The sequence below is a fragment of the Bifidobacterium callitrichos genome (assembly GCF_008698085.1).
GTDB classification, from domain to species: Bacteria; Actinomycetota; Actinomycetes; order Actinomycetales; family Bifidobacteriaceae; genus Bifidobacterium; species Bifidobacterium callitrichos.
The window spans coordinates 343,246-400,916 of sequence record NZ_RZJP01000001.1 but is presented as its reverse complement, the minus strand read 5'-3'; the positions used below and the strand labels follow the sequence as shown (position 1 = coordinate 400,916).

Here is a 57,671-nt window from a genome sequence, read left to right as displayed (position 1 = left end):
GTCGACCGCTTGTGCGGGTTGATCGAATCGCGCGCCGTGAATCGTGCGTCCAGCGAGATCGGTTCGGGTCGGGACACGCTGGCCTCATGCGTCGTCGCTTTCGTCAGCGCATCGGCCGCGGCCTTGGCCATGTCCTCTCCCCGCATGTCGATGGTGGAGAGCGTTGGCGTGATGAGCGATCCCATCTCGATGTTGTCGAAGCCGACGACCGACACGTCCTCCGGGATACGCAGCCCCGCACGTCGGGCTGCCGCGATGAATCCGGCCGCCAGCGAGTCGTTGAACGCGAACACCGCGTCCGTGGGGCGGACCAGATACTGGTCGACCGCTTTAGTGCCGCCGGAAAGGTTCGGGTCGCATTCGCGCACCACACGGTAGGTCATGTCGTAGCGGAACGCGGCCGCGCGGACGGAGCGTCGGCGGTATTCGTTCGACCATGAACCCGCCGGGCCGGCGAGATAGGTGATGGATGAGTGTCCCGACTCCTTGAGTCTGCGCGCCGCGTCGTCGATGGCCCCGGCCACGTCCACGGTGACGCTCGCCAGACCCGGGATCGTCCGGTTGAGCAGGATGACCGGCTTGACCAGCATGATGCGACGGATGTCGGGCTCACTCAGACGCGAGGAAACCAGCGCCACGCCGTCCACGTTGCGCATCACATACGACATGGCCTTGCGCTCGACCGCCGGCTTCTCGTCCGTGTCCAGCGTGATCAGCCCGTACCCCCTTCGTCTCCAGACGTCGTTGCAGGGTATTGGCGATGGTGGCGTACAGGGAATTGCGCAGCGTGGGCACGATGACGGCCATCATGCCGGTGGAGGGCAGCCTGTCGCCGTCCGCGTCCCCGTCCGGTGCGAGATACCCGAGTTGTTCGGCAATGCGGCGGATGCGGAACTCGGTCTTCGCGGAGATGCGTCCCGGCTGGGACAGGGCACGCGAGACCGTCGACGGGCTCACGCCGGCCTCTTTGGCGATGTCGTAGATCGTGGTCTTCTGACGCATGGGCAACATTATGGCAACCTTTGGCAACAAGCGCAATCAAGGTTCCGTCCCGCGCGAATATGGTTCCTGTCAGCGGAAACGGCGCGTGGAAGCGCGAGGATCCGTGAAACAAGCAGGAGACAAGTTCACTTGGAGGAACCATGTCCATTTTCATCACGTCCACGACGACGGTGACCGGCGCGACGCCGTCGAAGGCCGTCTCGTTCGCCGTCGAGGACATCGAACGCGACTTGGGCAAGACGATCGTCCCGTCCGAGACGGCCGGCGCGAACATCGTGCTCGTCGAGGAGCCGCACAACCCGGAGACGTACGAGGTGCGCGTCTCGGACGGCAACCTCGAGATCCATGCCGGAGACGACTTCGGCTTCATCTACGGCCTGTATGCCGTCAGCCGCGAGGTTCTCGGCGTCAAGGACTTCTGGTTCTGGAACGACCAGGAGTTCACGCCCGTGCCGTCCATCGAGATCGCGGACGACTTCACGCTCGTCTCGAAGCCGACGGCCGTCAAGTACAAGGGCTTCTTCGTCAACGACGAGGTGCTGCTCGAGGACTGGCAGGTCGACAACGACAAGGAGAAGCCGTGGAGGCTCGCCTTCGAGACCGTGTACCGTCTCGGCGGCAACATGGTGATCCCCGGCTCCGGCCAGCGCGGCGAACCGCACCTGAAGCTCGCGCAGGACATGGGCTTCTACATCAACCAGCACCACGCCTGCCCGCTCGGCGCCCGCATGTTCGCCGCCGCCTACCCGGGCGTGCAACCGAAGTGGCCGGAGGAGGCCCCCCGCTTCGAGGTGCTGTGGCGTGAGGCCATCGAGGCGCAGAAGGGCAAGCGCACCGTCTGGACGCTCGGCTTCCGCGGCCAGGGCGACCAGCCGTTCTGGAACTTCGACCCGCGCTACGCCACCGACGAGGCGCGCGGCAAGCTGCTCTCCGAGATCATCCAGAAGCAGTACGACATGGTTCAGGAGGCCGATCCGGGCGCGCAGTGCTGCATCTACCTGTACGGCGAGGCCATGGAGCTCTACCGCGCCGGTGTGCTGACCTACCCCAAGCAGGTCGCCAAGATCTGGGCCGACAACGGCTTCGGCCGCATGGTCTCCCGCCGACAGGAGAACAACAACCCGCGCGTGCCCGCCATGCCGACGAACGACGGCGACAACGGCATCTACTACCACGCGAGCTTCTACGACCTGCAGGCCGCCAACCACACCACCGATATCTGCAACGACCCGCGCCTCGTGGCCGGCGAGCTCGAGCAGGTGATCGAGCACGGCGGCGCCGACGTGTGGATCGTCAACGCCTCCAACATCAAGCCCCACGTCTACTTCCTGAACTTCATCGCCGCGATCTGGCGCGACGGCAAGATCGACTTCGAGAAGGTCGCCAAGGATTACATCGCCGACTATTACGGCAAGGACAACGTCGACGCCGTGTTCGACCTGTACGAGGAATACTGGAAGTCGGCCGTGCAGTACGGTCCGAACTGGGACGACCACGCCGGCGAGCAGTACTTCAACCACGTGCCGCGCATGCTCATCACCCAGTGGCTCAAGGATCGCAACGCCCCGGCTCAGGATCTGCGCTGGATGCATGAGGCCGACACGCTCAAGGAGCAGATCGAGTTCTACCGCGGACTCATCGCCCCGGCCGTCGAGCGTTACGCCGATCTGGCCGATAAGGTCGAACTCGCCGCCATCTCCGCCGAACTGCGCGGCGAGGACAACGCCGCCGAGCTGATCCGCGACTCCATCGGCGTCGAGTCCGGCATCTACGAGTACTCCGTGGCCGCGTCCGTGCATGTGTGCGACGCCCTGCTCGCCGGCTACGACGAGGACTGGCAGCACGCCTTCTACGACGCAGGTCTCGCCGCGGAGGAGTTCACCGCCGGCGACCGTGCGATGCGCGACCGCGAGCACGGCGTGTGGGCCAACTTCTGGCGCAACGACTGCCTGACCGACGTCAAGCAGTCCGCGTGGGTCGCCCGCTAGCTCATGGGCTACCTCAGGTGCGTCGGTGACGGACCGCACTACTTCCAGTGGCTGCGTGACTTCTGCTACCCGGAGTGGGAGAAGGACGTGTTCGTCATCATGAACATGGAGAACCACCCCACCGATCAGGAGATCTTCGAGGCCATGAAGGCCAAGTGGGCCAACTGACGTGAACCCGGGGTGCCTCCCGGGCGCGTACGAAAAGGAAGAACAAAGAAAGAACGACGTCCGGCGGGGGCCTCCCACCGGACGGGATATGAAAAACCTGTATGCGGGGTGCCTCCCGCATGCAGGAATGGAAAGGATGCTGCAATGACACAGCAGGCAACCACCCCTCAGGCTAGCGCGCCTAAGGGACGCAAGATCACGATGGCGAACGCCTTCGGCTTCGGCATCGGAGACTTCTACGGCGGCGGCTTCGGACAGATCGCCACCTACCTTCCGGTGTTCTGGGTGACGTTCGCCGGTCTGGCCGTCGATCAGGCGACCTCCATCATGGGCATCGCCACGATCGTGTCCGCCTTCGCGGCGCTGATCGTCGGATCCCTGTCCGACAACTTCTACAAGTACCGGATCGGCCGCAGGTTCGGCCGCCGTCGCTTCTTCCTCATCGCCGGCATCCCGGTGCTGCTGGTCACGGCGATCGTGTGGGTCCCCGGCCTGCCGGTCTGGCTGTACTTCATCGGATACGCACTGTGGATCATCGCCAACCAGCTGATCATGACCCCGTACTCCACGCTGCCCACCGAGATGACTACGGACTTCAACGGCCGTACCAAGCTGTCCACCGTCCGCATGTTCATCTCCGGCGTAACCACCGCGGTCATCCCGCTGATCATGACCGCCGCCCTGACCGGTCTCGGCGAACAGCACTCCTACGCCTATCAGATCTCCATGGTCGGCCTGATCCTCGCCTTCTGCATCGCCCTGTTCGTGTGCTACAAGTCCACGTGGGAGCTCACGCCCGAGGAAGCCGGCTTCGACGTCAGGAAGATCGAGGAGGAGGCCAAGCAGCCGTTCGATTTCGGCAAGTGGCTCAAGGGCATCGGCGACGTGTTCGTCGACTACTTCTCCACCCTGCGCATCAAGTCCTTCCGCAAGCACGTCCTCATCTACCTGCTCGGCCAGACCTTCATGGATGTGTTCGGCCAGACCTGGCTGTTCTTCGTGATCTACGACTGGAACAAGACCGCCGCCTTCGGCTCCCTGCTGCTGAGCTTCGCGCTCGTCGGCGAACCGCTCAAGCCGGCCTTCGGCTGGCTGTTCACCAAGCTCGGCCCGCGCAAGATGTACTCCCTGAACTTCGCCGGCGGCATCATCGGTCTGCTCGGTCTGCTCGGTCTGTGGCAGGCGCAGGGCAGTCTCGCCGAAGGTGCCTGGACCGCGCTCGCCTTTGTGGTGACCGTCTGGTGGCTCATCTTCCGTGCCATGGTCTGGTTCATCCCGTGGAACGTGTTCCCGTTCATCCCGGACGTCGACGAGATCGTCACCGGCAAGAACCGCACTGGTGTCTTCTCCGGTTTCAAGGCGTTCACCCGCAAGCTGACCTCCGGTCTTGCGACCACCTTCATTGGCATCTACCTGGCCTCCACCGGCTTCATCAAGCCGGCCAAGGACGCCGCCGGCGTGATGCAGTACCCGGACCAGCCGGTCGCCGCGCAGAATGGCATCGCCTTCGTATGCATCGGCTGGGTCATCATTGGTCTGCTTATCGCGTGGGGTATCGCCCTTACCTTCAAGCTTGACAAGAAGACCGACGGCATCCTGCTCGCCGAGATCGAGCGTCTCAAGAACGGCGGTAAGAAGGCCGACGTCGACCCGAACACGAAGAAGGTCGTCGAGCAGCTTACCGGTGTCAAGTACGAGAAGTGCTGGCCGCAGGCCGCCGAGTGAACTCGGTAGCAGGTTTCGGGATGAGCGCATCGTGAGGTCCCGATCACGATGAAGATGTTATCCCGATGAGCTTGGGTGGGAGATGGTGCAGGGTACGGTTGCAGACGTGCTCCACACCATCTCTTGCCTTATCGTGTTTTTTACCGCGTTCCTGCCATGTCTTCGGTTCTGCAATATGGAAGCCGGGGGAGCGGGAAACCTGAGACGGCTAGAATAAGGCCCGTCACTTGGGTTATGAAGGCGCGTGAAGCGCCAAGGAGGAACAATGGCAGAGATCACATGGAAGTCGATTCTCACCAAGCTGGTCGGGGGAGACCATCTGAGCGCCGAGGAGTCCGAGTGGTTCGTCGATGATCTGATGAAGGGCAACGCGAACCCGGCGGCCGTGGGCGCGGCCCTCGCCATGCAGCAGCAGCTGGGCCTGACGCCCGAGGAGGTGTCCGGCGCGGCCAAGGCCATGGTCTCGCACGCGGTGCCGCTCAACGTCTCCGGCGAGACCACCGACATCGTCGGCACCGGCGGCGACGGCTTCTCCACCGTGAACCTGTCCACGATGGGTGCGGTCGCCGCCGCGGCCGCCGGCGTCAAGATCGTCAAGCACGGCAACCGCGCCGCCTCCTCGAAGTGCGGCGCCGCCGATGTGCTTGAGGCGCTCGGCCTGCCGCTGGACTTGAAGCCCGAGGCGGTTGGCGAGGTCGGCGACGAGGTCGGTATCACCTTCGCGTTCGCCCGCACCTTCCACCCGGCCATGCGCTTCGTCGGCCCGATCCGCGCCGCGCTCGGCATCCCGTGCGTGTTCAACGTCCTCGGACCGCTGACCAACCCGGCCAAGCCCGCTCATGTGGCCATCGGCTGCGCCAAGCGCGAGGTCAGCCCGATCATGGCCGCCGTGTACGCGGCCAACGGTCAGTCCGGCATGGTCTACACCTCGCACGAGGGGCTCGACGAGCTCGCGCCCACCGGCCCGGTTTCCGTGTGGGAGATCCGCGACGGCAAGGTCACCGAGTCCGAATTCGACCCGACCGTCGAGCTCGGACTCGAGAAGATCGACGTCACGCAGCTCAAAGGCGGCGAGCCCGAGGTCAACGCCGCCGCGTTCCGCGACTTCCTCGCCGGCAAGGACATCCCGGCCCGCACCACCGCGCTGCTCAACACGGCGTCCGCCATCGTGGCCGAAGGCCATCTGATCTCCGATGCCGCCGACGGCACGCTGGCCGATCGGTTCCGCGAGGCGTACAGGCTCGCCGAGGAGACCGTCGACTCCGGCAAGGCCCAGGCCCTGCTCGACAAGTGGATCGAGACCGCCAAGTCCAAGGCCTGATCCGAAGCGGGAGGCGCCGTCCCGTCCGGGCGCACTTACCGTAGTCCCGGTCGTAGTGCCGATATGTGATTCCATGAAGGCCACCCCATCAAAAAAGGGGTGGCCTTCATTCGTTACTGCACAATGCGGCAACAATGGCAACAAGTGGCAACGAAGCATCTTGCGCCAATAATCTAAAAACTGGCAATCGGCCGATGACGGCATGGGTTGGCAGAGATTACGGCATATCGGGAGGAACAACGTGAGTTCGTTTACTGAGTTCGGGACGCTGGTGAAGAACCGGCATCGGCCCAAGGACAAGCCGAAGGACACCAAGGTGGCGTTGGGATTCCTTGCCCCGTGGCTGATCGGCGCGATCTTCCTGAGCCTGATCCCGATGCTGTACTCGCTGGTGATCTCGTTCACGAAGTACAACATGATCAAGCCGCCGCAGTTCGTCGGCCTCATGAACTATCGGCACATGCTCATCGACCCGAGGTTTTTGAGCTCGCTCAAGGTGACGCTGACCTACGTGGTCATCTCGGTGCCGTTGCAGCTCGTCGCGGCGCTCGCGCTCGCGGTGCTGCTCGACCGCGGCATGAGAGGACTCGCCTTCTACCGTTCCGCGTTCTACCTGCCGTCCATGCTCGGCGGCTCGGTGGCCGTGGCGGTCCTGTGGAAGATGGTGTTCGGTTCCGATGGCCTGTTCAACGCGCTCATCAACCTGTTCGGCGCGAGCTCGTCGATGTCGTGGATCGCCAACCCGGACACCGCCAACTGGACGCTCATCGCCCTGCATGTCTGGCAGTTCGGTTCCCCGATGGTCATCTTCCTGGCCGGTCTGCGCCAGATCCCGCGCGAGCTGTACGAGGCGGCCAGCGTGGACGGCGCCGGCAAGTGGAAGCAGTTCACCGCGATCACCTTGCCGCAGCTGAGCCCGATTATCTTCTTCAACCTCGTGATGAGCGTGATCAACTCGTTCCAGACGTTCACTCAGGCGTACGTCGTCTCCGGAGGCACCGGCGGCCCGTCCGACTCGACGCTGTTCTACACCCTGTACCTCTACCAGCAGGGATTCGCCTCCCTGCGTATGGGATACGCCTCCGCGCTGGCATGGATTATGGTGCTGATCGTGGCCGTGCTCACGGGAATCAATTTCGCTCTCTCCAAGTTCTGGGTACATTACGATGACTGATATTTCTATGAAGAACGTCGACCTTGGTTCCGGCGCCGGCATGATGCCGAATCGCGGCCGCAGCATTGGCCGCGTGGTAGTTGCCGTAGTCAAGCAGGTCATAGTGCTGCTGGTCGCGATCGTCATGCTCTACCCGATCCTGTGGATGATCGTCAGCTCCCTGCGCCCGCAGAGCGAGATCTTCACGAACATGGGGCTGCTGGTCACCAATCCGGTGTGGGAGAACTACGCGGCCGGATGGAACGCGCTGAGCTACCCGTTCGGCCGGTACATCCTCAACTCGCTGATCATCGTGGCGTTCGCGATCATCGGCAACATCCTCACCTGCTCGATGGCCGCCTACGCATTCGCCCGGCTCAACTTCCGGTTCCGCGGCGTGCTGTTCGGGTTCATGCTGCTCATGCTCATGATCCCGATCCACGTGGTCGTCATCCCGCAGTACATCATGTGGAACTCGCTGCACATGATCAACACGTTCGTGCCGCTGATCGTGCCGAAGTTCCTTGCGATGGACGGGTTCTTCACGTTCCTGTTCTACCAGTTTCTGCGGGGCCTGCCGCGTGACCTCGACGAGGCCGCCAAGCTCGACGGCGCGGGCCACCTGCGCATCTTCTTCCAGGTGCTCCTGCCCCTGATGAAGCCCGCCATCGGCACCTGCGCCGTGTTCACGTTCATCTGGACGTGGAACGACTTCTTCAGCCAGCTGCTCTACCTGACCAAGCCCGACATGTACACCGTGCCGATCGCCCTGCGTACGTTCATCGATGCGCAGTCCCAGTCCAGCTATGGCCCGATGTTCGCGATGAGCGTGGTGAGCCTGATCCCGCTGTTCCTTGTGTTCACGTTCGGCCAGAAGTACTTGGTCCAGGGCATCGCCACCACCGGAGGGAAATGACATGGATGGAGCGTCATCCGCGTTGCCCCTCAGTCGACGTACCTTCGTACGTCTTCCCTCGGTGCGCCTTGATGCCGCACGCATCCATGCCATTTCCAATCATGAAGGACAACAATGATGTTCAAGCGTTTGTGGAAGAAATATCTGGCCGCGGTGATGGCGACCGTCGCGCTGACCGTATCCGCCGCATGCGGCAGTTCGGTGGGTGCCTCGGATGCGCCGGTCGTGCCCGCCGACGGCGACGTGACCATCCGCCTCAACTGGTGGGGCGGCGACGCCCGCATCAAGGCCACCGAGGAGGCGGTCAAGGGCTTCGAGAAGGAGCATCCGAACATCCACGTCGATATGGAATACTCCGACTGGACCGGCTACTGGGACAAGCTCGCCGTCCAATCCGCCGGCGGCAACGCCCCGGACGTCATGCAGATGGACGAGCTCTATCTCGCTTTCTATGGGTCGATGGGCTCCCTGCTCGACCTCGGCAAGACGTCGAAGTACTTGGATCTCGGCACAATGGATGCATCCTTGAAGCAGATGGGACAGGTCGAGGGCAAGCAGGTCGCCGTCCCGATGACCACCGCCCAGTACGGCGTCATCGTCAACAACGACGTGCTCGACGAACTCGGACTCGCTCTGCCGGACACCGAGCGCTGGACATGGGACGAGTTCTCCGACTTCGCGCAACAGGTCGCCGAAAAGTCGAACGGCAAGGCCATCGGCTCGATCGCCCCGAACAACGGCTACGGACTGCAGCTGTGGGCCCGCCAGCATGGGGAGAAGCTGTTCGAAGGCAACCGCATCACGATCTCGCCCGAGACGCTGGCGTCGTTCCTCCAACTTCCCGCGGACTGGGCGAAGAACGGCATCGAAGGCAGCGCCGAACGATGGAGCGAGAACACCGCCGCGGCCATGAACGACAGTGATTTCGGCAAGGGCAGGCAGGCGATGATGATCACGCAGGCCACGATGATCACCCCGTACGCCCAGGCCGCCGGAACCGACAACATGACGCTCGTGCCGATGCCGCAGGTGGAACCCGGCGCGAAGACCATGTACCTCAAGCCCGGCATGTACTGGACGATCTCCTCGCAGTCTCAGCACCCGGCCGAGGCGGCCATGCTCGTCGACTATCTGCTCAACGACCGGTCGGCCGGTGAGATCCTCGGGACCGAACGAGGCATCCCCGCCAACAACGACATCCGCAGGTCGTTGGCCGATGAGGCGACCGGAACCGACCGCAAGGCGCTCGACTTCGTCGACAAGATCCAACCTACGTTGGGTGATTCCCCGGCGATCACACCGAACGGCGCCTCCGAACTCGACAAGACGATCGTGCGCTACCAGCAGGATGTCGTCTTCGGCAAGCGCAAGGCGCTGGACGCGGCCAAGGCGATGATCGCCGAACTGCAGGAGTCCATCGACTTCGCGTCGTGAGCGCCTGCGCGGGGCTCGCGACGCAGGGCTCAGACGCGGGCGCCGTCGTCGAACTCGTCCTCGCGGGTCTCCTTGTGACCCTTGTGCTGGACGATAAGCCCGGCGCCGCCGATCAGCACGCACAGGCCGAACACCGTGCCGAGGATGCCGGTGAGCGCGGGGACGAACACCGACCCGATGACGCCGGCAACGCCCGCGACGAGCAGGATCCAGAAGACGAGCTTCGTGCCCTTGACCGGTCCGATGCTGGGGTTCGGCGGCACGAAGTCATCGCCCTCCGCGTCCATCACGTCATCGGCGTCCAGCCAGCTGGAACCGGTGAAATCACGCGGCCCGTGGGTCGAACCGGTACGGGAGAAGGAGTCCGGGGCAAGGTCGCGCACATGCAGCAGCTGCTCCTTCTCCTGACGTTCGGCGTGCTTCTGGAAGCGTTTCGCATTGCGTGAGGAGGCCACGGCGGCGAGATCGTCCTTATGCTCGGCCTCGAACGCCGCCCACGCCTCGTCGAGATTGCCGAGGTCGGCCGGCTTCGTTGCCGGATCCTTCGCCTTTCCGCAGGCGGCATCGCCATCCGGCGCGGGGTTTGTGCGCTCGTCATCCGCGTTGGTATTGTTGAGATCAGTCATACCCATCACTCTAATCTGCCGCGGGTGTTTGCGCGGGGAGGGAAACGCAGTGCTCTACTGGTTCTTCGTCAAGGTCTTCGGTCCCATCGCACGTCATCATCTCGGCCCCACCGCCAAGGGTCTGGAGAACATCCCGCGCAAGGGCGGTGCGATCATCGCCGCCAACCATCTCGCCGTCATCGACGATGCGCTGATCCCGATCACCTGCCCGCGCATGGTGCATTTCATGGGCAAGGCCGAGTACTTCGAGGGCAAAGGCATCAAGGGCAAGTTCAAGAAGTGGTGGTTCACGTCCGTGGGCGTGTTCCCGGTGGACCGCTCCGGTGGCAACAAGTCGCTCGGCGCGCTCGAGCATGCACGTGAGATCATCGAGGACGGCCACCTGTTCGGCATCCACATCGAAGGCACCCGCAGCCCCGACGGTCGCCTGTACAAGGGACACACCGGCGTGGCGCGCCTCGCGCTCGAGACCGGCTGCCCGATCGTGCCGACCGCGCTCATCGGCTCGGACAAGCTCCAGCCCATCGGCACCACGATCCCGAAGAAGGGACGCACCCAGGTGATCTATGGCAAGCCGATCAAGGTCGAGAAGAAGGCCGCCGACGAGATCACGCATGACGACCTGCGCGCGTTGACCGACCATCTGACCGCCGAGATCCAGAAGCTCAGCGGTCAGGAGTACGTGCCCGAATACGCGCAGAAGGTCAAGGCCGAGCTCAAGGCCAAGCAGGAGGCCGAGGCGGCCAAGTCGGCCACCGAAACCGCGTAAGTAGGCATCGGCCGGCGAAGTCTGGACGCAGTTTGGACACAGCATGACGAAGGGCGGACCCTTGAAAGGTCCGCCCTTCGTCATGTGTCATACGACTCACGATTCAGCTCGCACGCCGGCTCATACGACCGTAAGCGTGACGACCGTCTTCTTGCCGTTCGTATCGCGCACGCGCACCTGCTGACCCGGGTTCGGGTCCTGCAGACGCACCGTGTGCGTCAGGTCGCCGAGCGGGGCGGTCTTCTGCACGTCCAATCCCAATGCCTGCAGCGTCTTGGCCGCATCGTCGTACGCCTGACCTCGCACGTCCGGTATCGTCACCATCTGCGGGCCCTTGGAGACGACCACGTCGACCGAATCGCCCCAGTGCAGCTGCGTGCCCTTCGCCACGGATGCGGAGATGATCTTGCCGGCCTCCACGGTGTCGCTGTACTGTTCGGAGTAGTTCGCCTTGAGCTTCAGATCGCCCAACGCCTGCGCGGCCTCGTCCTTGGAGCGGCCGACGATGTCGGGCATCTGCACCGGCATCGGGCCCTTCGACAGGGTCACCGTCACCTCGTCGTTGTGCTTGATCGTGGTTCCCGGATCGGGGGAGATGGACAGGGTCACGCCCTCGGGCAGCGTCTCCGAATAGGCGTCCTTCGACTCGTCATGTTTGACGTTCGTCAGTCCGGCGTTCTTCAACGCGTCCAACGGCGCCTTGCCGTTCGCCGAGTTCGGGTCGAGGATATCCGACGGGATCGTCGCCATCTTGACGCCCTTGGAGATCACCACGTTGAGCGTCTGCGTGTGGCGCTTGCTCACATGAGCATCCACCGTGGCGTCCGAACCGGCGAGTTTCGCGGAGATGATCGCCCCTTGGGCAACGGTGTCGCTGTAGTCCTCGGCGGTCGTATACGGGATTCCCGCCACCTTGAGCAGGCTTTCATAGGACTGCCATTTCGCGCCGGCGATCCTGCAGGCCTGACCCTCCGTGCAGCTCACATCGGCGGGCTTGGGCAGCGCCCAATAGCTTCCCGGGCCGAGGTAGTACCACCATGCTCCGGTTCCGCCGCCTGCGAGGGCGAGCGCCAGCAGCACCGCGATGGTGATGAGGATCGCCTTCTTCGGTCCCTTGCGGCGCTTGTCCTGTTTGGCGGGTGCCTCGGTGGAGGGGGTCGGGACTGCCGGCTCGGATTCATCTCCCATGGCGGGCATCGTGCGCGTGGCGCCGGTATCGGCCATCGGCGGCAGCATGCGCGTGGCGGCGGCCCCCATGGTCATGGTCGGCTGCGCGTTGTCCCCGTTGGTATCGGAGGCGTCGGAGGCGGCATCTGCGGGGGCGGTGGGGTGCGGCGGCATGGGTGAGGAGATCGAGGTGTGCGGGGGGTTCGCGGTGGCGGGGGCCGGGGGTATCAGCGGCAGTCGATGCGAACGAAGCGTGCTGGCGTCGATGTCCGAACCCGTGGAATCCGTCATACCGGCGGCGTTTTCGGATGCGGCGGTGCCTTCGGTCACGCCGGTGCCGGTGTCCTCCATGCCGGCGAGCATCGGTCCCTCGGGGGCCGGGTGCACGTCGGCGGCCGAGGCCGCGGGCCTGCGATACGCCCAGGCGTCCGCCGACAGCGTGCCTCCGATCCGACGCAGCTCGTCGAGCGCCGCGGCAGCGTTCGACGGCCGCTCCTCGATCGAACGGGCCGTCAGGTGCGCGATGAAGCGGGCCACGGACGGGTCTATGCCCGGGCACGGCACGGACACCGACGGCACGTCCTCGTGGACGTGCTTGAAGACGAGGGTGACGGGATTGTCCGAGATGAACGGCACCTCGCCGGCGAGCATCTCCCATGCCATGATGCCCACCGCGTACAGATCGCCCTGCGGGGTGGCCTCGTTGCGTTCGATGGTCTCCGGCGGCAGATAGGCGGCCGTGCCGAGCAGCATGCCGGTGGAGGAGAGCGTCGCCTGGGACGTGGCCTTCGCCAGACCGAAATCGGTGATCTGCACGCGGCCGCGATCGTTGAGCATGATGTTCTCGGGCTTGATGTCGCGATGCACCACGTTCACGCGATGCGCGGAGGCGAGCCCGTCAAGCGTCTCGGCCACGATCCTGAGCGTCTCGCGTACGGTGAACGTGCCCTGCAGGTTCATCTCGTGCCTGAGGTTCACGCCATGCACGTACTCCATCACCAGATAGGCGAGGCCGTTGAACTCTCCCGTGTCGTATACCTGTACGATGTGCGGGTTCGCTATCTGCGCCGCCGAACGGGCCTCGCGCCTGAATCGTTCGATGAACTGGTCGCGGTGCGGCCCCTGCGCCAATTGCGTGTGCATGACCTTGATGGCCACCGTGCGGGCCAGACGCTCGTCGCGCGCCTCGTACACCGTGGCCATGCCGCCCTGCGCGATCCTGCGCACGATGCGGTAGCGTCCTTCGATCAACTGGCCTTCGGGCGCGTTTGCGGCTTCACTCATAGTGGTTATCGTAGATTCCTCGATGTGCTGGAAATGTCATGAACTACTTTACCGGCCGGCGACGTCCGGCACGAACATCGCGCACATGGCGGTCAGATCCGCCCTGCGATCCGCGTCCAGGCCGCTCGCGTCGATGGCATGGCTCGTCTGGTCCCACAACGCCGCGATGCGCGACTTCGAACGGTCGATGGCGCCTGTGGCGCCGAACAGCTCCATGGTTCTGCGCACGTCGTCCTGCGAGCGCGATTCCGCCTCGAACATCGAGATGAGCTCGGCGCGCCCGTCGGCGTCGGCCGCACCGATGGCGTCGGCCAGCAGCACCGTGCGCTTGCCCTCGCGGATGTCCCCGCCCACCGGCTTGCCGCTGGATCGGCTCGAACCGATGACGTCGATGAGATCGTCCTCCAGCTGGAACGCCAATCCCAGAGGTCGTCCGATCGCCGTCGCCGTGCGCTCGGCGTGTTGCGGGTCGCATCCCGATGCGAGCATCGCCAGACGCAGAGGGGCGATCGTCGTATAGCTTGCCGTCTTCCATCGGAACACGCCCAGTGACGCCTCGACCAGCGCATCGGGATCGTCGAGCGGGGCCTGCTCGACCGCAAGATCAAGCACCTGTCCGATCTCCACCTCGCGCTGCATGGTGAGGAACGCGTCGACCAGCTTCGCGGAGTTCGGCAGACTGTGCGCCGCCTCATTGGCGATGGCCACGCATGCGGTGGCCAGCAGGTCGCCGAGCATCAGTCCCAGACCGCGGCCGATGGCCCTGTCCCCGGTCCAATCCTCCAACGCCTTGTGTGCGCTGGGTCGACCGCGGCGAAGATCGGATTCGTCGATGATGTCGTCATGCACCAGCGCGGCCGTCTGGAACACCTCGATGGCGCACGCCATGTCCACCATCGCGTCACGGGTCCGTGGTTCGCCGCCGAACGCGTCGTACGCGGTCAGCGCCAGCAGCGCCCGCAGCCGCTTGCCGCCCTCGCTTGAGGACACGCCCTGGCGGACGACCTCATCCATCACCTTCCGGCATGCGTCGGGGATCTCCTCGCCGTCGGGAATTCCGGCCCGTCCCGCCACCAGGGCGGCGATACGGGGCTCGATCAGGGAACGGTCAACGTCGGTTCTGCACATGCCTCTAAGTTATCCACAATGCGCCATGATTACAAGAACCCGCTATTTCCAAGGTCTTTCGAGGCCTCATCCACAAAGGCGGGAGGTTATGGCGATCGGGCGTCGAACCATTGATACTTGGGGGCGCGGCCGTCGCGGACATGTCGTCGGTCGCATCCGACAACACGATCATCAAGGAGGATGACACAATGACCAACAGACATGGGAAATGCTGCGACGGCTTCGGCTTCGACGACATCGATGCCGACGGCATCGAGCCGGTCGACGACGCCTTCATCGAGGACATGACGGAGCATCTGCGCAGCTCCCGGCGCGAGCAGGGGCCGGAGATGGCCAACCGGCAGTGGATGAACGGTCCTCTCGACTTCTGGCTCGACCATCTCGACGACCACCGTGTCGACCATGACGAGGACGTTCTGGCGGCGCTGGCGGTGGGTATGGATGAATCGCTCTCGATCCGCGATGCGCTGCTTTTGTCCCTGATGCTCAGGCGGGGGGAGTGCGACCGGGACGTGCTGATGGACGTCATCGCCCGCCCGAGCACCCCCGAGGTGGCGACCACCGTCCGTGACATGATGTTCGACCTGTTCGACGACGATCGCGGTCCGGACGTCGAACGCTGCAGGACGGGGATCGCGATGTTCTCCTCGATGGGATTGATGATGCCCAGGCGTCTGACCGTACAGCCGCTGGCCTCGATCGCCTACATCCTGTGGTGGCTCGGGGATCGCAGGGCGCCGCTCTATGCGCTCCGCAGTCTCGCTGTGGACGACTCCTGCTCGCTGGCGGTGCTGGTGCTGACCGCCGTGAGCAAGGGCGCACGTCCACGGGGATGCGCATGCCCGTAGCGTGATCCCCTTCCGCGACCGCATCCGCCGCGTCGGTTAGGGCCGAATGGACGTTTCGGATCCGATCGGCGCGACGGATGCGGTTTTCTCTGCCCGGGAATAATCGTCCCTATGAGGTGGTTTACTCACATAGTTGACGATTTGCCCTTGCCATAAGTATGCCCATGTGGTATATGCGGCCGGGGCGAGGACCCGCGAGGAGGAAAGTTTGGCTACTACGAGCACGACGGCCGGCGACAAGACCGAGGACACCACGGACGAGACCAAGGCCGCCTCCGCCAAGAAAGCCAGCACCGCACGCAAGACAGCCGCAAGGAAGTCCACCGCGAAGAAGGCTGCGACCGGCAAGACGGCGGCGAAGGGCACGGCCAAGCGCGCCGGCCGCAAGAAGACGGAGAAGGCGGAGGAGCCCGTCAAGCCCGTGGATGGCGAGGAGCCCGTCGATCAGCTGGAGGATGACGAGGACGACGATCTCGAGGTCGACGACATCGACGACATCGACGAGGTCGACGGCGAGGACGTCGACGATCCGGACGTGGACGGGGATGACGAGGACTCCGACGACGAATCCGAGGATGACGAGGATGAGGACGACGACGAGGAGGACAAGCCCGAAGTCGTCGAGGAGCCCAAGCAGAAGGGCGCCTTCGTCGTGCGCGATGACGACGATGACGACGAGCCCCGCCGCCGCGGCAAGGCGGGCAACCCGAAGCGTCGCGTGATCACCGCCGGCGCCACCGCGGATCCGGTCAAGGACTACCTCAAGCAGATCGGCCGTGTGAACCTGTTGAACGCCGAGCAGGAGGTCGACCTGTCCGAGCGCATCGAGGCCGGCCTGTACGCCCAGCATCTGCTGGACACCGAGGGCGACAAGATGGACTTCAAGCGCAAGCGCGAGCTCAAGTGGGCCGCGAACGACGGCAAGAAGGCCAAGGACCACCTGCTGGAGGCCAACCTGCGACTGGTCGTCTCGCTCGCCAAGCGCTACACCGGCCGCGGCATGCTCTTCCTCGACCTCATTCAGGAGGGCAACCTCGGTCTGATCCGCGCGGTCGAGAAGTTCGACTGGAAGAAGGGCTTCAAGTTCTCCACGTACGCCACGTGGTGGATCCGTCAGGCCATCACCCGAGCCATGGCCGATCAGGCGCGCACCATCCGCGTGCCCGTGCACATGGTCGAGGTCATCAACAAGCTCTCGCGCGTGCAGCGCCAGATGCTGCAGGATCTGGGACGCGAGCCCACGCCGGACGAGCTGGCCCGCGAGCTCGACATGCCCGTCGAGAAGGTGCAGGAGGTGCAGAAGTACGGTCGTGAGCCGATCTCGCTGCACACCCCGCTCGGCGAGGACGGCGACTCCGAGTTCGGCGACCTCATCGAGGACACCGACGCCATCGCCCCGTCCGACGCCGTCGCGTTCTCCCTGCTGCAGGAGCAGTTCAAGAGCGTGCTGGAGACGCTCTCTCCGCGCGAATCCGGCGTCATCAAGATGCGCTATGGCCTGGAGGACGGCCAGCCCAAGACCCTCGACGACATCGGCCGCGTGTACGGCGTGACCCGCGAACGCATCCGCCAGATCGAATCGAAGACCATGTCGAAGCTGCGTCACCCGTCCCGCTCGCAGACCCTGCGCGACTTCCTTGACCAGTGAGTCGCCGGGCCAGACCTGTGAACGCAGTCAACTGCGGCATGTGACGACCTACTCATCCAGCCAACGGAAGGATTATGGCGAAAGAAGAATACGGCGCGAAGGATCTTGCCGTCCTCGAAGGGCTTGACGCGGTGCGCAAGCGTCCCGGCATGTACATCGGCACCACCGACAGCCAGGGCCTCATGCACTGCCTGTGGGAGATCATCGACAATTCGGTCGACGAGGCGCTGGCGGGGTTCTGCGACGACATCGTCGTGACCCTGCACACCGACGGATCGATCGAGGTAGCCGACAACGGTCGAGGCATCCCCGTCGACAAGGAGCCGAAGACCGGTCTGTCGGGCGTTGAGGTCGTCATGACCAAGCTGCATGCCGGAGCGAAGTTCGGCAGCTCCTCCTACAACGCGGTCGGCGGTCTGCACGGCGTCGGCTCGTCCGTCGTCAACGCGTTGAGCTCCCGTCTCGACGTGTACGTGGACCGTGAGGGACTGACGCATCACATGTCGTTCCATCAGGGACATCCCGGCGTCTACGCGGATGCCGACACCGAGCATCCCTCGCCGGATTCGCCGTTCAAGCGCACGCGCAAGAACCGTCCCACCGAGCTGGAGATCACGGGCAAGGTGCCCGCCAAGCGCACCGGAACGCGCATCCGCTACTGGGCGGACCCTGAGATCTTCAACAGCACCGCCGAGTTCTCCTACGAGCGGCTCATCGATCGCGTGCGCCAGACCAGCTTTCTTGTGCCCGGACTCAAGATCACCGTCATCGACGAGAACGTGCCGGCCACCGGCGACGCATCCGTCGACGAGATGCTTGAAGTCGACGGGGATGAGGTTTCGGACGGCACCCCGATCGCGGACGAGCAGGCCGAGACACCGGAACCGGATAGCGCCGTCGTGCCGCAGGGCGTGGCCGTCGCCAAGGCCGACGCGGCGAACCGCACGCACGCACGCGTCGAGGAGTTCCGCCACACCGGCGGCGTGAAGGACTTCGTCGACTTCCTGTCGCACGGCGAACCCGTGAGCGACATCTGGCGCATCCAGGGTGAGGACACCTACGAGGAGGAGACGCAGAGCGTCGGCGAGAACGGCGAGCTGCACGCGCAGAAGGTCACCCGCACCTGCGGCGTCGACATCGCGCTGCGCTGGGTCAACGGATACGACACCACCATCCGCAGCTTCGTGAACATCATCGAGACCCCGGGCGGCGGCATGCACGTCGACGGCCTCATGAACTCGGTCACCAGACAGGTACGCAAGGCCGTCGAGGCGAACGCCCGCAGGCTCAAGGTGAACCTCAGGGATTCCAACATGCGCGTCGAACGCGACGACATCATGGCGGGTCTCGTCGCCGTCGTCACGGTGCGCATCGCCGAACCGCAGTTCCAGGGGCAGACCAAGGACGTGCTCGGCACCGCTCAGGTCAAGCCGATCGTCACGCGCATGGCCGACAGCCAGTTCGGCGAGATGATCTCCGGATCCAAGCGCGGCTACAAGGAGCAGTCCGGCCGCGTGCTCGAGAAGATCGTCGGAGAGATGCACGCCCGCGTCCAGTCGCGCAAGGCCAAGGAGGTGACGCGTCGCAAGAACGCGCTCGAATCCGCATCCATGCCATCCAAGCTGTCCGACTGCCAGCCGGGCAATGATGATGTGGCCGAACTGTTCATCGTCGAGGGTGATTCCGCACTCGGCACCGCCAAGGCCGCCCGCAACTCGGGCTTCCAGGCGTTGCTGCCGATCCGAGGCAAGATCCTCAACGTGCAGAAGGCGTCGATCACGCAGATGCTGTCGAACAAGGAGTGCGCGGCCATCATCCAGGTGGTGGGCGCGGGCAGCGGACAGAGCTTCGACATCGAACAGTCCCGCTACCACAAGGTCATCATGATGACCGATGCCGATGTGGATGGCGCGCATATCCGCATTCTGCTGCTCACCCTCTTCTACCGCTATATGCGCCCGCTCATCGAGCACGGCTACGTGTACGCGGCCGTGCCGCCGCTCCACCGCATCGCGCTGGCCGGCTCGCACAAGGGCGAGTACATCTACACGTACTCCGACGACGAGCTCGAGGGCAAGCTCGCCGATCTGGATAGCAGGCGCATCTCCTACAATCCCGACATCCAGCGCTACAAGGGTCTGGGCGAGATGGACGCCGATCAGTTGGCGGACACCACGATGGACCCGCGCACGCGCATGCTGCGCCGCATCCGCATGGAGGACGCCGCGCAGGCCGCCGAGATCTTCGATCTGCTCATGGGTGACGATGTGCCGCCTCGCAAGGCGTTCATCGTCGAGAACGCCGACGACTTCGATCGCTCCAAGATCGACACCTGATCGATTCCCGATCGATTCCCCCGATCGCCTTGCGGCATCGCCCTGCCGGAGGGCGATCGGGGTTCGTCCGCCCTCGCGGAGAGGACTATGCTGTAGCACGTGAACATCGTGATGAACAATACGGCAGCGTCCGCCGCGAAGGGCGTTGAACGACCGCAGATGCCGCAGGCCATCCGTGAACGGCTGCTCGCCCTTGGAGGCGGCGAACCCGTCGCCGTGGTCGGGTCGATGAACGCGGACTACACGGTCGCCACACGGCGTCTGCCTCAGCCCGGCGAGACGGTCGCGGGAGGCGTCCTCAAGATCCTGCCCGGCGGCAAGGGCGCGAACCAGGCGGCCAGTGCGGCGCGTCTGGGGGCGAACGTACGTATGTACGGCGCGGTCGGCGATGATTCGAATGCCGAATTCCTGCTCAGCAGGCTCGATGACGCCGGTGTGGACACCTCCGAGATCCTGCACGCCGAAGGGGCGAGCGGCACCACGGTCATCACCGTGGACGCCGAAGGTGAGAACACCATCGTCTATTCTGCGGGTGCGAACGGCAAGGTCAGCGCCGGATACGTGCAGGCGCACGGCGACGGCCTGGCCGAGGCGCGCGTGCTCGGTCTGTGCCTCGAAAGCCCGCTGACCACCGTGATCGCCGCCGCGAGAATGGCTCACGACAGCGGAGTGACCGTCCTGCTCAACGAATCCCCGTTCCTCCCCGAACTGCCGCACGAGCTCGTCGAAGCCACCGACATCCTGCTCGTCAACGAACACGAGGCGGCGTTGCTGCTCGAGCTCGATCCTCCCGCCGATGGAGACTGGGGAGAGCTGGACTGGTCCGACGTGGTTGAGCGCTTCTCCGACTACGGGTTCGATCGGGCGATCGTCACGCTCGGTGCGGAGGGTTCCATCGTCGTCGACGACGGGCACTGGCATCGCGTGTCCGCCGCGAGGATCGACGCGGTGGACACCACCGGCTGTGGTGACTCGTTCATGGGCACGATCCTCGCCGGACTCGCAGCCGGATACACGCTACTGCAGTGCGCGCAGATCGCCTCGTACGTGGCCGCATTCGCCGCCACCAAGCTCGGCGCGCAATCCTCCTACGGCACGGCCGTCGAGATCGCCGACTACTTCGCAGCCTGAATCCAGCGCGATTCGTCGGGCGTCATCATCGCCCGGCGTGTTATCCCCGGCCCTCCGTAGTATGTACGACCGTACGCATCGTGTTGTGCATATCACATTCTCAACCTTGAAGGAGGGCCGATGGCAAGCCTGCTGCTCGCCGTGATCTATCTGTCGTTCATCAGCCTCGGGCTGCCCGATGCGTTGCTCGGCGCCGCATGGCCGACCATGAGCCAGGATCTCGGGGCGCCAGTCTCATGGGCCGGCGGCATCTCCATGACGATCTCCGCGGCGACCATCTGCTCGGCGCTGATGAGCGACCGCATGACCCTGCGCTTCGGGGCGGGCCGCGTCACCGCCGTGTCGGTCGGTCTCACCGCCGCTGCGCTGATGGGATTCTCGATCGCGCCGAACTACTGGACGCTCATCGCGCTCGCCATCCCGTACGGACTCGGCGCAGGCGGCGTGGACGCGGCGCTCAACAACTACGTCGCCATCCACTACGAAAGCCGACACATGAGCTGGCTGCACTGCATGTGGGGCGTGGGCGCGCTCACCGGCCCGTACGTGATGGGCTACGCATTGTCCCACGGACAGGGGTGGCCGTGGGGCTACCGGTACATCGGATTCATCCAGATCGCACTGACCGCCATCGTCATCATCAGCCTGCCCCTGTGGAAGGCGCGCAGAAGGCCGCAGACGACCGTTTCGACCGCCGCATCGGATGCGAACGGCGAACCCCGCAAGCCGCTCGGCATCAAGGGGGTGGTCGCCATCAAGGGCGCGAGCGAGATCCTGCTCATGTTCCTGTGCTACTGCGCCATCGAATCCACCTGCATGCTCTGGGGATCGACCTACATGGTCATGGGGCACGGCATCGGCAAAGCCGAAGCCGCCAGCTGGATCAGCCTGTTCTTCATCGGCATCACCGTCGGCCGAGCCTTAAGCGGATTCCTCACCATGCGTCTCGCCGACCATCAGATGATCCGCCTCGGACAGGCGCTCATCCTCGCCGGAATCGTCATCATGCTCCTGCCTCTGCCGCACCACATCGGCGTATTCGCGGGACTGACGATCATCGGACTCGGCTGCGCCCCCGTCTACCCCTGCATCATCCACTCCACGCCCGCCTACTTCGGCGAGGAGAACTCACAGGCCATCGTCGGCGTGCAGATGGCATGCGCCTACGTCGGCACGATGCTCATGCCGCCGCTGTTCGGACTCATCGCCCAATACATGACGGTCGACCTGTTCCCGTGCTTCCTGCTCGTCTTCCTCGCGCTGATGGTCGCCATGCACGAATCGCTGCGCCGCAAACGAGGCTGATCCGAGAGGGGCGCGAATCCCGCGAGGGAGAGTGTCGGCACGTCGCGGCCGCGAGCCATAATCGAACATATGTGCGAATGTCTGGCGTCGTTCTCGAAACCCACACGGGAGTGGTTCCGACATGCCTTCGATGCGCCCACCGAGGCGCAACGCGAGGCATGGCCAGCCATCCGATCCGGCGCCAACACGCTCGTCATCGCGCCCACCGGATCCGGCAAGACCCTGTGCGCGTTCCTCTCCGCCATAGACCGCCTCATGACGGATCGGAACGACATCGGCGCGGGCGCCTCCGGCAAGCGCCCACGCGGCGTCAGAATCCTCTACATCTCCCCGCTCAAGGCGCTCGCCGTCGACGTCGCGAAGAACCTCGAAGCGCCTCTCGACGGCATCGCACGCCAATGCGAGACGATGGGACTGGCCGCGCCATCCATCCGCGTGGCCACCCGCAGCGGGGATACCACGCCCAAGGAACGCCGCGCCATCGCCACGCATCCGCCGGACATCCTCGTCACCACACCGGAGTCGCTGTATCTCATCCTCACCTCGAAAGCGCGGCGCATCCTCAGGACCGTCGACACCGTCATCGTCGACGAGGTCCATGCGCTCGCCGGAACCAAGCGCGGCGCGCATCTCGCCCTGAGCCTCGAACGTCTCGACGACCTCATCGCCGGAACGGAACGGGACCCGCGCGCGTCCGACCGCGTGACCGCCGTACGGCCCGCGCAGCGCATCGGCCTGTCCGCCACGGTGAATCCTCCCGCCGAGGCCGCACGGTTCCTCGGCGGATCGCGTCCGGTCACCATCGTCAACCCGGGCTCGCGGCCGCAGATGGACCTGAAGGTCGTCGAGCCTCTGGCGGACATGCGTGATCTGCAATCCGCGAACGTCCCGCACCGTGCCGGAGGCGTCGATCACGAATCCTCCACTGTCGGATATATCTCCGGCGTCACGCCGTCCATGCGGCGTCTTGCCGAACGCAAGGGACTCGTCGGCGATTCGTCTGCGATCATCGGCGCCTCCTCGGACCGCACATCCGGTTCGATCTGGCCGGTGGTCGAGGCGAGCGTCCTCGACGAGATCCTCGCACATTCGACCACGCTCGTGTTCGTCAACTCCCGTGGTCTTGCCGAAAAGCTCACCGCCCGTCTCAACGATCTGTACGCCGAACGTAGGGGAGGCGGGGGAGGCGGAAAGTCCGGAAGCGGGGACAAGGCGTCGCCGGAGGGGCGTGAGGGATTCGCGCCCCATTACGACGCCGTGGTCGGTTCGACCACGATGCTTGTCGGATCGCACGGTCCGGATGACGTGATCGCGATGGCGCATCACGGATCCGTGTCGAAGGACCGGCGCAAGCAGATCGAGGAGCGTCTCAAACGCGGCGAGCTGCGCTGCGTGGTCGCGACCAGCAGCCTCGAGCTCGGCATCGACATGGGATCGGTGGATCTGGTCATCCAGATCTCGCCGCCGTTGTCCGTCGCATCCGGGCTGCAGCGCGTTGGCCGCGCCGACCATCGTGTGGGCGGCGTCTCGCATGCCCTGTTCTACCCGTTGACGCGTGAGCAGATCGTCGGTGTGGTGGCCAGCATCGAAAGCATGCGCGCAGGGGATATCGAACCTCTGGTCGTGCCACGCAATCCGCTCGACATCCTCGCCCAGCAGACCGTGGCCGCCGCGTCGATGGACGACCTCAATCCGGACGCATGGTATGCGACCGTACGCCGTGCCGCACCGTTCACATCGCTCGAACGGGACATGTTCGACGCGGTCATGGGCATGATGACCGGCGCATACGACACCGAGGAGTTCTCGGCGTTCCGGCCGCCGCTCATGTGGAATCATGAGGCCGACCTCATCTCCGCGCGACCCGGAGCCCAACGCCTTGCCGTCACCTCCGGCGGCACCATACCCGACCGTGGCCTGTACACGGTGGTCCTGCCCGAGGCCGACGCCGGCAGGGGGCAGCGCCGGGTCGGCGAACTCGACGAGGAGATGGTCTACGAGTCACGCGTCGGCGACATCATCACCCTCGGCACCTCCACGTGGCAGATCCAGGAGATCACCCGGGATCGCGTCATCGTCACGCCGGCACCGGGCCGTACTGCACGCCTGCCGTTCTGGCATGGCGAGGAATCCGGACGCGACGCCGGATTCGGCCGTGCCAAAGGCCGCTTCCTACGCGAGACCGCATCCGGGCTTCGCTCCGCCGCCGCGGACGATGGCTCGCCCACGTTCGACCGTCATACCCTGAACCGGCTGCACGCCGATGGTCTTGACGACAACGCCGTATCCAACCTCGCCCGGCTGCTCGCCGAGCAGCGGACCGCCACCGGAGTCGTGCCGAACGATATGGCCATCGTTGTCGAACGATGCCCCGACGAGGAGGGCGACTGGCGCGTCATCATCCACTCGCCGTACGGCCGACGTGTCCATGAACCCTGGTCGATGGCCGTCACCGCACGTCTCAAGGCGCGCTACGGCTTCGACGGACAGGCATACGCGGCGGACGACGGCATCGTCATCCGCCTGCCCGACGGCGTGGGCGAGATACCCCTTCGTGAACTGCTGCTGTTCGATCCGGATGATCTACAGCGACTCGTCGAAACGGGAGTGGGGGAGAGTGTACTGTACGCGGCCCGGTTCCGCGAATGCGCCGCCCGATCCCTGTTCCTGCCGCGCACCGAACCCGGCCGACGCGTGCCGTTATGGCAGCAGCGGCTGCGCGCCGCCCAACTGCTCAACGCCGCGCGCGTCAGACGCAATTTCCCGCTGCTGCTGGAAACCGCCCGCGAATGTCTGCAGGATGTCTACGACCTGCCCGCACTGCGCGAGCTCATGACCGCGCTCGCCTCCGATCGCATCGGACTGCGGATCGTGACGACGGATACCCCCTCGCCGTTCGCTGAGAACCTGCTGTTCGGCTTCGTCGGCTCGGTCATGTACCAGTACGACGTGCCGCAGGCGGAACGCGGCGTGCGACTGCTGTCCATGGACCCCGAAGTGCTGGAACGTCTGCTCGGTGTCACCGATATGGCCACCGTGCTTGACCCGGATGCCATCGCCGAAGTGGAGGGTCAGCTCGCGGGGCGCACCTTCTGGAACGACCTCGCGCCGGATGACGTGATGGGCCGCGTGACGCGTTACGCGAAGACGCACGGCCCGTTCACCGCACAACGGCTGATCGCCGATCTCGGCATCGACGCCGCCGAAGCCGTACATGCGCTCGACGAGCTCGCGGGGCGCGGCGAGATCCTGTCCGGACATTTCCTCGACAGTCTGTCGAGCGATGCGTCGCAATGGCTGCACAGGGATGTGTTCCGCTGCATCCGCGCCCGCTCGCTGGCCAGGGCGCGTGCGGCCGTCGAACCCGTAGAACCGGCCGTATACCAGTCGTTCCTGCTGGAGCGTCAGGGTGTGGGGCCGGTCGGTGGCGAACAATACGAGGGCATCGACGGCCTGATGCGCGTCATCGAGCAGCTCGAGGGAGTGGCGTTGCCCGCATCCGTGTGGGAATCGAACGTGTTTCCCGCGCGTGTCGGCGGATACTCGCCCGCGATGCTCGACGAACTGCTCGCCGGCGGGGAGATCGTCTGGATCGGTTCCAAGACCGGCGGCACCAAGGCGTCGGAGCCCGGGCTCATCGCCTTCCACTCCGCGGATTCACCGCTCCTGACCGAAGCACTCAGCGAAGATGAAGGCGATGATGCAAAGGATCGCGCCGAGATGACGCTTCCTGAAGCGGTCCTCGACGTCCTCGCATCCGGCGGCGCCTACCACGCCTCTCAGCTTGCGACGATGGTACGGGAACGATGGCAGTCCGCCGATTCGCGACTTGTCGAAGTCGTGGACCCCGAAACCGGTGAGATTCTTGACGTACCCTCGTCGGATGCCTCGTCACGCCCATGGTCCGACGCCCAGTTCGAGGAGGCCCTGTGGTCACTGGTCTGGCAGGGCAGGGTCACGAATAGTTCGCTCGTGCCCGTGCGCGCATTGGCGGCGGGCGGGCGCAAGGTCCGCACGCCTGCCCGCGCGTCACGCCGCCGCATCCGCGTGCAGCCCCACATACCGATGACCATGAGCGGACTGTGGTCACAGGTCGGTGCCGCCGGCGCGATAGGGGACGACGGGACAAACGGAGACGATTCGCCCAACACTCCGGAGCGTCGCATGCTGGAACGAGTCGAGATCCTTCTCGACAGATACGGCGTCATCTGCCAGCCTGTGCTTGACAGGGAGGATATCCCCGGAGGATTCTCCGGACTGTACCCGGTGCTCAAGCGCATGGAGGAGCACGGGCGTCTCGCGCGAGGCATGTTCGTCAAGGGATTCGGCGCGGCCCAGTTCGCCGAACGGGACACCGTCGATGCGCTGCGGCGCATGGGGAAAACGGGGCAGACGGAAACCTCCTTGACCGCTTCGGATGACGGCCACGACGGACACATGCGTTCGGCCGTCGCGGTCAGCGTACTGGATCCGGCGAACCTGTACGGTTCCGCGATCGCATGGCCACCCGCGCCGAACGGCACCGGCAAGCCGACCAGACGCGAGGGTGGCATCGTGGTACTTGCAGGCGGCGCACTCATCGCCTACGCCACACCCAGATCCAAGCACCTGACCGTGTTCGCCGACGCATCGGAGCACGACGACTCCGTTGCCGCCGAAACCTCCACCGAGAGGACCGACGATCAAGGCGGGCAGACCCCCGGGCAGAGCCCGACGTTGCGCACGTCCCTTGCGGAACTGGCATACGCTCTGCGCCGCAACGGCCCCGGAACGGTCACCTTCGCCGATGTGAACGGCGAGCCGCTGAACGCTCACAACCCCTATACGCGGGTCCTGCATCAGGCCGGCTTCACACCGGTTCCTCAGGGGATGCGCCTGTACTGACATGAGGTCGTGCAGGGTCTGCGGCACAGTGTCTACAGCACGCGATACCAGTCGTCGCGCTTGGTCAGGGCAAGACCGGCGTTGCGCAGTTTGCGATCCAGTGATTCGACGCCTCGGCGGACCAGCCCCTCCTGCGTGAAGTACGATCCGCCCGCGGAATGCTGCAATTCGTCGAGACCGACGAACCGTCCTCGCGCCCTCACCAGCGTCTCGAGGATGTCGAATTCCAAACGGGACAACGGCATCGCCTTGTGCGTACTGGCGAAATACGCCTTTCGACTCGTCAGATCCAACGTCAGATCGCCGCGGATCATCATCGTCTCCGGGCCGGCTCCTGCGGAATCACGAGCAAGCAGCTCCACATAGGAGAGCAGCTCCGTATCGGAGAACGGCAGGCGCAGCGTGGCATCCGGTTTTGCCGTGACAATGGGCTGATCGGACGACTGATCGGACGGATGGCCATCTTCGTCGCCGGTCGAATCGAGGGCCGCATTGGCACGTGCGGAGGCCATACGTGCGGCATCGGCTGCGGTGCCATGCAGGGTGGTGGTGGCGAGCAGCAGGGTTCTGATCGACGGCTGGGCCGACTTCACGGCCGCCACCAGATCCGGCGAACCGAGAATCGCGATGTCGAACGGCCCCTCATCCGGGTCCGCGGCATGCTTGTGAAGCACCGAGATGACGGTTTCGGACGCCAAAGCGGGGGAGACCAGACTTTTCGGATCGATCGCCGTCACCGTATACCGGGCATTGCTGAGCGTCCCCTGAATCGCATGGGACAACGCCGTATCGCCTACCGCCACCAGAAGTCTCATGATTCGCCTCCTGCTGACCAGTGTAGTAGCCGTGATGTCGTCGCGGGGTCATAATCCCGTCTCTTCGGTCTCTCGCCATCGGCAGAGGACCATCAGCTGCGTATTGACTGCTTCAAGGCCGCCGAAATCCTGTACCGGCATGCGGCGGGCCGTGGTAACCCGATCGGCTGGCTCTGCCTTGGCTATGTGTACGCCTATGACCGGTGCGAGGGGGAGTACTATCGCTCGTATTTCGATACCTTCGGCGAAGTGCCGCCCAAGCCGGATACGGATGTATTGGCGTATGAGTGCTTCCGTCACGCAGCCGAAGCCGGTATCGCCGAAGGTTGCTACAAACTCGGTGATATGCTTTCCGAAGGCAGGGGATGCGAGATCGACTACGCCAAGGCTCTTGACATGTTCCTGAGAGCGTACCGATACGGTCGTGATGGTACGCCGCGCATCTGGGGGAGCGTAGCGCTACGTCTTGCACGGGCGTACGCAAACGCACGCGGATGTATGTTGGACTATGAGCGGGCGCTCCACTGGTATTCGATTGCGCGCACCGGTCTGGAACTGGAAGTGCGCGATGGTGGCTCAGTATACGACGCGAGGCTGTGGGAGGCCGAGGCCGGTGTCATGGATATGCGTCAGGCTCTTCGGTTGACAGGACGGTCGACGCAGGGAGCGAAACGAGTCACCGGAAGCTGATGCCTCCCTTGTGCCCGGTGGCCTTGAACGGCATGGCGCGTCGGCTGTTCCGGGCGAAGACCTTGGTATTGGCGGCGGATCCGGTGCTTTCAAGCCGTTTCGGTTTCGGCCACCTGTGTTCGTCATTCGGATATTCGTCATTCGGATACGAGGTGTCAGTTTTCTCTGTTTTCGTGGGTTTCATGGGTTTAGTGTAGTGTCGTTTCACGGCTTTTGTCGTTAAGGGTGGCCGTTTGGCCACTGATGACATGTTGGACGAATGCGCGGATGACGCCGAAGCCGGCGACTTCGGAGGTACTCCGGGGCCTGTGTGCTCAGGGCTGGTCGCTCCTGTTGCTTAGGCGGACGCGGTTTCTCGTACGTTTTCCTTCGTATCGATCCGGTTCAGTACAGCTCCTCGAAGATCTTGCGCACACGGGCTGCGTCGAGCGGCACGTAGTTGTTGCGCATGAGACGCCCCTGCGTGGTCATCACCCGTTCGGTGAACTCCGGCAGGTCCTCGCGGGTCACGCCGTACTCGTGCAGCGCCTTCTTCGGCAGCAGCTGGTTGATGAGTTTCTCCAACTCGTCGTACACGTCGGCCACGTTGCAGCCAAGCAGTCCGGCGAGCACGCCGTTGAGCTTCGCGATCTCCCCGTCCGGCTTGATCTCCATGTAGCTTCGCAGCACGCCGGTGAACATCGCATAGTTCGATTCGCCATGCGGCACATGGTACTTGCCTCCCAGCTGGTAGCTCAATGCATGCACGGCCGCGCAACCGCCGGTGTCGAAGCTGATGCCCGCGTAGTCGGAGGCGATGAGAAAGTCGTTCATCAGCTCGTTGCGCTTCACACGCCGGGCCTGCGCATCGCCGTCTGGACCGCCGGCGGCGACGATCGCCTGATAGCCGCTTACGATCATGCGCATTGCCTCATAGCCGAACAGACGCGTGTACGGTGTCGCGTTCGGTGACAGTGTGGATTCGACGGAATGCACGATCGCGTCCAGTGAGCTCGTCATGAACACGTGGTCAGGCAGGCCGTACAGCAGCTCCGGGATGAGCACCGCATGGTCGGCGAACATTTGCGCGCTGGCGATGCCCGCCTTGCAGCCGAGACGTGTGCGGTTGATGGCCGCGATCTCGGTCACCTCGCTGCCCGTGCCGCAGGTGGTGGGTACGAGCACGAGTCCGACGGTACGCGTGAAGTCGGGCAGATGGTCGATGACCTCGTCGATCGACGCGCCACCGGCCACGGCCACGATCTTCGACATGTCCATCACCGCGCCGCCGCCGATCGCGACGATGCGGTCGTAGTCGAACGTCTTCGCATCGGTGATGATCGCATCGATCATCACATCGGTCGGCTCCTGATTGCCGTACTTGTCGACGAGCAGCACGTTCGCGCCATTCAGATACGGTTTCACGAACGCGTCATGGATCATGCCGATGGTGACGACCAGATCACGCGGTCCGAGTTCGAACTCCTCGGCGAACTCCTTGACCGTGGCGAACTGGTAGATGTCCTTCGGTCCTACGGTGAGCATCTTCATGGCTGAACCCGCCTTTCGCATATTTCGCGTATGTGTCATGCCCGCGGTGTACGCGTCGAATGCGTACGCCGTTGCGTATGATGCTAGACCCGTTCGGTAACCGTTAGTCGCATGCGAGACATGCGGCTTCAGACATGCGGTTCCACCTATCCGTCAGCTCTGCCCATGCTCGCTGTTGTAGAACTCATTGAGCAGTCTCCCGTCGCCGTTGAACTATCACTCAGGGATGCTTCGCCAGACAGATCCTCTGACAAGGGGAGCTGCCCGGCGAACAACACCTATTGACGGCAGCCTTCAGCCGATGATCGCGATCGGGGCGGTCAGGTCCACGCCTGAGCCGTCGCGACGCATGTCGGGCTTGGGCAGTTCGACGGGGGAGCCTGACTCGGAAGAGGCATGCAGCGGGTAGAGACCCACCCATGCGAGAATCAGCGTGTTCTGACCCTTGAGGAAGCGCTGCGAGCGCACGCCGCCCGTCGCACGGCCCTTGGTCGGGTACATCTCCAGCGGGGTCACCTTCGCCGAGCCGTTCTCGGTGCCGGGCAGCGCGTCCGCGTCACCGGCCACGGTGAGCACCACCGCACCCGAGGCGGCGGTCAGACCGTTCTCGCCCTCCTCATACGTCCACGCGACCTTGCCGGCGGGAACCACGTTGAACGCGGCCACATGCGCGCCCTCGGCCAGACGGATGCCGGCCATGCCTCCGGCCGTACGACCCTGCGGACGCACGTTGCCGGCCTCGAAGGTGAGCAGCGAGGAATCGGAGGAGACGAACACCAGACGATCCTCGTCCGCGGCCGGGGCCGCGAGCAGCACCTCGTCGCCGTCCTTGAGATCGATGACCGGCCACGAATCCATCGTCGTCGGCGCCTCGCGGTTCCAGCGCTTGATCACGCCGCCGCGCGTGCCGAGCGCCAGAGGAGGCAGTTCACCGCCCTCCTCGTGAGGCGTCATCGCGATCGCCGAAACCACGTGCTCGCCGTCGATCGGATCGGTCGACTCGGTCATGCCGATCAGCTCGTCGGCCTTCACGCCTCCCGTCACGCTCAGCGTCTGCGATGGCGGCAACGCCGGCAGGTCGGCCACGTGGGCGAGCACCAGACGTCCGGCGGAGGTGATCAGCGCATAGGTGGCACGGGTCGACGTGGTGAAGATCGTCGTGATCTGGTCGTCGCTCACCCGCTTGTCGGACACCGAACGCGACTCGTACACGTCCATCGCGGACGGCGTGGCCCGCGCGATCAGACCGGTGGCGCTCATCATCACCACGCATGGCTCGTCCTCGATCTGCAGCGCTGCCGCGGCGGCCTCGGTCTCGCCGGCCTTCATGGCCGCGTTCGCGGCGGCGACATCGGCCTGCACGGATGTCAGACTCGTCGCCGCCTGCGCCGCCTCCAACGCGGCACGGGCCAGACCGGAGTCATCGCCCTTGGCGACCACTGGCACCAGAGAGCCGTCGGGTCCCTCGTCGAGCAGTACGGTACGGCGCGGCGTCCCATACTGCGTGACCGTCTGGTCCATCTCGTCGACGACCACGCGATCCAGCTCCTCGGCGGAGGCGAGGATGCGCTCCAGCTCCTCGATCCGCTGCTTGAGATCGTCGCGCTCCGCCTCCAGCTCGATGCGGCTCATACGCGTCAGACGACGCAGACGCAGATCCAGAATGTACTGGGCCTGCACCTCGTCCAGATCGAACACGGCCATGAGCCGGTTCTTCGCCGCATCGGCGTCGTCGGAGGAGCGGATCACCTGGATGACCTCGTCGATGTCCACCATCGCGAGCAGCAGTCCCTCGACCAGGTGCAGACGCTCCAGCGCCTTCCTGCGGCGGAACTCGCTGCGTCGGCGCACCACCACGCGGCGATGCTCCACCCACACCTGAAGCAGTTCCTTCAGCCCCATCGTGTGCGGGCGGCCATCGACCAGCGCCACGTTGTTGATGGTGAAGTTGTCCTGCAGCGGCGTGTGACGGAACAGCTGCGCGAGCACCGCATCCGGGTCGTAGCCGGTCTTGATCTCGATGACGATACGCGTGCCGTTGTGACGGTCGGTCAGATCGATGGCGCCGGTGATGCCCTCCAGCTTGCGTGACTTCACGCCTTCGGAGATGCGTTCCAGCACGCGCTCGGGGCCAACCATGAACGGCAGCTCCGTGACCACGATGGCCTTCTTGCGCGCCGTCACGTTCTCGATATGCGTCTTCGAACGCGTGGTGAGCGTGCCACGGCCCGTCTCGTACGCCTCGCGGATGCCGTCGCGTCCGATCACGATGCCGCCGCCCGGCCAATCCGGGCCCGGCACGTAGCGCATCAGCTCCTCCAGCGTGGCGTCCGGATGAGCCATCAGATGCTTGGCGGCGGCCACCACCTCGCCCAGATTATGCGTGGCCATGTTCGTGGCCATGCCCACGGCGATGCCCGATCCGCCGTTGACCAGCAGGTTCGGAATGGCCGACGGCAGTACGGTCGGCTCCTTGAGCTTGTTGTCGTAGTTCGGCGTGAAATCGACCGTATCCTCGTCTATGTCCGCATTCATCGCGAGAGCCGCGGGCCCGAGTCTCGCCTCGGTGTAACGGGAGGCGGCCGGCCCGTCGTCGAGCGAACCGAAGTTGCCGTGGCCGTCGACCAGCGGAAGCCGCATCGCGAACGGCTGCGCGAGACGGACCATCGCCTCGTAGATCGCCGAATCGCCATGCGGGTGCAGCTTACCCATCACCTCGCCGACCACGCGCGCCGACTTCATGTATGGACGGTCCGGCGTGAGGTTCATCTGTCCCATCTGATAGATGATGCGGCGCTGCACCGGCTTGAGACCGTCCCTGGCATCCGGAAGCGCACGCGCATAGATCACCGAATACGCGTACTCGAGGAACGACTTGCTCATCTCCTCGTTCAACGGCGTCTCGACGATATGCTCCTTGACCGTGCGAGGATCATATGCCGAAGTGGTGTTCCTACGATGCGATGCCATATGTGCGGACTCCTTGGAAAAACAAACCCGCACCATAATAACAGCAGGAAGATGACGAACGGCGATTACACTGAAACCCTATGAGTGTGGATGTGCCGCAGATGAGCGAACTGCTGCGATTGACCCCGACCGCAGGATACGGCGACTGGACGCCGCAGGAACCAGGGGAGGACACGAACGTCGCCACGGACCGGCGTGGTGGCGCGCTGCATCTGTCCGCCGTGCTGCCGGCTCTGTCTTCGGCGATCGGACATCCGGTTCCGACGCGCGTGCACGCCGATCCGGCGGTGTTGCAGCATGCGCTCGGACTGCCTGACGCGACCTCCGCGATCGTCGTGCTCGTCGACGGACTCGGCTACTGGAATCTCAACATGAGGCTCGGCCACGCCCCCTACCTGCGTTCGCTGATGAAGGAGCACGCCAACCAGCGTCCGATCTCCACCTGCGCGCCCAGCACCACCGTGGCCGCGATGGCCACGTTCGGTACCGGCACCTGCCCGGGGCTGACCGGCATGGCCGGATACACGCAGCTCGAACCGGAAAGCGGAAGGATCATCCAGCTGATCCAGTTCAAGGATCCGCTGCTGCCCAAGGCGGAGAGCGAGAAGACCGGTCCCGTCATCGACCCACATGATCTGCAGCGCGAACCCACCGTCTTCGAGCGCCTCGCTGCCGAGCATGTGCGCGTCACCAGCTCGGGACTGGCCAAGTTCAAGGGCTCCCCGCTGACCGAGGCTGCCCTGCGCGGCTCCGATTACATAGCCGGCGTCACGCCGAACGACCGTGTGCGCGCGGCCGCGAAGGCGGCGCGCACGCCTGGCCTGACCTACCTGTACATCCGCGACGCCGACAAGGTCGGGCACGCCGACGGCTGGGACTCCGAGCAGTGGGTGGGCACGTTCGAACGCATCGACGCGCAGCTGGCGCTGCTGCGACGCGAGGCGCCGAAGGGAACGCTCATCGTCGTGGTCGCCGATCACGGCATGGTGGCCACCGATCCTGCCGAACGCATCGATATCGCAGCTGAACCGGCGTTGTCACAGGGCGTCGCATTGGTGGGAGGGGAGCCTCGCGCGCTCATGCTGTATGCCGAACGCGACGAGTCGCCGGAGGACATCGCCGCACGGTGGCGCGAACGGCTGGGGGAGCGGGCGTTGGTGCGCACGAGACGTCAGGCCATCGACGACGGACTGTTCGGGCCGGTGGAGCCCCGTATCGAACGGATGCTCGGCGACGTCATCGTGCAGGCGGCCGGCGCCGTCACACTGGTTGATTCGCGCATCCAATCCGACAAGGCCACGCGTCTGCCCAGCGTGCATGGTTCGCAGACCATGCTGGAGATGGACATCCCCTGTCTGATCGACGTGGCATAGACGTCACTCTCCGAACAGGATCTGATCCCAGCTCGGGATCGCGGAGCGTCTCGTACGATGCTTGCGTGCCGGCTGCCCGTTTTCGTCCGAACCGGCGGAGGAGTCGGCGTCCGTTCCCGATGCCGCGGGGACTCGGCTGAGATCGGCTTCGGTGGGATCGGGAACAGGCGGCAGATCCCCGACCGCACCGTCGGCGGCCGGGGCGGCGGATGGGGCCTTGACGGAGATGACGGGAATGTCGCCCATTGTGGCAGGCTGCGGCGTCTGCGCGGTCCCGTGTCCGGAATGAGGGTCACTCGGATCCGCATTGCCCGCGTCGCCTGCATCCCCGGTGCCCGAAGCAGCATCCGTGGACTCCGCCGTACCCGTGCCGGTGTCCACTGCCGTGGGAACGTCGACGTCGTCGGACATTCCGGCCGCGGAGGTCATGTTTTCGGCGATGATCGGCGTCAGATCCGGACGGCGTCCGTCCACGTCGCCAAGTCCGAGGTTCTGCTCGCCGAGCAGCTTCTTCGCCGCAGGATTGAGACATACCACGGTGTTGTCGTGCATGTCCCACGTCCATTCGGCACGCACCTTGCGTCCGGAGGCGAGGAACGTCGCCGAGATGTGCCAGGGCTCGTGGCCGCGGCGGGTGGCCTGCCACGCGAGCGTACCGCGGTCGACGCGTGCGAGCGAGAGCGTCATGTAGATGAGGTCCTCCACCGTGCGCACGCGGCTCTCCTTGGGTGCGGGCACGCGCTTGAACTGCTCGATCGCGTACTGCTTCTCCATCTGCACCGATGCGGAGAAACGACGGACCAGAGCCTGATCGAGACCATAGCGTTCCGCTACCTGGGACGGATCCGCACCGGCGCGGATAAGCTGCTGGATCTTGGAGATCGGCAGGGCGTCGTTCGCCCTCGGCTGGCGTAGCTTGCGTGATTCCATGCGGATCTGCTTCGCCGCGAGAACCGCACGCTCCAACGCATCGTCCACCGTGACGACGAAACGCTCGCCCCCCGCCTCGAAGACCAGGTCGCCGGCATCGGAAACATGGTCGAGACGAGCCCCTCTCGGCGAATCCTCAGTCATGCGCGCACCACTTTCTGTAAAACTTGGGTCACTTCTTCAAGTATGCCCCACGTGTCGAACTTTACGAGTATTTCAAATCGTGTATCCTATGCCGAGTAAACACAGCTGGTCATAATAGTCCGCGCCCACGCGCGCGACGCACAGACGAAAGGATCGCGATGGCTCAGGATTATGATTCCCCCCGTAACAAGGACGAGGACGAGGAATCGCTGCAGGCTCTGGGGAAGAGCTCTCAGAACTCTTCGAGCGACATCGACGACGACGAGAACGCCATTGCCGAGGACTACGAGCTGCCGGGTGCCGACCTGAGCAACGAGGACTCCTCCGTGACGGTCATCCCGATGCAGGGTGACGAGTTCATCTGCTCCGAGTGCTTCCTGGTCAAGCATCGCAGCCAGCTCGCCTACATGACGGATGACGGCCAGCCCGTATGCCAGGAGTGCGCCGCCTGATATGACGTTCGATCCCGCATACAATGAGCCGGAGAACACCGAGGTTCTCGTCAAGCCGGTCGATCCGGATCAGCCGGCCGAACTCGCCGCGCTCGGCTACGCGCATGCCGGTGACGCCGGCGCCGATCTGAGGGCCGCGGAGTCGTTCGATCTCAAGCCCTTCGAGCGCGCTCTGGTACCCACCGGCGTCGCCATCGCCCTGCCGAACGGATACGTGGGTCTGGTCCATCCGAGAAGCGGTCTGGCGGTCAAGCAGGGCGTCACTGTGCTCAATGCGCCCGGCACCATCGATGCCGGATATCGCGGCGAGATCAAGGTGCCGCTCATCAATCTGGATCCCGAGCGCACCGCGCATTTCGAAGTGGGGGATCGCATCGCCCAGTTGGTCATCCAGCGGTATGTGGAGGCGAGATTCGTTCCCGCGCGGAGCCTTCCCGGTTCCGACAGGGCTGAACGTGGATTCGGCTCCACGGGTGTGGCCTGAGTCGCGTTAGGATAGAGAGCCAGAGAGCACGAACCGAGGGAGGTGGCCATGGCAGGCGATGACATGGAGTTTGATTCCGCACGCAAGCTGGGTTGCGAGGTCAGTACGGATCCGATCAACCCGTTGCTGCCGATCATGCAGGCATGCCGTGTCCACCACCCCGGTGAGGATCTGACCATTCTCGAACGCGCCTACCGTCGCGCGGTCATCCAGCATTCCGCCCAACGGCGCAAGTCCGGCGAGCCGTACATCATCCATCCGCTCGCAGTCGCCCAGATCCTCGCCGATCTTGGCATGGGTCCGTTGGTCGTCGCCGCGGGTCTCCTGCACGACACTGTGGAGGACACCGATTACACGCTCGACCAGTGCCGCTCCGAATTCGGTGACACCGTCACAGGTCTCGTCGATGGCGTCACCAAGCTGTCCAAGATGGAGTACGGCGACTCCGCGCAGGCCGAGACCATCCGCAAGATGGTCGTGGCGATGAGCCGTGATGTGCGCGTGCTGGTCGTCAAGCTCGCCGACCGCGTGCACAACGCCCGCACCTGGCGGTATGTGAAGACCTCCAGCGCCGTCAAGAAGGCGCATGAGACCCTCGATGTGTATGCGCCGCTCGCCAATCGCCTCGGCATGAACGCCATCAAGACCGAGCTCGAGGAGCTGAGCTTCAAGGTCATCTACCCGAAGATCTACAACGAGATCGTCGTGCTCGTAGCTCGTCGCGCAGGGCAGCGCGACGTGTACCTCAAGCAGATCCTGGCCGAGATCCACGAGGATCTCGACGCCCAGCACATCAAGGCGTACGTGACCGGACGCCCGAAGGACTACTTCTCCATCTACCAGAAGATGATCGTGCGCGGCCACGATTTCGCCAACATCTACGATCTGGTGGGCGTGCGCATCATCGTCGATTCGATTCAGGACTGCTATGCGGCGCTTGGTGCCGTGCATGCGCGGTGGAACCCGGTTCCCGGCCGGTTCAAGGACTACATCGCGATGCCGAAGCTCAACATGTACCAATCGCTGCACACCACGGTGGTGGGCCCCGGCGGCAAACCCGTCGAGATCCAGATCCGCACGTGGGACATGCATCGTAGGGCCGAGTTCGGCATCGCCGCGCACTGGAAGTACAAGGAGAACGGGCAGGCAGGACGCGCGTTGAGCTCGCCGGACAAGTCCGACCGCAAGCGCGAGGGCTCCGAGAGCCAGGAGCTGAGCGAGGCCGACAACCTCAAGTGGATCCAGCAGCTCGCCGACTGGACCTCCGAGACGCCCGACTCCAACGAGTTCCTGGGATCCCTGAAGGAGGATCTCGGTTCGGCCGAGGTGTATGTGTTCACGCCGAAGGGCAAGATCATCTCCCTGCCGGCCGCGGCCACGCCGATCGACTTCGCGTACGCCGTGCACACCGAGGTCGGCCATCGTACGATGGGTGCACGCGTCAACGGCCGTCTCGTGCCGCTCGACACGAAGCTCGAGAACGGCGACACCGTCGAGATCCTCACCTCGAAGTCAGACACCGCAGGTCCCTCGCGCGATTGGCTGAGCTTCGCCAAAAGCCCGAAGGCACGCAACAAGATCCGCCAGTGGTTCTCCAAGGAGCGTCGCACCGAGGCCATCGAGGAGGGGCGTGACGAGCTGACGCGCGCCATGCGCAAGCGCAGCCTGCCGATCAACACGCTCATGACCCCGGAGGCGCTGGTCGGCGTCGCCGACGAGCTCAACTTCCCGAACGCGGACGGTCTGTTCGCCGCGATCGGCGATGGCCAGATCTCCACGCAGAACGTCATCTCCCATCTGGTCAAGGATGCGGGCGCCGACGAGGTCGACGAGGAGATCGAGCAGGAGGCACTGCCACTCAAGCCGGTGGAGAGCCGCCAGAAGACCACCAGCTCGTCGGGCGTGTCCGTCAAGGGCGTGGGCGATGTGTGGGTCAAGCTGGCCCGGTGCTGCATGCCGGTGCCCGGTGACAAGATCATCGGCTTCATCACACGCAATCAGGGCGTGTCCGTGCATCGCACCGACTGCCAGAACATGATCGATCTTGAGAAGCGACAGTCCGAACGCGTCGTCGAGGTGGAGTGGACCAGCACCAAGGGCGTGTTCATGGTCAAGATCCAGGTGGAGGCGCTGGACCGGCGCAACCTGCTCTCCGACGTGACGCGCGTGCTCTCCGATCATGGCGTCAACATCATCTCCGGTTCGATCTCCACCGGCTCCGATCGTGTGGCCACCAGCCAGTTCAGCTTCGAGATGGCCGATCCGCAGCATCTCAACACGCTGCTCGCGGCCGTGCGCAAGATCGACGGCGTCTTCGACGTCTACCGCATCACCGGCGCGAAGGACTCCGCCGAACCTCGTCTGCGCCGGATGAAGTAGAGCAGATCACAGGTCGTAATATCGAACGCCCCCCTGATCCTTGAGCGGATCAGGGGGGCGTTCCCATGTTGCGTCTGGTGGTGAGGCGAACCGTCACTCGGCCACGTCGACGGACAGGATCACGGCCGGTTCGGTCGGACGGTCCATCGGATCGGTCGGCAGCGCCTCGAGCCTGTCGACCACGGCCTTCGAGTCATCGTCCGCGACCTCGCCGAAGATCGTGTGATGGCCGTCGAGCCACGGGGTCGGCACGGTGGTGATGAAGAACTGCGAGCCGTTGGTGCCGTGGACCTTGCCGTCCATGCCGCGGCGCAGACCGGCGTTCGCCATGGCCAGCAGGTACGGGCGGTCGAACTTCAGCGACGGGTCGATCTCGTCGTCGAAGTCGTAGCCGGGACCACCGGTGCCGTTGCCCAGCGGGCAGCCGCCCTGGATCATGAAGTCCTTGATGATGCGGTGGAAGGTCAGCCCGTTGTAGAACTTCTCGTGGGAGGGCTGGCCGGTGTACGGATCCGTCCACTCCTTGTCGCCGGTGGCGAGGCCGAGGAAGTTCTTGACCGTCTCCGGCGCCTTGTCGTCGAACAGGTTGATCGTGATGTCACCTTCGGAGGTGTGCATGATGATAGTGCTCATAACGCCCCAGTCTAACGTACTCGACAGCGTGTCAGCGCGCATGGTGGTCGATGCGCTGCGCGATCCAGTCGCCGAGCGACTGGATGACCTGCACGAGCACGACGGACAGGATCACGGCCACGAGCATCACGTCGTACTGGTAGCGCTGGTATCCGTAGCGGATCGCGATGTCGCCCAGACCGCCCGCGCCGACGGTGCCGGCCATGGCCGAGTAGCCGAACAGGTTGATGAACGTGATGGCCGCGCCGCGCACCAGCGAGGGCAGGCTCTCGAAGAGCAGCACCTTGGTGACGATCTGCCAGTTGTTCGCGCCGAAGCTCTGCGCCGCCTCGATGAGGCCGCCGTCCACGTCCGCGAGGGACTGTTCGACGACACGCGCCACGAACGGGGCCGCGGAGATGACCAGCGGCACCATCGCGCCCTCGACGCCGAGCGACGTGCCGACGATCAGACGGGTGAACGGGATGATCGCCACCAGAAGGATGATGAACGGGATCGAACGTCCGATGTTCACGATCCAGCCGAGCACCGTGTTAAGCACGCGGTGCGGCCACAGCGACTTCGGTCCCGTGATGGTCAGCAGCACGCCGAGCGGGATGCCGAGCACATAGGCGAGCAGCGTCGACACGGCGGTCATGACGAGCGTGTCGCGCGTACCCTCGAGCAGCAGTTCGCCGTAGTCGGCGATGAATTGCGAAACGACCTGTCCCATGGTCAGCGATCCTCCCTCGTGCCGGCATCCTCGGCGTCGTCTTCGGTGTTGTTTCCTGCCTCAGGCTGTTCGTCGCGGCCGTTCTGCTCGTTCGCGCTGGCGATCAGCGTCCTGAGGATGTCGCTCTTTGGGTGTGCGAACAGCTCCGCGGTCTCGCCGACCTCGACGATGTTGCCGCCGTCGATCATCGCCACGCGGTCGCAGATGTTGCGTGCCACGGACAGCGAGTGGGTGATGATCACCAGCGTCACGCCGAGCTCGCGGTTGATGCGGCGCAGCAGGTCGAGGATCTGCACGGTCGTCGTCGAATCAAGAGCGCTCGTCGCCTCGTCACACAGCATGATCTTCGGTTCGTTCGCCAGCGCGCGGGCGATGGCGACGCGCTGCTGCTGGCCGCCGGACAGCTGACTGGGGTAGCGGTCCTCGAACCCCTCGAGACCGACCAGACGCAGCAGTCGACGTCCGCGTTCGATGCGCTGGGCCTTCGGGCGGTGCGCGAGCTCCAGCGGGAAGGTCACGTTGCGCAGCACGGTGCGTTGCTGGAACAGGTTGAAGTCCTGGAAGATCATGCCGATCTTCGTGCGCAGCTCGGCCAATTCGTGGCCGGAGACGTGCGAGACGTCCCTGCCGTCGATGATCACCTTGCCCTCGGTGGGGCGCTCCAGCAGGTTGATCGTGCGCACCAGCGTCGACTTGCCGGCGCCGGAGGAGCCGAGGAAGCCGAACACCTCGCCGTCCTCGATGGTCAGGTTGATGTCGTGCAGCACCTCGTGCGCATCCGCGCCGGTGCCATAGCTTTTCTTCAGATGGTCGAATTGGATCATGGGTAGTCCTTGTCGTGGGGGAGACGCGGCGATGCCGCACGAGACGGGGGCCGATGGGTCCCGTGCCGTGCGGCATCGTATCAAATGGGCGTCCGAACGATCCGATCAGAAGACCGGAACCACGGCTCCCTTGTAGTTGTCGTTGATGTAGTCGCGCACCGCGTCGGAGTTCAGGGCCTTCTTGAGCTCCTTGGTCTTGGCGGTGTTCTCGTTGCCTTCCTTGACCACGAGGATGTTCGCATAGGTCTTCGCGGCCAGACCGTCGGCCTTCTCGAGCTCAAGCGCGTCCTTGGTCACGTCGAAGCCGGCCTGGATCGCGTAGTTACCGTTGAGCGCGGCGATGTCGACGTCCTTGATGACGGTCGGCACCACGGCGGCCTCGAGCTCCTTGAACTGCAGGTTCTTCGGGTTGGAGGTGATGTCCTTCGGCGTGGCGTTGATGTCCTCGGGGTTCTTGAGCTCGATCAGTCCGGCGTCCTGCAGCAGCAGGAGGGCGCGGGCCTCGTTGGTGGCGTCGTTCGGCACGGCGACGGTCGCGCCGTCGGCCAGTGCGTCGAGGGACTTGGTCTTGCCCGGGTACAGGCCGAACGGCTCGAAGTGCACGGTCTCGACGGACACGAGGTGCGTGCCCTTCTCCTTGTTGAAGTTGTCGAGGTAGGGCTTGTGCTGGAAGTAGTTGGCGTCGACCTCGCCGTCCTCGGTGGCGGTGTTCGGCTGGACGTAGTCGGTGAACTCCTTGACCTCCAGCTTGTAGCCGTCCTTCTCGACGATCGGCTTGACGGCCTTGTTGAGGATCTCGGCGTGCGGGGTCGGGCTGGCAGCGATGGTGATGGTCTTGTCGTCCTCGGAGCTGGTGGCGGTGGAGGCGTTGCCGCATCCGGCCAGTCCGAACGCTGCCAGCGTGATTGCGGCGATGGCGGCCGCGGCGGTCTTCGTGAAACGCATGATTCTTCCTCTCTCGATGCGTGATGCATGTGATGCGCATGACGAACGGCGCATGCGCCTGTGTCGTCTCGTAACTATACAGACGTTGGGAGGGAGATCGTGCGGCGTGGTAATCGACGTTGGTTATAAGAGGTTATTTCGACCGTGTTTCGAAACGCTTGGGATTGCCCGAAAGATGGCGCAATCCCGCTCAGTCGAGCACGCCGAAGTGCCTGAGCGCGTTGAGCACGCCGTCGTGGTCGACGTCGTCGGTCACCCAGTCGGCCGCCTGCTTGGGCTCCTCGGTGGCGTTGCCCATCGCCACGCCGATTCCCGCGAACGCGAGCATCGTGGTGTCGTTGCCGCCGTCGCCGAAGGCCATGATCTGATCGCGCGTCCAGCCGTAATGGTCCATGAACTTCCGAATGCCGACCGGCTTGCCGCCGTCGGCCGGAATCAGGTCGACGAAGTCGGGATGCCAGCGCACGCCCTGCACGTTGCGGCACCGGGAGGTGATCTCGACCTGCTCGTCGAGACCGATGTACGGGCTGATCTGGAACGTCTCATGCGTCAGCGGCCGCGTATGCGGGTCGTCGATGAACACCTTCGGCGCGGTCCGGCCCAGCTGGCGCCAGGTGGCGCGCATCGTTTCGGTCACCTGATTGAAGTACACGTAGTCGGATTCGCAGTAGTTCGCGACGACGTCCGGATGGGCGTCAAGCCATGCGGTGATCGCGGCGACGTCGTCGGCTTCGAGCGGCTCCTTGGCGAGGAACCCGTCGTCGTCGCAGCAGTACTGTCCGTTGAGGCCGACGATGCCGTCGAATCTGATCGGGATCATGTCGAGCACGACGGTCATGTGGCTCGGCGCCCGACCCGAGCAGATGAACACCTTGATCCCCTTGGCCTGCAGACGGCGCAGCGACTCGATGGTCGAATCCGGGACGATATGCGTGACGAAGCTCGTCAGCGTTCCGTCGATGTCGAAGAACACGCCCCTGATGTCGCTGCCTGCAGTCGTCACGATGAAACCTCCCGTTGATCATCTTCCAGTGTACAGGAGCGCAAGGGAGTATTTTGGGAGCCATGACCGAGCATATCGAGTTGGATCCAAGTCTCATCGCAATCCGCCACTACCTGCATGCGCACCCCGAGCGCAGCTTCAAGGAGTTCGACACCAGCATCTATCTGGTCGACCAGCTGCGCGAGCACGGCGTGGAGATCCTCGACAACCCCCTGCCCACCGGAGTCGTCGGGCTGATCCGCGGCGAAGGGGGTCCGGGGCCGCGCGTCGCGCTGCGCGCGGACATCGACGGCCTGCCCATCGTCGAGAACACCGGCCTCGACTTCGCATCCGTCAACAAGGGCGTCATGCACGGCTGCGGCCACGACCTGCACATGACCGGCCTGCTGGGCGCGGCCTTCTGGCTCGCCGCGCACCGGGACCGGTTCGCCGGGTCCATCAAGATCCTCTTCCAGCCGAGCGAGGAGACCGGACAGGGAGCCCAGGCGATGATGGACGCCGGCCTGCTCGACGACGTGGACGCAGTCATCGGCACGCACAACAACCCCAACTACGCGCCCGGCCAGATCGCCGTCGGCACGGAGCCGATGATGGCGGGCTGCGTGCGCTTCCAGGTCACGCTGCACGCCGAAGGCACGCACGCCGGCTATCCGCACAAGGGCACCGGTCCGATCGAGGCGATGGCGAGCATGATCCTCGAACTGCAGACCATCGTCAGCCGCAACATCTCGGCTCTGGACCCGCTGGTGTTCTCCATCACCGAGGTGCACGGCGGACGCGTGTGGAACGTCGTGCCCGCAGAGGCCGGATTCCAGGGCACCGTGCGCTACTTCCACAAGGAGGACAGTCTGCTCGCCGAACGCCGGTTCCGCTCCATCGTCGGACACACCGCCGAGGCGTTCGGCATCACCGCCGACATGGAGTGGGACGACTTCCAGGATCCGGTCGTCTCCGACGCGGCGCTGGCGCTGCCGGTCGCCGGGGACGTGCGCGACTACGCCTCGCTCGAGCCGATCCGGCCGTCCATGGCGGGGGAGGACTTCTGCGAGTTTGCCAAGACGACCCGTTGCGTGTTCGCGTTCATCGGCTCCAACGGCGAACCCGGATGCGCCGATTGGCACAGCCCCCGCTTCGTGGGACTCGACGAGTCCCTGCCCACGTTCGTGAACTTCTACGTCAACGCCGCACTGCGCGTCGGACGGGAACTCGCCTGATAGGCCCTAGGATAGGTGACATGACCCAGATTCGTTTTGCACTCGCCCAGATCGACACCTGCGTCGGCGCGCTCGACGCCAACGCGGACAAGGTGCTCGACTACTCCCGCAGGGCCGCCGAAGGCCATGCCGACGTCGTCGTCTTCCCGGAGATGACGCTGACCGGATACCCGATCGAGGATCTGGCCCTCCGCCGCACGTTCCGCCAGGCCGCATGGGACAAGGCCGACGAACTCGCCGACCGTTTGAAGAGGGACGATCTCGGCGACCTGTACGTCGTGGTCGGCACGGTCGGCACCGACCACGCCACCGACAAGCCGTACAACCGTCTCGTGGTCCTGCATGACGGCGTGGTGTGGGCCGGCTACGACAAGCACTTCCTGCCCAACTACGGCGTCTTCGACGAGTTCCGCATCTTCAAGGCCGGCGATCGCTCCGTCGTCCTCGACGTCGACGGCGCCCGACTGGGCGTGGCGATCTGCGAGGACATCTGGCAGGACGGCGGCCCGGTCTCCGAACTGGCCGGCCGTGACATCGACGCGCTTGTCACCATCAACGGATCCCCGTACGAGGAGGGCAAGACCGACGTCCGACTCGACCTCGCGCACCGCCGCGCCGCCGAGGTCGATGCGCCGCTCGTCTACCTGAACCAGGTCGGCGGTCAGGACGATCTCGTCTTCGACGGCGGCAGCTTCGTCATGGACGCCGACGGCACGCTGCTCGCCCAGGCCCCGATGTTCATGGAGGACCTGTCTTACTGGACGCTCGACACCGACACCGTCCATCAGGCGAAGGGGACGATCGCGCCCCCGCTCGACCCGGACGAGGAGGTGTACACCGCCTGCGTGCTCGGGCTCAAGGACTACATGGCCAAGAACCGCTTCACCGGGGTCACGCTCGGCCTGTCCGGCGGCATCGACTCCGCGCTCGTCGCCGCGATGGCGGCCGACGCGGTGGGCGGCGAGAACGTGCACGGCATCTCCATGCCCTCCATGTATTCGTCCGACGGATCCAAGGACGACGCCGCCGACCTCGCCGCCAACATCGGCGCCCACTACGACGTCCAGCCCATCGAACCCCTGTTCGACGCCTACCAGCGGCAGCTGCATCTGGAGGGGGTGTCCGCGGAGAACCTGCAGGCCCGCATCCGTGGCGTCATCGTCATGGCGTACTCCAACTCGAAGGGGCTGCTCGCCGTGGCCACCGGCAACAAATCCGAACTCGCCTGCGGCTACTCGACGATCTACGGCGACGCGGTGGGAGGCTACGCCCCGATCAAGGACCTGCTCAAGACCCGCGTGTGGGAGCTGGCGCGCTGGCGCAACCGCGCCGCCGCAGCGGGCGTCGGCATCGGAGGGCTGAAGGTCGTGGGCAACGAGGCCGGGAACCCCGGCAAGCCGCTCGAGAACGGGGTGATGATCCCCGTCTCGTCCATCGAGAAGGCGCCGAGCGCCGAACTGCGCCCCGGGCAGAAGGACTCCGACTCCCTGCCCGAATACGCGCTGCTGGACAAGGTCCTCGCCGCGTACATCGAGCACGCGCACGGACGCGCCGACCTGCTTGCCGACGGCTTCGACGAGCGGACCGTGGACACGGTGATGCGTCTGGTGGACCGCGCCGAATGGAAGCGCCGCCAGTACCCGCTCGGCCCCAAGGTCACGGCGCTTGCGTTCGGCCGCGACCGTCGTCTGCCGATCACCAACGCGTTCCGCGAATAGTTTGCGCGAAGAAGGAGCATGGCATCATGTCCGATCAGGATAAGCAGTGGTATTTCAACAGCCGTACGGGGGAGCCGGAGCTGGGTCCCCAGTCGCCGATAGAGCAGCGCATGGGGCCGTACAGGTCCCGTGAGGACGCCCTCAACGCGTGGAAGATCTTCCAGGATCGCGAGACCATCTGGAAGGAGCAGGACCGTCAGTGGAACCGCCAGTGGAACGGTCCGCAGGACGACGGTCAGGCCGACGACTGACGCCATCATCTGGCCCCCTCTGACGAGGGGGCTGTCAGCCGCAGGCTGACTGGGGGAGAGACCGCCGCGGTACCTGCTCAGCTGTGAGCGATCACTGTGAACGATAACGGAATGTGAGATAGCTCACGCGTATTTTGCGTTAACTTCCAGTGACCAACGGCTAGACTATGGAAGTAACGACGACAACGGTGCGTCGCAGGAACACAACACCAAGGAGTGGATATGACAGCTGTGGAATCTACCGCGCTCACTCAGGAGGAGCTGGACGCCAAGGCGTGGGACGGCTTCGAGGGAGGCAACTGGCAGAAGGACATCGACGTTCGTGACTTCATCCAGAAGAACTACACCCCGTACGAGGGCGATGAGTCCTTCCTCGCTCCGGCCACCGAGAAGACCAAGCACCTGTGGCAGTACCTCGACGACAACTACCTGGCCGTCGAGCGCAAGCAGCGCGTCTACGACGTGGACACCCACACCCCGGCCGACATCGACGCCTTCCCGGCGGGCTACATCGAGTCCCCGGAGGTCGACAACGTCATCGTCGGTCTGCAGACCGACGTCCCCTGCAAGCGCGCGATGATGCCGAACGGCGGCTGGCGCATGGTCGAGCAGGCCATCCGCGAGGCCGGCAAGGAACCGGATCCGGAGATCAAGAAGATCTTCACCAAGTACCGCAAGACCCACAACGACGGCGTCTTCGGCGTCTACACCAAGCAGATCAAGGTCGCCCGCCACAACAAGATCCTCACCGGTCTGCCGGATGCCTACGGCCGTGGCCGCATCATCGGCGACTACCGCCGTGTCGCCCTGTACGGCGTCAACAAGCTGATCGCCTTCAAGAAGCGCGACAAGGACTCCGTGCCGTACCGCAACGACTTCACCGAGCCGGAGATCGAGCACTGGATCCGCTTCCGCGAGGAGCACGACGAGCAGATCAAGGCCCTGAAGAAGCTCATCAACCTCGGCAACGAGTACGGCCTCGACCTGACCCGTCCGGCCCAGACCGCTCAGGAGGCCGTGCAGTGGACCTACATGGGCTACCTCGCCTCCATCAAGTCCCAGGACGGCGCCGCCATGTCCTTCGGCCGCAACTCCGCCTTCCTCGACTGCTACATCGAGCGTGACCTCCAGGCCGGCAGGATCACCGAGACCGACGCCCAGGAGCTCATCGACAACATCGTCATGAAGCTCAGGATCGTCCGCTTCCTGCGCACCAAGGACTACGACAACATCTTCTCCGGCGACCCGTACTGGGCGACCTGGTCCGACGCCGGCTTCGGCGACGACGGCCGTCCGCTGGTCACCAAGACCTCGTTCCGTCTGCTCAACACCCTGACCCTCGAGCACCTCGGACCCGGCCCGGAGCCGAACATCACGATCTTCTGGGATCCGAAGCTGCCGGAAGGCTACAAGCGCTTCTGCGCGAAGATCTCCATCGACACCTCGGCCATCCAGTACGAGTCCGACAAGGAGATCCGCGGCCACTGGGGCGATGACGCGGCCATCGCATGCTGCGTGTCCCCGATGCGCGTCGGCAAGCAGATGCAGTTCTTCGCGGCCCGCGTGAACTCCGCCAAGGCGCTGCTCTACGCGATCAACGGCGGCCGTGACGAGATGACCGGCATGCAGGTCATCGACAAGGGCGTGATCGACCCGATCACCCCCGAGGCCGACGGCTCCCTGGACTACGAGAAGGTCAAGAACAACTACGAGAAGGCTCTCGAGTGGCTGTCCGAGACCTACGTCATGGCCCTGAACATCATCCACTACATGCACGATAAGTACGCGTACGAGTCCATCGAGATGGCCCTGCACGACAAGGAGGTGTACCGCACCCTCGGCTGCGGCATGTCCGGTCTGTCCATCGCCGCCGACTCCCTCGCCGCGATCAAGTACGCCAAGGTGTACCCGATCACCAACGCCGAGGCCAAGAACCTCGAGGGCCACGAGTACGAGTACGTCGAGGGCGCCGACGACGATCTGGTCGTGGGCTACCGTACCGAGGGCGAGTTCCCGATCTACGGCAACGACGACGACCGCGCCGACGACATCGCCAAGTGGGTCGTCTCCACGGTCATGGGCCAGGTCAAGCGTCTGCCGGTCTACCGCGGCGCCGTCCCGACCCAGTCCATCCTGACGATCACCTCCAACGTCGAGTACGGCAAGAACACCGGTTCCTTCCCGTCCGGCCACAAGAAGGGCACCCCGTACGCCCCGGGCGCCAACCCGGAGAACGGCATGGACTCCCACGGCATGCTGCCGTCCATGTTCTCCGTCGGCAAGATCGACTACAACGACGCGCTTGACGGCATCTCGCTGACCAACACCATCACCCCCGACGGCCTCGGCCGCGACGAGGATGAGCGCATCGGCAACTTGGTCGGCATCCTCGACGCCGGCAACGGCCACGGCCTCTACCACGCGAACATCAACGTGCTGCGCAAGGAGACCATGGAGGACGCCGTCGAGCACCCGGAGAAGTACCCGCACCTGACCGTGCGCGTCTCCGGCTACGCGGTGAACTTCGTCAAGCTCACCAAGGAGCAGCAGCTCGACGTCATCTCCCGCACCTTCCACCAGGGCGCCGTCACCGACTGATCCCTCGGCGATGAGCGACCGCATGAGGCGGTAGGACGATGAAGGGGTGGGAGTCAAATCCCACCCCTTCCTTCATGGATGGGCGCCCATCCATGGATGGGCCCCGCCTCCGGCGCATCCCGCATGGCCCGCATGCCTCGCACACCATCCAACGCAATCCATCGACCTAGACCACACCACCATCCCGCATCCGCATCATCTGGAGGAGGACAACGATGCCCGAAACCCAGTTCCGCACCACCACGCGCCACATGCTGCGCGAATCCAAGTCGTATGCATCCCAGACCCTCATGGGAGGACTCTCCGGATTCGAATCCCCGATCGGCCTCGACCGCAGGGACCGCATCGCCGCACTCAAGTCCGGCGATATCGGCTTCGTCCACTCCTGGGACATCAACACGTCCGTCGATGGTCCGGGCACCCGCATGACCGTCTTCATGTCCGGCTGCCCGCTGCGCTGCCAGTACTGCCAGAACCCGGACACCTGGAAGATGCGCGATGGCCAGCCCGTCTACCTCGACGCGATGATCAGGAAGGTCGACCGCTACAAGGATCTGTTCAAGGCCACCCACGGGGGCATCACCTTCTCCGGCGGCGAGTCGATGATGCAGCCGGCGTTCGTCTCGCGCGTGTTCCACGCGGCCAAGGAGATGGGCGTGCACACCTGCCTCGACACCTCCGGCTTCCTCAACACCAACTACACCGACGAGATGCTCGAGGACATCGACCTGTGCCTGCTCGACGTCAAGTCAGGCAACGAGGAGACCTACCACAAGGTCACCGGTGGCGTCCTGCAGCCCACCATCGACTTCGGCCGCAGACTCGCGAAGGCGGGCAAGAAGATCTGGGTCCGTTTCGTGCTCGTGCCGGGACTGACCGACTCCGAGGAGAACGTCGAGCAGGTGGCGAACATCTGCGAGAGCTTCGGCGATGCCGTCGAGCACATCGACGTGCTCGGCTTCCACCAGCTCGGCCGGCCCAAGTGGCATGAGCTGCGCATCCCGTACCCGCTGGAGAACCAGAAGGGACCGAATGCCGCGCTGCGCGAACGCGTCACGAAGCAGTTCGAGTCCCACGGCTTCACCGTGTATTAATTCACGTGTCGATACCACGAAACCCGAGGCGCGCACGTACGCTGGAGACATGGCCGACATCTATGCGTTTCCCACCGGCGTGAATCCGCGACAGGCCGGACGCGACGCCGCTCCGGACCTGCCGGGGCGGCCTGCCGGCGTGCCCGACGCCGTGTGGAACGCGGTCGAATCGGTCCGTTCCATGCCGAGACTCGACGACGTGCGCTACCGGGAGATCCCCGTCCCCTCGACGCTGTCCGACTACGGCATCGGTGTGGAGTTCGAATCTGGGCCGCACGGGGACGGCAGGGGCTTCCCGCATGATGCGGACCCGCTGACCGATGCCGCCACCGGCTGGATCATGATGCTGTATTCCAACGACTTCCGCTCCGACTGGGGCGCGCACTGGCGCTGCGTCGCCTTCGCGCGTCTGCCGCTGTCCAGCGTCGAGAACGATTCCCTTGCGCCAGGCATGTACTGGGACGACATGTGCGAGCGGATGGAGGGCGTCATGGAGGGCGTCGAATGCGGGAGCATGGGCGGCACCGTCACCGTCACGCAGAACACCACGTTCGGCTCCCTGGGCGACGGCGATTCCGCCGGATGCGAGATGCGTGTATCCTTTACCCCGGCGGTCCCTACCGGAGTCCACTTCGACGCCGGCGCGTACGTCGCAGCATGGGCCCGCTTCCTGAGATCCACCATCCACTTCAACGAGGGCGCAACCGTTGACTGATTCCAGACAGGAACGACGATCCGAACCGAGACTGCAGACCGAGCCGCGCGGGGGAGTGCCTGCGGTCACCGACACGCTCGCCGGCTACCATCAGGCGTGCGAGGCGCTGGCCGCCGCCTCGGGCTCGCTGGCCGCCGACGCCGAACGGGCCTCCGGCTTCCGGTACGGGCATGAGGACTGGCTCATCCAGTTCAAGCGCGAGGGCGCCGGCATCTTCCTGCTCGACCCCGTGGCGCTCACCCGGGCCGGTGCCGACTGGAACGAATTCAACGACGCCGTCGGCGATGCCGTCTGGATCCTGCACGATGCGATGATGGACCTGCCGGGCTTCGCCGACATCGGTCTGAAGCCGCGGCGGCTCTTCGACACCGAATTGTCCGCGCGCCTGCTCGGTCTGCACCGTTTCGGACTCGCCGCGGTCACCGAGCACTACCTCGGCATCACCCTCGCCAAGGAGCATTCGGCCGCCGACTGGTCGTATCGTCCGCTGCCGCGCGACTGGCGCAACTACGCCGCCCTCGACGTCGAGCTGCTGATCGAGCTCGAACGGCTCATGCGCGCCGACCTCGAACGCCAGGGCAAGATCGAATGGGCCGAGGAGGAGTTCCGCCACATCCTCGACGAGGGCACCTCCGGCGTGCCCCGGCACCAGCATCCGATCCCATGGCTGCGCATCTCCCACATCACCAGGCTCGGCCGCGACCGTCGCGGACTGGCCGTGGCCCGCGCCCTGTGGACCAAGCGCGACGAGCTGGCGCGCCGATACGACATCGCGCCGACGCTGCTGCTGTCCGACGCCTCCATCATCGAGGCCGCCGAGAGGAAGCCCCGCAACGCCCGCGAGTTCCGCATGGTGCGTTCGCTCAACGAACGCGTGCGCATCCATACCGGGGGCGAGCAGGACAAGATGTTCGAGCGCTACGCCCCGATCCAGCGCATCGTCAAGCCGTCCGTATGGAAGACCACGATCCAGGAGGCGCTGGCGCTGCCGGAGCGCGATCTGCCGTCCATGCCGGCCATGGGATGCCAGGGGGAGGGCGAGTCCAACGCGCCGCGCGCGATGCGCCTGTGGGACCGCCGGCCCGAACGCCGGGAGCGCCTGCAGCGCGTGCGCCGCGTCATCAACCAGATAGCCGAGGACACGCGCACGCCCGCCGAGGTCATCATCAAGCCCCAGATCGTGCGCAACCTGTGCTGGACCGACGATCCGGCCGGGCGGGACGTGGCCGCGTTCCTCAGGGAGCAGGGCGCGCGCGACTGGCAGGTGCGTCTGATCGCCGCGTCCGTGTCGCGCGCTATACTATGACGGTTGCCTTCGGGCAGATATAGGACACATACGATTTTTCAGGAGCGTTTAGCGTGAAGATCAGCGTTCGTAACCTCGAACCCACCAAGGTGAAGCTCACCATCACCGTCGAACCGGAGGAGTTCGACCCGTACCTCGATGCCGCCCGCAAGGACATCGCCAAGCAGGTGAACGTGCCGGGCTTCCGCAAGGGTCACGTTCCGGGCAAGATCATCGATCAGCGTTTCGGCTTCGGCGCCGTCGCCGGCCAGGCTGTCAACGATGGTGTGCCGGAGCTCTACTCCAAGGCTCTGGAGGAGAAGAAGATCCACCCGATGGCCCAGCCGGAGTTCGACGTCACCGACGTTCCGCAGTCCGCCAAGGACGAGACCAAGCTCAAGTTCACCGCCACCGTCGAGCGTCGCCCGGACATCGAGCTGCCCGAGCTCGACGGCATGGAGATCGCCATTGCCGCCCCGGAGGTCACCGACGAGGATGTCGACAAGCGTCTCGAGACCCTGCGTCAGCGCTTCGGCACCCTGGTGGGCGTCGATCGTCCGGCCGCCAAGGGCGACTACGCGAACATCGACCTGTCCGCCGAGATCAACGGCGAGGTCGTCGACTCCCAGGAGGGCGTGAGCTACGAGCTCGGCTCCAACACGATGCTCGACGGTCTGGATGAGGCCCTCGACGGCCTGTCCGCCGGCGAGGAGACCACCTTCGAGGGCACGCTGGAGGCCGGCGAGCACGAGGGCGAGAAGGCCACCGTCAAGGTCAAGGTCAACTCCGTGAAGGCCGAGGAGCTCCCCGAGCTCGACGACGACTTCGCCCAGGAGGCCTCCGAGTTCGACACGCTCGACGAGCTCAAGGCCGACATCCGCAAGGCCGCCGGCGAGGACGCCAAGGGCCGTCAGGCCACCGAGGCGCGTGACGCCTTCCTCGCCAGGCTGGCCGAGGGTCTCGAGATCCCGGTGCCGAAGGGCGTGAAGGCCGCGGCCGTCGAGGAGCACCTCAAGGGTCTGACCCCGGATCCGGAGAAGGCCACCGACGAGCAGAAGCAGCAGGCCGAGGAGGGCGCCGAGAAGGAGCTCAAGGACCAGATCCTGCTTGACACGCTCGCCGAGAAGATGGACGTCCAGGTCTCCCAGGCCGATGTGTTCAACTTCCTCGCCTCCATCGCCCAGCAGTACGGCATGGATCCGAACGCCTTCATCCAGGCGATCATCAAGAACGGCCAGCTCGGCTCCGCCGTGCAGGAGGTCGGCCGCTCCAAGGGTCTGCTGGCCGGCATGCGCGCCGTGAAGTTCACCGCCAACGGCGAGGAGGTCGACCTGTCCGCCTTCCTCGGCGAGGCCGCCGAGGATGAGGAGGCCGAGTCCGTCGAGGCCGCGTCCGCCGCCGCCGCGGTCGCCGACGAGCTGTCCGCCAAGGACGGCGAGTGATCGGCGAATCGTGACCGGTCATCCGCCTGAAAGGGCATGAAGGGGTTGGAGCCACATTGGTTCCAACCCCTTTCGCATTGCTCGCCCTCGCCTTCAAGCGGATTCCCGTGTATTCGTGCCGTCATCATCGCGTGCTTATGTAAACGACGGCGTTACATGTCGACGAGTATGGTGAAATAAAAATTTCACGGCATTGTCGTGTGAAAGAAAACGATGCTTCGATACGGGATGGGAGAGACATGCAGCGAACCGTTGACTTCAGACGCATGGGATGGCTGACCTGCGCCACGCTGGCGCTCGGCGCACTGATAGGCGCGGGCGCCGGACTGCTCACGCTACTGCTCTACGGCGTGGAGCACGCGATGCTCGGCTACATCGAGGGATCGGAGCTGCCCGGTCCGTTCGGCGTCCCGGGCGTGCGACGCGCGATCTCCGTGACCGTCGGACTGACGATCGCGGGCGTCATCTGGTATCTGCTGCGCACGAAGACCGTCAGGGTGCCGTCGGTCAAGAAGGCCGTGGCGGGGGCACGCATGCCATGGTGGCAGACCATCGTGCATGTCGTGCTGCAGATCTTCATCGTCGGCTCCGGCGCGTCGATCGGCCGCGAGGTCGCCCCGCGCGAACTCGGTGCCATGCTCGCCCAACGATTCTGCGACCTGTTCCGCATCGGCGCGGACGGCTCCAACGCGGGCGCCATCGACCGGCGCATGATCGTGGCCGTCGCCGCCGGCGCAGGCCTGGGAGGCGTCTACAACGCCCCCCTGGCCGGCATGTTCTTCGCCGTGGAGATCCTGCTGGTCGACGTGACCATCGAGAAGGTCGCATTCGGCCTGGGCATGTCCGCGACGGCCGCGTTCGTCGCATCCCTGATCAAGGGACGCCACACCTTCTACGACATCACCGCGATGCAGCCCCAATCCACGCCCAGCCTGATGCTGTTCGCCCTGCTGTGCGGCGCGGCATGCGGCGTGGCCGGTGCCCTCTTCCGCAGGGGATCGTCATGGGCGAGCGCGCATCAGCCCAAGGACACGGCCATCCTGTGGCAGATGCCTCTGGCCGGCGTGCTGACCGGCCTCGTCGCACTCCTCGTCCCGCAGGTCATGGGCAACGGACGCGCGGCGGCCCAACTGGGATTCTCCACCTTCCTGCCCGAGATCGCCGGTCTGTCCGGAGCTGCGCAGTCCGCGCAATCCGCGGGCTCGTCGCCGTGGACTTTGCTCGCCTCGAGCGCGGGGGGTGCGCCGAACGCCGGCGACACGCTCTCGCTCGCCGGCTGGTGGACCATCCTCGGCGTGCTGGCGCTCACCTTCGCGGCCAAGACCGTCATGACGCTCCTGACGATCCGATCCGGCGCCTCCGGCGGCGTGCTCCAGCCGGGCATCGCCCTCGGCTCCACCCTGGGGGCGATGCTGGGGCTCGTCTGGATGTTCGTCTTCCCGGCCGATTCGGTGACCGCCTGCGCCCTGATCGGCGCCGCCGCGCTGCTGTCGGCATCCCAGCAGGCGCCGCTGATGGCCATGTGCCTCGTCATGGAGCTGACCGAGGCACCCATTTCCTTCTTCGTGCCCGTCGGACTGGGCGTCGCCGCCTCGGCGTTCGTCTCGCAGTGGATGCTGTCGCGCGCTACGCGTCGAGCCGAAAACGGGCGCTGATGCGCCGGCCGTCGCTTGAAGGCGGTAGTCTTGACAGTTGTTTACGACTGAATATTCGAAATGGAGAACAAGGTGAGCAACACTCTTGCAACCCTTCCGACCATGGCGGGCGAGGACGCGCCGGCCGGATTCGCCGATCCGATCTTCAACCGTCTGCTCAAGGACCGCATCATCTGGATGGGCGAGGAGGTCAAGGACGATATGGCCAACCGCATCTGCGCGCAGATGCTGATGCTGGCCGCGGAGGATCCGAAGAAGGACATCTGGCTGTACATCAACTCGCCCGGCGGCTCCATCACCGCCGGCATGGCCATCTACGACACGATGCAGCTCATCGAGCCGGACGTGGCGACCGTGGGCCTTGGCATGTGCGCCTCGATGGGCCAGTTCCTGCTGAGCTCCGGCACCAAGGGCAAGCGCTTCCTGACCTCGCATGCCCGAGTGCTCATGCACCAGCCCTCGGGCGGCATCGGCGGCACCACCACCGATGTGCGCATCAACGCCGAGCTCATCATGGACATGAAGAAGACCATGAGCGAGCTGACCGCCGAGCAGACGGGTCACACCGTCGAGGAGATCTACCGCGACAACGAGTACGATCACTGGTTCACCGCCAGCGAGGCGCTGGAGTACGGTTTCGTGGACAAGATCATCACCACGCACGATTCGATGACGAAGGGAGAATGACAAGCATGGCAAGTGAGGAAGCGAGGTTCGCCGCCCGCGCCGACCGTCTGGCCGGTCCCGCCGGAGTCATCGGCTTCATGCCGGCCGCCCGTCGCGAGGCCGCGTTCGCCCCGCAGAACCGGTACATCCTGCCGCAGTTCGAGGAGAAGACCCCGTACGGCTTCAAGAGGCAGGACCCGTACACGCGTCTGTTCGAGGACCGCATCATCTTCATGGGCGTGCAGGTGGACGACACCTCCGCCGACGACATCATGGCCCAGCTGCTCGTGCTTGAATCCCAGGATCCGAACCGCGACGTGATGATGTACATCAACTCGCCCGGCGGCTCGATGACGGCCATGACCGCCATCTACGACACGATGCAGTACATCAAGCCCGACGTGCAGACCGTCTGCCTCGGCCAGGCGGCCTCCGCGGCCGCCATCCTGCTCGCCGCCGGCACGAAGGGCAAGCGTCTGATGCTGCCCAACGCCCGCGTGCTCATCCACCAGCCGGCCATCGACCAGGGCTTCGGCAAGGCCACCGAGATCGAGATCCAGGCGCGCGAGATGCTGCGCATGCGCGAATGGCTCGAGAACACCCTCGCCAAGCACACCGGTCAGGACGTCGAGAGGATCCGCAAGGACATCGAGGTCGACACGTTCCTCACGGCCCAGGAGGCCAAGGACTACGGCATCGTCGACGAGGTGCTCGAACACCGCCAGTAGGCGGTTCCGCCAATACCCCCGGCCATTAGGTGCCGGGGGTATTGTTGTACTTCGACCACGGTAGCGCATACACCGATAGGGGGCAGATGCATGGGACGTGCGATGAGCTATGACGATGAGGTTCCGGCCTGCACGTTCTGCGGCAAGACCGAGCATCAGGTGCGCAAGCTCGTCACCGGTCAGGGGGCGGCGATCTGTGACGAGTGCATCGAGCTGTGCGTCGGCATCATCTCGGAGGAGCGCCGCAAGGACGCTGAGATCAACGCGCTGCAGCTGCCCAAGCCCATGCAGATCAGCGCGTATCTCGACCGCTACGTGATCGGCCAGCAGGAGGCCAAGCGGGCGTTGTCGGTCGCCGTGTACAACCACTACAAGCGGGTCAACATGGAGCTGGACGAGGCTGCCGGGCAGCTCGACCGCGCCCACGCCGGGGTGTTCGGCTCCGACGCCGCCGATCCGCTAGCGGACGTCGAGGTCTCCAAATCGAACATCCTGCTGATGGGGCCCACAGGCGTGGGCAAGACCTATCTGGCCCAATCGCTCGCCAAAGTGATGAACGTGCCGTTCGTCGTCACCGACGCCACCACGCTCACCGAGGCCGGATACGTCGGCGACGATGTCGAGACGATCCTCCAGCGGCTCATCCAGGCGGCCGACGGCGACGTGTCCCGCGCCGAGCACGGCATCATCTACATCGACGAGATCGACAAGATCGCCCGCAAATCCGGCGAGAACACCTCCATCACGCGCGACGTGTCCGGCGAGGGCGTCCAGCAGGCGCTGCTCAAGATCCTGGAGGGCACCATCGCCTCGGTGCCCGAGGAGGGCACGCGCAAGCACCGCGATCAGGAGACGGTGCAGATCAACACCCGCGGCATCCTGTTCATCTGCGCAGGCGCGTTCGTGGGGCTGGCGGACATCGTCAAGAACCGTCTGGGGGCCCACGAGAGCGGCTTCTGCGCGACATGGCGCGACAATCAGATTCCGGACAGGGAGCTGCTGCGCCATGTCACCGCCGACGATCTCGCCGACTTCGGCCTGCTGCCCGAGTTCATCGGCAGACTGCCCGTCATCAGCGTCCTCGATGAACTGACCGAGGACGATCTGGCCGCCGTACTCGTGCAGCCGGCCAATTCGCTCGTCAAGCAGTACATGAAGCTGTTCGCCGTCGATGGCGTGGATCTCGCCTTCACGCAGAAGGCGATCCGCGCGATCGCCGCCACCGCGATCAGTCAGGGCACCGGTGCGCGCGGCCTGCGTTCGATCATCGAACGCACGCTGCAGGACACGATGTTCCGCCTGCCGAGCATGCCTGACGTCGGGCAGGTGATCGTCGACGAGGCGGCCGTGCTCGGCAGAGCCGAACCGAAGCTGGTGCGTTCGGAACAGCTCAAAACCGCATGATACCGGGCTTTTGGGCGGTCTTCCGCATCGATCGGCAATCGCGACACGCCGAGTTGCGGATCGATTGAAAGCATGTAATATATCTCGAGTTGCCTCAAGGACAACATGCGCCGGTAGCCCAGCGGATTAGAGCAGCTGACTACGGATCAGCAGGTCGCAGGTTCGAATCCTGTCCGGCGCACAC

General features: G+C 64.8%; 45 protein-coding genes and 1 tRNA gene (1 of these 46 running past the window's edge). 32 read left to right on the top strand and 14 right to left on the bottom strand.

Features of this window, described 5'->3' with window-relative positions; genetic code table 11:
- Positions 1-707, bottom strand: partial view of an extracellular solute-binding protein gene (locus EMB92_RS01830; RefSeq protein WP_263390620.1) — the 5' portion only. 1,249 nt of this gene lie to the left of the window's left edge; the window shows 707 of its 1,956 coding nt (coding positions 1-707); its start codon is at positions 705-707; its stop codon lies off the left edge, out of view.
- Positions 610-1,002: a LacI family DNA-binding transcriptional regulator gene (locus tag EMB92_RS11600; RefSeq protein ID WP_223847510.1), complete on the bottom strand. Its 393-nt coding sequence runs from the start codon at positions 1,000-1,002 to the stop codon at positions 610-612. Before EMB92_RS11600 ends, EMB92_RS01830 begins: the two co-directional genes overlap by 98 nt.
- Before the next feature lie 140 nt (positions 1,003-1,142).
- Between EMB92_RS11600 and EMB92_RS01820 the strand changes: the two genes are divergently transcribed.
- The 7 genes from EMB92_RS01820 to EMB92_RS01795 all read left to right on the top strand — a co-directional run bounded on the left by EMB92_RS01820 (position 1,143) and on the right by EMB92_RS01795 (position 9,707).
- Positions 1,143-2,990 carry a glycosyl hydrolase 115 family protein gene (locus tag EMB92_RS01820; RefSeq protein ID WP_150393579.1) on the top strand — a complete coding sequence of 616 codons (1,848 nt, stop codon included), beginning with the start codon at positions 1,143-1,145 and terminating at the stop codon, positions 2,988-2,990.
- 3 nt (positions 2,991-2,993) lie between these two features.
- Positions 2,994-3,158, top strand: a complete 165-nt coding sequence (locus EMB92_RS11445) for a hypothetical protein (protein ID WP_190973518.1) — start codon at positions 2,994-2,996, stop codon at positions 3,156-3,158.
- Positions 3,159-3,302: 144 nt separating this feature from the next.
- Positions 3,303-4,883 carry an MFS transporter gene (locus EMB92_RS01815; RefSeq protein WP_150393578.1) on the top strand — a complete coding sequence of 527 codons (1,581 nt, stop codon included), beginning with the start codon at positions 3,303-3,305 and terminating at the stop codon, positions 4,881-4,883.
- Between the two features lie 265 nt (positions 4,884-5,148).
- The gene (gene trpD, locus EMB92_RS01810) at positions 5,149-6,204 is read left to right on the top strand and encodes an anthranilate phosphoribosyltransferase (RefSeq protein ID WP_043163839.1); all 1,056 of its coding nucleotides are present in this window, start codon (positions 5,149-5,151) and stop codon (positions 6,202-6,204) included.
- 241 nt (positions 6,205-6,445) lie between these two features.
- On the top strand, positions 6,446-7,378 hold the full coding sequence (locus tag EMB92_RS01805) for a carbohydrate ABC transporter permease (protein WP_043163840.1): 933 nt from the start codon (positions 6,446-6,448) through the stop codon (positions 7,376-7,378).
- Positions 7,371-8,273, top strand: a complete 903-nt coding sequence (locus EMB92_RS01800) for a carbohydrate ABC transporter permease (RefSeq protein ID WP_043163841.1) — start codon at positions 7,371-7,373, stop codon at positions 8,271-8,273. Before EMB92_RS01805 ends, EMB92_RS01800 begins: the two co-directional genes overlap by 8 nt.
- Before the next feature lie 114 nt (positions 8,274-8,387).
- Positions 8,388-9,707 carry an ABC transporter substrate-binding protein gene (locus tag EMB92_RS01795; protein WP_043163843.1) on the top strand — a complete coding sequence of 440 codons (1,320 nt, stop codon included), beginning with the start codon at positions 8,388-8,390 and terminating at the stop codon, positions 9,705-9,707.
- A 29-nt stretch (positions 9,708-9,736) separates the two neighbouring features.
- Here EMB92_RS01795 and EMB92_RS01790 read toward each other — a convergent pair whose 3' ends face one another.
- Complete coding sequence (locus EMB92_RS01790; RefSeq protein ID WP_043163846.1) at positions 9,737-10,333, bottom strand: hypothetical protein; 597 nt, start codon at positions 10,331-10,333, stop codon at positions 9,737-9,739.
- A gap of 49 nt (positions 10,334-10,382) precedes the next feature.
- Between EMB92_RS01790 and EMB92_RS01785 the strand changes: the two genes are divergently transcribed.
- Positions 10,383-11,102: a lysophospholipid acyltransferase family protein gene (locus EMB92_RS01785; RefSeq protein WP_043163848.1), complete on the top strand. Its 720-nt coding sequence runs from the start codon at positions 10,383-10,385 to the stop codon at positions 11,100-11,102.
- A gap of 120 nt (positions 11,103-11,222) precedes the next feature.
- Here EMB92_RS01785 and EMB92_RS01780 read toward each other — a convergent pair whose 3' ends face one another.
- Together EMB92_RS01780 and EMB92_RS01775 are read right to left on the bottom strand one after the other, a co-directional pair.
- Positions 11,223-13,553 (bottom strand): protein kinase domain-containing protein, encoded by a 2,331-nt coding sequence (locus EMB92_RS01780; RefSeq protein ID WP_150393576.1) that lies wholly within the window; start codon positions 13,551-13,553, stop codon positions 11,223-11,225.
- A 48-nt stretch (positions 13,554-13,601) separates the two neighbouring features.
- On the bottom strand, positions 13,602-14,681 hold the full coding sequence (locus tag EMB92_RS01775; protein WP_043163852.1) for a polyprenyl synthetase family protein: 1,080 nt from the start codon (positions 14,679-14,681) through the stop codon (positions 13,602-13,604).
- Positions 14,682-14,869: 188 nt separating this feature from the next.
- Between EMB92_RS01775 and EMB92_RS01770 the strand changes: the two genes are divergently transcribed.
- The 6 genes from EMB92_RS01770 (at position 14,870) to EMB92_RS01745 (ending at position 26,833) form a co-directional block, all read left to right on the top strand.
- Positions 14,870-15,529, top strand: coding sequence for a DUF4192 domain-containing protein (locus EMB92_RS01770; RefSeq protein WP_140444767.1), 660 nt, complete (start codon positions 14,870-14,872; stop codon positions 15,527-15,529).
- A 208-nt stretch (positions 15,530-15,737) separates the two neighbouring features.
- On the top strand, positions 15,738-17,177 hold the full coding sequence (locus EMB92_RS01765) for an RNA polymerase sigma factor (RefSeq protein ID WP_043163854.1): 1,440 nt from the start codon (positions 15,738-15,740) through the stop codon (positions 17,175-17,177).
- Between the two features lie 74 nt (positions 17,178-17,251).
- Positions 17,252-19,513 (top strand): DNA gyrase/topoisomerase IV subunit B, encoded by a 2,262-nt coding sequence (locus tag EMB92_RS01760; protein ID WP_043163856.1) that lies wholly within the window; start codon positions 17,252-17,254, stop codon positions 19,511-19,513.
- A gap of 159 nt (positions 19,514-19,672) precedes the next feature.
- Positions 19,673-20,644, top strand: a complete 972-nt coding sequence (locus tag EMB92_RS01755; RefSeq protein WP_043163981.1) for a ribokinase — start codon at positions 19,673-19,675, stop codon at positions 20,642-20,644.
- A gap of 120 nt (positions 20,645-20,764) precedes the next feature.
- Complete coding sequence (locus EMB92_RS01750) at positions 20,765-21,949, top strand: MFS transporter (protein ID WP_043163858.1); 1,185 nt, start codon at positions 20,765-20,767, stop codon at positions 21,947-21,949.
- A gap of 69 nt (positions 21,950-22,018) precedes the next feature.
- Positions 22,019-26,833 carry an Lhr family helicase gene (locus tag EMB92_RS01745; RefSeq protein ID WP_150393575.1) on the top strand — a complete coding sequence of 1,605 codons (4,815 nt, stop codon included), beginning with the start codon at positions 22,019-22,021 and terminating at the stop codon, positions 26,831-26,833.
- A 32-nt stretch (positions 26,834-26,865) separates the two neighbouring features.
- Here EMB92_RS01745 and EMB92_RS01740 read toward each other — a convergent pair whose 3' ends face one another.
- The gene (locus tag EMB92_RS01740) at positions 26,866-27,648 is read right to left on the bottom strand and encodes a response regulator transcription factor (RefSeq protein ID WP_150393574.1); all 783 of its coding nucleotides are present in this window, start codon (positions 27,646-27,648) and stop codon (positions 26,866-26,868) included.
- A gap of 186 nt (positions 27,649-27,834) precedes the next feature.
- Between EMB92_RS01740 and EMB92_RS11595 the strand changes: the two genes are divergently transcribed.
- Positions 27,835-28,338, top strand: a complete 504-nt coding sequence (locus tag EMB92_RS11595) for a tetratricopeptide repeat protein (RefSeq protein WP_223847509.1) — start codon at positions 27,835-27,837, stop codon at positions 28,336-28,338.
- A gap of 384 nt (positions 28,339-28,722) precedes the next feature.
- Here EMB92_RS11595 and EMB92_RS01730 read toward each other — a convergent pair whose 3' ends face one another.
- Both EMB92_RS01730 and EMB92_RS01725 read right to left on the bottom strand, forming a co-directional pair.
- A complete protein-coding gene (locus tag EMB92_RS01730; protein ID WP_150393573.1) occupies positions 28,723-29,868 on the bottom strand; it encodes a 4-hydroxybutyrate dehydrogenase in 1,146 nt (381 codons plus the stop codon).
- Between the two features lie 294 nt (positions 29,869-30,162).
- On the bottom strand, positions 30,163-32,838 hold the full coding sequence (locus EMB92_RS01725) for a DNA gyrase/topoisomerase IV subunit A (protein WP_140444773.1): 2,676 nt from the start codon (positions 32,836-32,838) through the stop codon (positions 30,163-30,165).
- Positions 32,839-32,918: 80 nt separating this feature from the next.
- On the opposite strand from EMB92_RS01725, the gene EMB92_RS01720 reads away from it, so the two are divergent.
- Positions 32,919-34,211, top strand: a complete 1,293-nt coding sequence (locus tag EMB92_RS01720; RefSeq protein ID WP_043163865.1) for an alkaline phosphatase family protein — start codon at positions 32,919-32,921, stop codon at positions 34,209-34,211.
- Positions 34,212-34,214: 3 nt separating this feature from the next.
- Here the strand turns inward: EMB92_RS01720 and sepH are convergent, their stop codons facing one another.
- On the bottom strand, positions 34,215-35,285 hold the full coding sequence (gene sepH / locus EMB92_RS01715) for a septation protein SepH (protein WP_043163867.1): 1,071 nt from the start codon (positions 35,283-35,285) through the stop codon (positions 34,215-34,217).
- Positions 35,286-35,443: 158 nt separating this feature from the next.
- Here sepH and EMB92_RS01710 point away from each other — a divergent pair, with 158 nt between their 5' ends.
- From EMB92_RS01710 to EMB92_RS01700, 3 genes are read left to right on the top strand one after another with little or no spacing between them, the layout of a single operon-like run.
- Positions 35,444-35,737: a DUF4193 domain-containing protein gene (locus tag EMB92_RS01710; protein WP_043163868.1), complete on the top strand. Its 294-nt coding sequence runs from the start codon at positions 35,444-35,446 to the stop codon at positions 35,735-35,737.
- Position 35,738: 1 nt separating this feature from the next.
- Positions 35,739-36,221: a dUTP diphosphatase gene (gene dut, locus EMB92_RS01705; protein ID WP_043163870.1), complete on the top strand. Its 483-nt coding sequence runs from the start codon at positions 35,739-35,741 to the stop codon at positions 36,219-36,221.
- A gap of 48 nt (positions 36,222-36,269) precedes the next feature.
- Positions 36,270-38,600, top strand: coding sequence for a RelA/SpoT family protein (locus EMB92_RS01700; RefSeq protein ID WP_043163872.1), 2,331 nt, complete (start codon positions 36,270-36,272; stop codon positions 38,598-38,600).
- 93 nt (positions 38,601-38,693) lie between these two features.
- Here EMB92_RS01700 and EMB92_RS01695 read toward each other — a convergent pair whose 3' ends face one another.
- From EMB92_RS01695 to EMB92_RS01675, 5 genes are all read right to left on the bottom strand, one after another.
- A complete protein-coding gene (locus EMB92_RS01695; RefSeq protein WP_043163874.1) occupies positions 38,694-39,233 on the bottom strand; it encodes a peptidylprolyl isomerase in 540 nt (179 codons plus the stop codon).
- A 31-nt stretch (positions 39,234-39,264) separates the two neighbouring features.
- Positions 39,265-39,945 carry a methionine ABC transporter permease gene (locus EMB92_RS01690; protein ID WP_150393572.1) on the bottom strand — a complete coding sequence of 227 codons (681 nt, stop codon included), beginning with the start codon at positions 39,943-39,945 and terminating at the stop codon, positions 39,265-39,267.
- 2 nt (positions 39,946-39,947) lie between these two features.
- Positions 39,948-40,769 (bottom strand): methionine ABC transporter ATP-binding protein, encoded by an 822-nt coding sequence (locus tag EMB92_RS01685; protein ID WP_150393571.1) that lies wholly within the window; start codon positions 40,767-40,769, stop codon positions 39,948-39,950.
- Between the two features lie 105 nt (positions 40,770-40,874).
- On the bottom strand, positions 40,875-41,714 hold the full coding sequence (locus tag EMB92_RS01680) for a MetQ/NlpA family ABC transporter substrate-binding protein (protein WP_140444779.1): 840 nt from the start codon (positions 41,712-41,714) through the stop codon (positions 40,875-40,877).
- Between the two features lie 190 nt (positions 41,715-41,904).
- On the bottom strand, positions 41,905-42,720 hold the full coding sequence (locus tag EMB92_RS01675; protein WP_150393570.1) for a Cof-type HAD-IIB family hydrolase: 816 nt from the start codon (positions 42,718-42,720) through the stop codon (positions 41,905-41,907).
- A gap of 59 nt (positions 42,721-42,779) precedes the next feature.
- Between EMB92_RS01675 and EMB92_RS01670 the strand changes: the two genes are divergently transcribed.
- The 13 genes from EMB92_RS01670 (at position 42,780) to EMB92_RS01610 (ending at position 57,668) form a co-directional block, all read left to right on the top strand.
- A complete protein-coding gene (locus tag EMB92_RS01670) occupies positions 42,780-43,931 on the top strand; it encodes a M20 metallopeptidase family protein (RefSeq protein ID WP_150393569.1) in 1,152 nt (383 codons plus the stop codon).
- A gap of 20 nt (positions 43,932-43,951) precedes the next feature.
- On the top strand, positions 43,952-45,649 hold the full coding sequence (locus EMB92_RS01665) for an NAD+ synthase (RefSeq protein WP_150393568.1): 1,698 nt from the start codon (positions 43,952-43,954) through the stop codon (positions 45,647-45,649).
- 26 nt (positions 45,650-45,675) lie between these two features.
- Complete coding sequence (locus EMB92_RS01660; protein WP_150393567.1) at positions 45,676-45,900, top strand: hypothetical protein; 225 nt, start codon at positions 45,676-45,678, stop codon at positions 45,898-45,900.
- Between the two features lie 222 nt (positions 45,901-46,122).
- On the top strand, positions 46,123-48,498 hold the full coding sequence (gene pflB / locus EMB92_RS01655; protein WP_150393566.1) for a formate C-acetyltransferase: 2,376 nt from the start codon (positions 46,123-46,125) through the stop codon (positions 48,496-48,498).
- Between the two features lie 215 nt (positions 48,499-48,713).
- A complete protein-coding gene (gene pflA / locus EMB92_RS01650) occupies positions 48,714-49,592 on the top strand; it encodes a pyruvate formate-lyase-activating protein (protein WP_043163891.1) in 879 nt (292 codons plus the stop codon).
- Between the two features lie 49 nt (positions 49,593-49,641).
- Positions 49,642-50,307 carry a DUF3000 family protein gene (locus tag EMB92_RS01645; protein WP_150393565.1) on the top strand — a complete coding sequence of 222 codons (666 nt, stop codon included), beginning with the start codon at positions 49,642-49,644 and terminating at the stop codon, positions 50,305-50,307.
- Positions 50,300-51,613, top strand: a complete 1,314-nt coding sequence (locus EMB92_RS01640) for an HRDC domain-containing protein (RefSeq protein ID WP_223847508.1) — start codon at positions 50,300-50,302, stop codon at positions 51,611-51,613. The genes EMB92_RS01645 and EMB92_RS01640 overlap by 8 nt, the downstream gene beginning before the upstream one ends.
- A gap of 53 nt (positions 51,614-51,666) precedes the next feature.
- Positions 51,667-53,034, top strand: a complete 1,368-nt coding sequence (tig, locus tag EMB92_RS01635) for a trigger factor (RefSeq protein WP_150393564.1) — start codon at positions 51,667-51,669, stop codon at positions 53,032-53,034.
- Between the two features lie 239 nt (positions 53,035-53,273).
- Positions 53,274-54,689 (top strand): chloride channel protein, encoded by a 1,416-nt coding sequence (locus tag EMB92_RS01630; protein ID WP_150393563.1) that lies wholly within the window; start codon positions 53,274-53,276, stop codon positions 54,687-54,689.
- Between the two features lie 72 nt (positions 54,690-54,761).
- Positions 54,762-55,376, top strand: a complete 615-nt coding sequence (locus tag EMB92_RS01625; protein WP_107040650.1) for an ATP-dependent Clp protease proteolytic subunit — start codon at positions 54,762-54,764, stop codon at positions 55,374-55,376.
- Positions 55,377-55,381: 5 nt separating this feature from the next.
- Positions 55,382-56,083 (top strand): ATP-dependent Clp protease proteolytic subunit, encoded by a 702-nt coding sequence (locus EMB92_RS01620; protein ID WP_150393562.1) that lies wholly within the window; start codon positions 55,382-55,384, stop codon positions 56,081-56,083.
- Between the two features lie 90 nt (positions 56,084-56,173).
- On the top strand, positions 56,174-57,487 hold the full coding sequence (clpX, locus tag EMB92_RS01615) for an ATP-dependent Clp protease ATP-binding subunit ClpX (protein ID WP_150393561.1): 1,314 nt from the start codon (positions 56,174-56,176) through the stop codon (positions 57,485-57,487).
- Positions 57,488-57,594: 107 nt separating this feature from the next.
- Positions 57,595-57,668: transfer RNA gene (locus EMB92_RS01610), tRNA-Arg, on the top strand.
- Positions 57,669-57,671 lie beyond the last annotated feature (3 nt).

Bases quoted from the DNA above. Each gene is read 5' to 3' on its own strand.
- EMB92_RS01800 (WP_043163841.1), top strand. From the start codon at position 7,371: ATGACTGATATTTCTATGAAGAACGTCGACCTTGGTTCCGGCGCCGGC.
- EMB92_RS01725 (WP_140444773.1), bottom strand. From the start codon at position 32,838: ATGGCATCGCATCGTAGGAACACCACTTCGGCATATGATCCTCGCACG.
- EMB92_RS01670 (WP_150393569.1), top strand. From the start codon at position 42,780: ATGACCGAGCATATCGAGTTGGATCCAAGTCTCATCGCAATCCGCCAC.
- clpX (WP_150393561.1), top strand. From the start codon at position 56,174: ATGGGACGTGCGATGAGCTATGACGATGAGGTTCCGGCCTGCACGTTC.
- dut (WP_043163870.1), top strand. From the start codon at position 35,739: ATGACGTTCGATCCCGCATACAATGAGCCGGAGAACACCGAGGTTCTC.
- pflB (WP_150393566.1), top strand. From the start codon at position 46,123: ATGACAGCTGTGGAATCTACCGCGCTCACTCAGGAGGAGCTGGACGCC.
- EMB92_RS11600 (WP_223847510.1), bottom strand. From the start codon at position 1,002: ATGCGTCAGAAGACCACGATCTACGACATCGCCAAAGAGGCCGGCGTG.
- EMB92_RS01770 (WP_140444767.1), top strand. From the start codon at position 14,870: ATGACCAACAGACATGGGAAATGCTGCGACGGCTTCGGCTTCGACGAC.
- EMB92_RS01775 (WP_043163852.1), bottom strand. From the start codon at position 14,681: ATGTGCAGAACCGACGTTGACCGTTCCCTGATCGAGCCCCGTATCGCC.
- EMB92_RS01685 (WP_150393571.1), bottom strand. From the start codon at position 40,769: ATGATCCAATTCGACCATCTGAAGAAAAGCTATGGCACCGGCGCGGAT.
- EMB92_RS01710 (WP_043163868.1), top strand. From the start codon at position 35,444: ATGGCTCAGGATTATGATTCCCCCCGTAACAAGGACGAGGACGAGGAA.
- trpD (WP_043163839.1), top strand. From the start codon at position 5,149: ATGGCAGAGATCACATGGAAGTCGATTCTCACCAAGCTGGTCGGGGGA.
- EMB92_RS11445 (WP_190973518.1), top strand. From the start codon at position 2,994: ATGGGCTACCTCAGGTGCGTCGGTGACGGACCGCACTACTTCCAGTGG.
- EMB92_RS01740 (WP_150393574.1), bottom strand. From the start codon at position 27,648: ATGAGACTTCTGGTGGCGGTAGGCGATACGGCGTTGTCCCATGCGATT.
- EMB92_RS01820 (WP_150393579.1), top strand. From the start codon at position 1,143: ATGTCCATTTTCATCACGTCCACGACGACGGTGACCGGCGCGACGCCG.
- pflA (WP_043163891.1), top strand. From the start codon at position 48,714: ATGCCCGAAACCCAGTTCCGCACCACCACGCGCCACATGCTGCGCGAA.
- EMB92_RS01750 (WP_043163858.1), top strand. From the start codon at position 20,765: ATGGCAAGCCTGCTGCTCGCCGTGATCTATCTGTCGTTCATCAGCCTC.
- sepH (WP_043163867.1), bottom strand. From the start codon at position 35,285: ATGACTGAGGATTCGCCGAGAGGGGCTCGTCTCGACCATGTTTCCGAT.
- EMB92_RS01815 (WP_150393578.1), top strand. From the start codon at position 3,303: ATGACACAGCAGGCAACCACCCCTCAGGCTAGCGCGCCTAAGGGACGC.
- EMB92_RS01620 (WP_150393562.1), top strand. From the start codon at position 55,382: ATGGCAAGTGAGGAAGCGAGGTTCGCCGCCCGCGCCGACCGTCTGGCC.
- EMB92_RS01720 (WP_043163865.1), top strand. From the start codon at position 32,919: ATGAGTGTGGATGTGCCGCAGATGAGCGAACTGCTGCGATTGACCCCG.
- EMB92_RS01690 (WP_150393572.1), bottom strand. From the start codon at position 39,945: ATGGGACAGGTCGTTTCGCAATTCATCGCCGACTACGGCGAACTGCTG.
- EMB92_RS01695 (WP_043163874.1), bottom strand. From the start codon at position 39,233: ATGAGCACTATCATCATGCACACCTCCGAAGGTGACATCACGATCAAC.
- EMB92_RS01665 (WP_150393568.1), top strand. From the start codon at position 43,952: ATGACCCAGATTCGTTTTGCACTCGCCCAGATCGACACCTGCGTCGGC.
- EMB92_RS01660 (WP_150393567.1), top strand. From the start codon at position 45,676: ATGTCCGATCAGGATAAGCAGTGGTATTTCAACAGCCGTACGGGGGAG.
- EMB92_RS01795 (WP_043163843.1), top strand. From the start codon at position 8,388: ATGATGTTCAAGCGTTTGTGGAAGAAATATCTGGCCGCGGTGATGGCG.
- EMB92_RS01700 (WP_043163872.1), top strand. From the start codon at position 36,270: ATGGCAGGCGATGACATGGAGTTTGATTCCGCACGCAAGCTGGGTTGC.
- EMB92_RS01745 (WP_150393575.1), top strand. From the start codon at position 22,019: ATGTGCGAATGTCTGGCGTCGTTCTCGAAACCCACACGGGAGTGGTTC.
- EMB92_RS01760 (WP_043163856.1), top strand. From the start codon at position 17,252: ATGGCGAAAGAAGAATACGGCGCGAAGGATCTTGCCGTCCTCGAAGGG.
- EMB92_RS01630 (WP_150393563.1), top strand. From the start codon at position 53,274: ATGCAGCGAACCGTTGACTTCAGACGCATGGGATGGCTGACCTGCGCC.
- EMB92_RS01730 (WP_150393573.1), bottom strand. From the start codon at position 29,868: ATGAAGATGCTCACCGTAGGACCGAAGGACATCTACCAGTTCGCCACG.
- EMB92_RS01780 (WP_150393576.1), bottom strand. From the start codon at position 13,553: ATGAGTGAAGCCGCAAACGCGCCCGAAGGCCAGTTGATCGAAGGACGC.
- EMB92_RS01790 (WP_043163846.1), bottom strand. From the start codon at position 10,333: ATGACTGATCTCAACAATACCAACGCGGATGACGAGCGCACAAACCCC.
- EMB92_RS01680 (WP_140444779.1), bottom strand. From the start codon at position 41,714: ATGCGTTTCACGAAGACCGCCGCGGCCGCCATCGCCGCAATCACGCTG.
- EMB92_RS01645 (WP_150393565.1), top strand. From the start codon at position 49,642: ATGGCCGACATCTATGCGTTTCCCACCGGCGTGAATCCGCGACAGGCC.
- EMB92_RS01755 (WP_043163981.1), top strand. From the start codon at position 19,673: ATGCCGCAGGCCATCCGTGAACGGCTGCTCGCCCTTGGAGGCGGCGAA.